We start from the raw sequence: 57,671 nt of genomic DNA on the forward strand, positions 1-57,671 counted from the left end.
TGGCTGTCGTTAAAACGCCGGGGCCGGTCGTATTCTTGACGATCAGGGTAGAATTTCCGGTGACGGTTCCACCGTCAACGATCAACCGGTCGGAGGGAGAACCGTCCCCGCCAAGATAGGTATTGAGGCCAATCGCACCACCCTGCCCGACATAATTCGTGACAGTCAGCGTCTTATAGCTCGAAAGTAACGTAAGATCGCCTGTCGGGGCTGTAAACTGTATCAGACTTGGGTCGTTAACCAATGTACTGAGATTTGAGTTGCCGGTCATCGTCCAAAGACTGTCCTGCAACGTCAGATCGAATGTAGAGGCACCCGTACGAGAGGTCGTTCCCACAAAAGTAGAACCCGGCGAAAAGCTCAAGGAAACGTGAGAACTATCGTCGGATTGCATGACGCCCTCGACATCAAACAGTCCGCTTCCGGTTATCGTGGAGGAATCCCGACCCAGTATTGTCTTCGCATCGGGGTCGGATACGCGCAGTTTCGCACCTCCCGTCAATGTAATAGAGGCGCTTTTGTCGGATAGGACTGCGTGAGATCCGGAACCGGTCGTAGCGATATCGACGGGACCTTCTGCTGTAATTGTACCGTTGAAGACCGGAGATGTCGTACCGGATCCATATAGACCGTAGGCGTTCCCACCTGACGTACGGATGGTGGCTCCTTTCTGCAAGTCGACCAGGCCGCCTATGCTGCGAACACCGCCTGAAGTATCACCCGTCGTCGTAATGGATAGGGCACCGCCAAACGTAGTCGTTCCTGATATTGCACTATTGACGCCCCATGCACCAACCGTTTCATTGATCGGTACGAGCAGTCCTGCCACGGACGACCGATACCAGGTCACTTGCCCTGCCCCGCCCGATGTTGCAATGGTCACTGGACCATTGAACCGCGTGGTACCACTAATCGTGTCGTTATAGACACCATGCGCTGCCTCGCCCGCCGTGTTGATGGTCACTGAACCGCCAAACGTCAGGTCAGCGCCCGTTCCGACGATACGGCTATAACTTGTATTCCAAATGCCATAGGCCCCCTCTCGGGTCTGCAATGAACTGCCGACCTGATCTATCCCGCCAACCGTTGTGATGTTCGTAGAGCCGCTAACGTTCAGTGTTCCAAGAATCGCGCGTATACCCGCCGATCCTGCGCCGTTGCGTGCATCCGCGTTTGAGGGGTCAACGCCAGTTACAATGTTCAGATTTCCATTCAGGCCCATCAGACCGTTGTCGACCCGCAGACCAAATGCTTGCGCGCCGTGCGTGGCAATTTGGGTATTCCCTTCCACATTGATTGTCGCAGCTGCGTTCGCGCCTGTCCACAGGCCATATCCACGCCCTTGCTTGGCATCAAGAGAGAGATTGCCATGGACGTCAATAGTGCCGCTGGCAGCGTAGAGCCCCGCGGCTTCATTAACGTTGTTGATTCCCGTATTCGTGGCATTAACGAGCTTGATGCTTATTGGCGCCGTGGCGGAGTTAATGATCACCTTCGCGGCGTTATCGGTTCTTATCCCGCTGCCAGCAACGCTATCGACGGTGAAATCGATGCCAGAATTGATGTTCAGGGTCGCACTGCTACCCACCTGAATACCATATGCATAAGTGCTTGCGGTACCACCCGGTCCTGACTTTATAACCAGTGGTCCGTTTACTGTCGCCGAACTATTGGCGTTCAGGACGATACCAGTGGTGCCACTCACAATGTTCGTGGTTCCATTAAAGGTCGCTGTCCCTGAGATATTCGCGCCCTGAGCTGGGGACGCTATAGCGTAGACGTCGAGAAGAGCGGAGTCGAGACTGTAGTCTCGCTCAAGCGGATCTCCCGATCCAAGGACAGGGTATTCTGGAAGTGACGTCAACAACGGCACAAGATTTTGCTGCGAAGCATTCGTGGTAATGGAAAGATTTGTCGAATTCCATACTGATCCGGCGCCTACTGTGAGCCCTCTGCCGGTTTCAGTGGAAATGGTGACATTACTCTCATTAAGTATACTTCCAGAACCGCTGACCTCGCTACCTGCGGCGTTGTTCCCTGTCGTTGTAATCGTCGAACCGGAAAGAGTTAGAGTTCCACCGCCCGAAAGTGAAACACCGGATTGGTTCGCACCAGTTGTTGAAATTGTACAGCCTGTTTCAGTACGCGTTCCCGCGCCCGCGGTTAATGGCGTTCCTGCAGCGGGGCATGCGGCCCGCGCACCCTCTCCAAAAGCCAATATGGAACAAAATACAACAGGCAATCCGTAGATAGTTCCACGGTGAATAACTTTGTTATGATTATGCCACGGAAAGAACATGCGACCCCCGTTTCTCAATCAACAAGTTGTAGCCGGTTCGCGGAAAGAGTACCGACGATATAAACCTAGGCATAGATGAGTGATCTACGATAGAGGGGAGCAGCGGCATACATTAGAATTTTAGAATACTGTTGTATTTCAACAACAGGCATCATATCCACAGTTAACTTTGCGCAATTGCAGCCGGGACGCCGATAAATGTAGCCGCGCTACTTCAAACTTGGGTGCCGTGTCCGTCTAAGAACACGGCTTTCCAGGTCTTCCGGGAAGTCACAAGTCAATAAAACCAACGGGTTCCGCTAACCCCGACCGCGCCAATGGCGACGATGCCGAGCTAGCATTATTTGGCTATGCCGCCCGGGATCAGATCGTGTAGATTGTTTTTGAGGACCGGCAGCCTCGATCTTTGCGCTCGCAATCTCTTCTCGGATTACTCCAGATTATAGCGTTTTACTTTCGGACTGCCGGAGTACTGATTGACGTAGTATGAAACGACTATATCAAAATTTGGGCGAAATCCGCGTCACTTGATCAGTTTGTACCAACCATAGTTGTACTGTTCCCTTCATCGCATCACGAAGGGATTTGGTACATCCTTGCCAAAAGAAAGCCAGACGCTCTTCGTCTCCATGAAATCGTAAATGGCGTCCTGTCCGCTTTCACGACCCATACCTGAATTCTTGATACCTCCAAAAGGCATCATGTAGGAGACGGCGCGATAGGTATTCGTCCAAACCGTTCCTGCCCGCAGCCGCTTAGCCGCCGTGAAAGCTCGCCCGATATCGGAAGTCCATACACCGGCAGCCAGACCATAGGATGTATCATTGGCGATGTGATGAGCCTCCTCATCATCATTGAATTTGATAACGGAAAGAACCGGGCCGAACACTTCGTCCTGCGCGATGCGCATGTCATTGCGAACGCCTGAGAAAACAGTCGGTTCGATGAACCAGCCATCGCCGCATTCGGGACGATCAGCCGGCATGCCGCCCATGGCCACCTCCGCGCCTTCCGTCTTCGCCATGTCGATCATCGAAAGAATGCGCTGAAATTGCGGCCGCGTCGTCACTGGACCAACCTGTGTTGCGGCATCCATCGGATCACCCATGCGCGCAGTCTTCGCCAGTTGAATAAACTTTTCCAGAAACTGGTCGTGGATCGATTGGTGCACCAGCAATCGCGAGCCGGCGATACAGGTCTGACCCGTGGCAGCAAAAATGCCTGACCCCACCCCTTTCCCCGCATTGTCGATACCCGCATCTGGAACCCCCAGCTGCGCCGTCTTCCCGCCGAGTTCAAGCGTCAGCCGTTTAAAATTGCCCGTTGCCTGCGGGGCGATGCGCCGCCCCGAATTTTCACCGCCGGTAAAAGCGATCTTGTCAATGTGAGGATGGGTTGAAACGGCCTCGCCCACATCCTGTCCGAAGCCGGTGATGACATTGACAACCCCCTTCGGGAAGCCTGCCTCTTCCACCAGTCGCATCAGTTCAAGCGTCGAGGCGGATGTAAATTCCGACGGCTTGATGACCATTACGCAGCCCGCAGCCAATGCCGGGGCCATTTTCCAAGTCAGGAGAAGAAGCGGAGAGTTCCATGGTGTGATCGCCGCGACGACGCCAACTGGCTCGTGGCGCGTATAGGTGAACATTTCCGGCTTATCGATGGGTGGAACCGTGCCTTCCACCTTGTCGGCCATACCTGCAAAATAATAGAACCACTGCGGAATATAGCCAACCTGCCCGCGCATTTCGGCATAGAGCTTGCCATTGTCCTGCACTTCGGTCGCGGCCAGATGATCCGCGTCGCGTGCAATAAGATCGCCCAAACGACGCAGAAGGTGGCCGCGCTGGGTTGCCGTCAGCTTTGACCATTCACCACCATCGAAGGCACGGCGGGCTGCCGTCACAGCGAGGTCGACATCCCGTGCGTCGCATTTGGGAATCCGTGCCCAGACTTTGGATGTAAAGGGATCATGGGATTCGAAAGTCTCTCCCGATTGCGCCTTGACCCATTCGCCATCGATAAAGCAACGGAATTCCTTGACGCCTTCTGTTCTGGGCATGTCTTCATCTCCACAAATATAGAGTTTTTGCTCGCAGGACGGTAACCCGATAGGTTCCGCGATATCAGTTGAACTCGACAATCTGCCGTACTGCCGAACCATCCGCGAGACGGTCGAAACCTTCATTGATGTCATTCAGCTTCAGACGATGGGTGAGCAGCCGATCTACCGGCAGTTTGCCGCGTTTATACAGCGCCAGAAAACGCGGTATATCGCGCGACGGCACACCGGAGCCGATATAGCTGCCTTTCAGCGTCCGCTCTTCGGCCACAAGCGTGACGGCTGGGAGGGCCAGCATCGCCTTGGGATTGGGCAAACCAGCCGTGATCGTCGTTCCGCCGCGACGCGTTATGGCATAGCCGAATTCCAGCGCCTTTACTGAACCGGCAAATTCAAGTGCTGCTTGCACGCCGCCCTTGGTAGCGTCTTTGACCTTGCCGACAACGTCGGGATCATCCGCATTAAACGTATGCGTTGCACCAAGCTGCCTTGCGAATTCGAGTTTCGAATCAAGCCGGTCGACGGCGACGATTGTTTCAGCGCCCGCAGCTGCCGCACCTATGACCGCTGCAAGGCCGACGCCGCCAAGACCAATAACTGCGGCGGAGCCCCCTGGTTTGACGTCGCCTGTGTTGAATACAGCGCCTGCGCCCGTCAGCACTGCGCAACCGATCAGACCCGCCACGTCGAGCGGCAATTCTGGATCAACCTTGACCAAAGAGCGACGTGATACTGTCGCATATTCGGCAAAGGACGAAACGCCGACATGATGATGGATTCTTTCGCCATTGCGAGACAGACGCGTGGCGCCGCTCAACAGGTCCCCGCGTCCGTTGGACACTGCACCCGGCTCGCATAGGGCCGGTCTTCCTTCCGAACAGGGAGAGCAATGGCCGCAGCTCGGCACAAAGACAAAGACCACATGGTCGCCCGGCCGGAGGTCTTCGACATATTCACCCACTTCCTCCACAATGCCCGATGCCTCATGGCCAAGGACCATCGGCACCGGTCGCGGACGATTACCGTCGATCACCGAGAGATCGGAATGGCAAAGACCGGCAACGGCCATTTTGACCAACACTTCACCGGGTCCGGGACCTTCAAGATCGACTTCCTGCACCTTGAGCGGAAGGGTCTTAGCGTAAGGACGCTCGAGACCGATTTGCTCAAGCACAGCCGCCCTGATTTTCATGGATATTCCTCCTCAGCATTGTAACGCGCATTCACGTAACGACCGAATGAGACCACAGCTCATCCATCTAGTGAACCGCAGCGTACATGATCTTTTCTTCCGTCGCGTCCTCGGTCGAGAACTCCTCCACCACTCGGCCCTGACGGGAAACCAGGATGCGATCGGCGAGGTTCAATATTTCTGGCAAGTAAGAGGAGATCACAACGACAGCGAGCCCGGCATCGGCAAGTTCGTTTATGACCTGATGTAATTCGGCAATAGCCCCGACATCCACGCCGCGCGTCGGTTCATCGAAGATGACCAGTTTAGGCTTTTGCACCAACGAGCGGGCGATAACCACTTTCTGCTGGTTCCCGCCGGAAAGCTCTATCACCCGCGCATTGCCGTCAATGGCCTTCACATTCAACTTTTGGGTCCATTCTTTGGAAAGCTTCATCATCTCGCTATGAGACACGACCATTGCGCGATTGAGATCGGCAGAAAGAAGGCCCATGTAAATGTTTTCTGCAATAGACTTGGTCTCGAAGAACCCTTCGATCTTGCGATCCTCGGTCACATAGACGATGCCATCCTTCACCGCCGGGCGCGGCACCCGATAGCGCACTGACTTGCCTTCAAGACGCACCTCGCCGCCATAGAAAAAGTCCCGTTTCACAACGCCTGAGATGATCTTGGCTGTTTCTGTGCGACCAGAACCGATGAGACCGAAAATGCCCGTTATCTGACCCGCATAGACGGAAAAAGATGTGTTTCGCACCATCTTTCCCATCGACAGATTTTGCACGGAAAGCACTTTCTGGCCGTAGGCGCGCGCTTTTCTTGACTTGTCACGGCTGTAAAGTTCAGCAGATAGCGAGCGCCCGACCATCGCCGAGATGATCTTGTCGCGGTCGAAATTACGGGCCTCATCGGTGATCACATGCTGGCCATCCCGCAGGATAGTGATGCGATCCGAAATCGCCAAAGCCTCTTCCAAAGCATGGCTGATAAAGATTATCGATACCCCTTCGCGCTTCAGCCGGTTCACCAGAGAAAAGAAATGGTGTTTTTCTTCAGGCGTCAGCGTCGCTGTCGGCTCATCGAAGATAATGACCTTGGCCTTGTGGTGGACGGCGCGCGCGATTTCCACCATCTGCTTCTGGGCTGCACCCAGTTGCGACACATACATAGTCGGGTCGACACCGAAATTGAGCGACTGCAAGAATTGCTGGGCAGCAATATAAATGCCTCGCAGGCGATTTAAAAAACTTTCATTGCCGAGATAGATATTCTGCGCCACGGTCAATGAGGGCACCAGACTGGTTTCCTGAAAGACCATCGCAATGCCTTTGCGCAGCGCATCCGCCGGGCTGCCGAACGTCATCGGCTGACCGTCGAAGAACACCTCACCTTGGGTCGGCTCGTGCACACCAGCCATGATCTTGGTGAGCGTGGACTTACCCGCGCCGTTTTCACCAAGCAGAGAGTGAACTTCTCCCGGCATGAGTGTGAAGCTAACATTCCGAAGTGCGGGAACGCCGTGAAATTCCTTCGTGACGTTTTTAAGTTCGACGATGGGATTCATGTCACTTCCTCTCAGCGTCAAGGGAGATAGCCACCAGCTCGTCGCCGCCCTTGCTGGTTGCCCAGAGATGTCCATTTGCTTCTACAGCTGAAGTCACACCATGGCGCTTGCCCCCGGCACGGCTGTGAAAGCTGCGGAGCGGCGTAAAATCTGGCGTCAACTCGATTACCAACCCATAGGACCGGGTCGGCGCCCAGGGTTTGAGTACGCCCATCTGCTTGAGCGCGCCACCTTGCATGGGCTCGCGAAACGAATAGCCGCTGCGCAAGGCCGGAGCGATCCAGAACTCCTTGTCCACGTCGCGCATCATCGCTTTACGATAGACCGGTTCACGCAGGACAAATTCGATGAGCTGGCTTCGCGGTGCAAACACCGATAGCCAGTATCCACCACGCTTGGACCGCGCGATACGCGCCGGATAACCGGGTAGATCTTCCATAACCTGACCGCGAGATCCACCCGCAATTCCACCGGTCGCATTCAGCCTTATGAGGCGCTTCGCCCAGGCCTCGCTGACGATAACGCCGCCATCCAGCTCAACGACAAGTCCGTTGGGATAACGAAGCCTTTCTGCCAGTTGCGTCGCTTGTCCCGTTTTGACATCCAACCTCCAAACCGAACCGGCTTTTTCGTCATCAAGCAGATCACGCTGCCAATCATCAGCCGCGTTTTTTGAAGAGCCGATCGCGACCACCAGTGTTCCGTTCGGGCTGAAATCCATGGCCGTGATGCCTGACCAGTCCTTCTCACCTTGGGAAAAGCCTGGTCGTTCAGCACCCCCAACCGACAGGAACCGGATCGTTTTTCCGGCTGCCACCGCCAAAATGCCTTCTGAAGAGACCGCAATCGCGGAAATCGGGGCTGATGCCTCATGGATTATCTCGGCCAGCCCCTCGCCTACTGGCTTCCGATAGAGTTTGTTTCCGCTCGAATAAAAGAGATGATCCTGAACCAAAGCCAGATTATCTGGCGCCTTTACTGCAAGGCCGTAGCCCGCTTCCTCAAGCAGATTGTTGGGCTTCAACGCACCGTCGAGCGGAGGCACGGTGACGGCGGCATCGCCGCGCCCCATGAAGCGGTCGACCCAATTGCGCAACGTGTTGGCCATCACGCTTTCCCCCAATAGTTTTGATAACCCGACCAGCTTCCATCACGCCCTTCAAGCTTGATGCGGCCAATCCGATTATTGGTGATACCGCCGAGATAGAGATAGCCCTTGTGCTCACGCATCGAGGTAATCATCGGATGGTTTTCAGCGCCCTGATCCCAAAGGGATTCAAGCACTTCGCCCTTATCGTTGAAGCGAATGACGCAGCCAATATTAAGGTTCGGATAGAGCCACTGGTCGGGTGCAATGCGTCGCGCCATGCGTTTGCGGAAACCCGGCATACGCAGCGCCACGTCGAGTGCTGGCGAGCGCATACCCATGATCGCTGCCCAGTAAGTACCATCGGAAGCGCGGTTGATATTATCGGGATAGCCCGGCAACCGGTCGAGAACGCGTTCCACTGTTCCCGCCTTCGGGCCATCGATGTAATACCGGTTGATGCGGCATGCCCAGCTTTCTGCAAACAAGATAGAATGGCCGTCATGAGCCGTGCATATCCCGTTCGGGAAAATCAGATTGCGCAAGGCTGTATGCGTCTTCCCCGTTTTCGGATCGTGGCAGATGATGCGACCGTTGCCGCGGCTTTCCAGCGCATCGACAGGCCAGTCATGCATTTCATAACGGACCGTCGCTTCGGAGAAGTAAATCCGTCCGTCCGGCGCAATATCAAGATCATCCGCCAGACGCAGACGTGAATCGTCGACGACCGAGAATTTGGAACGATTGGTTTCGTCCGTCACCTTGATGACATTGCGGTCACGGTCAATCTTGTAAAGCCCCATGCCACCCACGCAGACAAGCAGGTTTTTGTCTTTGTCCCAGCCCATACCAAGCGGAGAACCGCCAATATGGGCATAGACTTCATGGGTTTTGTAGTCAGGCGGCGCAAAGCGTACAATATCGCCATGGCGCGTGCCGCAATAGAGATAGTCATCATCGTCGAGTATCACATCTTCCGGCGATTCCACGTTGGCCAAGCCAATGATTTCGACATGTTTCAGCCGGTCGTTCAATGCGAAAGCTGAGCCGGAATCCACACTGGTCGATACCGGGTCCGGCAGCTCGATATAGGTGGGCGAGACATAGACCTTGTTGAGAAGCTTATCCCGGTTCTTGAGCCAGCGCACATCCACGAAAACCGCGAAAATCAGTGTCAGGCCGAGCACCATTGGCCCCGACCCGGAATTCAGACCAAGGCGCAATACGCCATTGGTGAGGACAAGCACGATCACCGAGCCGATCAGCGCCTTGACGATGGAACCGCGACCGCCGCCAAGGCTGTTTCCACCCAGAACAGCCGCTGTGAGGGCGGAAATCTCAAGCCCCATTCCGGTATCCGTGCCTGCACCCGACAATCGCGCCGCATAAAGCACGCCCGCCAGACCGCACAACATGCCGGAAATCGTATAGGCAGCGCAGACCGTACCGCGTACCGAAAGGCCGATATTATGCGCCGAACGGCGCGACCCACCGATTGCCATCAGACGCCATCCGGGGCGTGAGCGGGTGAGAAAGATATGGCCAACCAGTGCAACGACAACAAGCACGCAAAAGGAAAACGGGATGCCGAACGGTCCTCCCAGCCCCATCATGTCCCATATGTCGGACTGGTAGAAGCTCATCGACATGGCCTGAGCATATTTGAGCAGCAGCATGTCCACGACAGCCCGCACGACGATGAGTGTCACGAGCGTTGTTAAAAAGGCTCTCAGTCGCAAATAGCCGACCAGGACACCATTCAAAAGACCGACCGACCCGCAAATCAGAATGACTGCCGGAACCGTGGTCCACACAGACCAGCCCGCCAGATTAAGCAGCGCCAACGTCATGAAATTGCCGAGCGCGAAATTTGAGCCGACCGAAAGGTCGATGCCGCCCACCACGATGACCACCATCATGGCGATGCAGACCAGCGAGAATTCACCAAGCTGTCGTGCAGTAATGGAAAGATTGCCCGCGCTGAAGAAATTGGGGATCAGTGCACCGAAAACCGCGATGACGGCCAATAGCACCAGAAAGGGGATAGCGTTATCGATCCATTTTTTGGAGAGAATTTCCCCGATGACGTGATCGGGGATGAAGCGATATCGCAGCTTCGTCAATGTGTTCGCCGACGCCAAGGCACGTCTCCTCATGCGAAAATTCAAATCGAACGGAAATCAGGCAGCCCATGCCGCGCGGATATGATTGAGGCATAATTGGCATGGCCTATCCATCGGACAGGCCATGCCGCTGGACGTTCAGCGCAATATCTTGGCATATTGCTGCGGATCCCAGCAGGTGCCTTCCTTGACGTCTTCCTTAGTCATGACACGGGACGGTGCGTAGATCTGTGTCTTGATCGCACCTGCGCCCTGCTTGTTCTGAAGCGCAATCGTGATCGCGGTCCATGCGTCGCGACCCATGCCGGGAGAGTCGTAATTGATTGCTGCAGAATAGGTTCCATCCAGAAGGGCATCACACATGCTCTGCGCTCCACCACCGGATGTAATGAAATAAACCTGTCCCTGCTTGCCTGCCTGCTTGATTGCAGCGCCGGTGCCGATGCCCTGCCCGTCCCAGACATCGATGACGCCGCAAAGGTCGGGGTTCTGCTGCAGCGCGGTTTCGGTGATAGCGCGTGCCTTGGAAGCATCCCAGTCGGCAGCCTGACTGGACACGATCTTGATTTCAGGATGCTCGTTGAACACCTTCATCATGCCCTGAACCTGATAATAGCTGACACCACCGGTCAGAACGCCCTGCACGATAGCAACTTTGTGCGATGTCTGGGTATCGGCGCCACATTTTTTCACCATCATATTCGCGGCCTGTTCACCCATGGCGATAAAGTCCGGTCCGACGAAAGCGTCGGTCTGTACCGCGCCCTGCATATTCAACTGCACCACAACGATGCCAGCCGCATTCGCCTGTTTGAGAAGGCGCGCCAGCGACTGCATATCTGGATTCTGGGTCACGATGACATCTGGATGCTCCGCAATCAGCGCGGTCATGCCCTGCGCCATTGCATCGGTGTTCCAATTGGGATCTTGCGATGAGAAACTCATCCCGTAGCGCTCGGCTTCAGTCTTGACCACACCGCCCCAGGCCTGCGCCATATCGAAACCGATCGAGATCGGCAGATAAGCGATTTTTTTACCCGCCAGAGAACTCAAGGCCGGGTCGCGATAGGGGTCGTTCATGTCATCCGCCGCTTTGACGGATGCAGTTCCGATCACCAGCGCGGTTGCAGCCATTGCCGCATATTTCAGCAAGCTCGATTTGCTCATAACTCTCTCCTCCCAAAAAGATTTAAATCGTGGCGAAAACTCCGGTCAGATATCCCCCTGCTGACCGGTTTGCTCGTCACGCGGATTGACGATGCTGTCGACGACAATCGCCAGCAGCAGGATCAAACTCTTGACCACATTTTGAACTGTGTATTGGATATCCATAATCGTCATGCCGTTCATCAGAACGCCTATGAGAAGTGTTCCGACAATGACGTTGCGCACACTGCCTTTACCACCCGACAGACCAACCCCACCCAGAACGACGACCAGAATGACATCGTAAATCATGTTGGAGTTGACGATGCGGGTATTCATCGCTTCAACAGAAGTGGCTGTGATGATCCCAGCTATAAATGCGATGCCTCCAGCAAGCACATATTGCAACACCAGCATGGGGCGCACGGCAACACCACCGATACGCGCGGCGGCGAGGTTGTCGCCGATCGCATAGACAAAGGTTCCAAATTTTGTGAACCGCAAGAACAGATAGACCACCAGCGCCATGACAGCTGCGACGATGATTGGCATGGGCACGCCGAACAGTTTTCCCTGTCCCAGGCTGACGATCCATCCCATGGTCTTCGGCATATAAACAACGTCAGTGCCCACGATCAGATGCGCGCGACCGAAACCATAAACGACGGTTGCCATGGCAAGCGTGGCGAAAAGTGGGGGAATTTCCGCATAGGCAACCAGGATGCCAGTGCAGAGCGCTACGCCCAAGGCAAAAAGCAAACCAAGCGACAGCGCGGCATAAACAGGGGTTCCCGCATTGATCATCTGCATCGCCCAGGCGATGGAAATCGCCATTATCGCGACCAGTGACAGGTCGATGCCGCGTCCGAGCACCACAATCAACATGCCAAGTCCAAGAATACCCAGAACAGCAACACTCCGCATCAAGGACAGAATGTTGTTGCGATCCAGAAAATTGTTGAGCGTCAAGGAGAAGACGATGAAAAGCAGCACCGTCAATAGAAAGACGATCTTTTCCTGATTGAGATAACGGAATATTTTCCGGGTATTCACGACCGGTATCCTCCCCTTTTGATCAGTCCTTCAGACTGCCAAAGTCCGACTGCCTTCGACGTCTTCGCGTCCGGTCAGTCGCATCCTCCCACATGGCCGTCTGCAAGCGCCAAAAAGCATTGAAGCGCTTGCGGATCAGCAAAACTATAACAGGCAGTCGCTTTAATTAAATTATCAAATTGCGTTAATCTCTATACATGAATGTTATGGCGAAATTACTTTTGCAACCGCCCTTACAGGCGTCTTATATCGTTCGTCCGCCATCCACCGGCAACAAGACTCCAGTCAGAAACGCAGCATCGTCGGACGCCAGATAAAGGGCGGCATGGGCGATGTCGGCAGGACGGGAAAGCCGGCCCATCGGGATCGTTGCAAGGAATTTTGTTCGGTTCTCTGGCGTATCCGGCATGCCCATGAAGCTTTCCAGGAGACCGGTTTCGCCCAGTACCGGACAAATGCAATTGACACGAATATTGTCAGGAGCGAGTTCGACGGCCATGGACTGTGAAAGGATGTTGACCGCCCCCTTGGTGCCATTATACCAGGTGAGGCCGGGGCGTGGCCTTATACCCGCAACGGAACCGATATTGATAATGGTTCCGCCACCATTGGCACGCATCAGCGGCACCACAGCCTGAGCCATCAGATATATCGATTTGACATTGATGCGGTAAACGCGGTCGAATGTATCTTCATCCACATCCAGCATCGGTTGATTACGATGTGTCCAGCCAGCATTGTTGACCACGATATCTGGCGCGCCAGCTTTTTCGGTGACGAAAGCGATAGCGCGTTCGACATCGGCTTTCGAACCGACATCCGCGGTGGTCGAAAAGGCTTTTTCCCCAATTGCCGCAGCCACTTTTTCCGCTGCTTCGGGACGAATGTCGAGGACGGCGACAGTCGCTCCTTCGGCTGCAAACAAACGCGCAATGCCTTCACCAAAGCCGCCTGCCGCGCCGGTCACTATGGCGACTTTGCCAGCCAAACGACCTTTGGTTTCTACCTCATTCCCAACATGCTGGTTCATCGTCAATCCTCCCTCCAGAGCGTTCCACGGGAAGAGGTTGCGACGTACAGGCTTATATTTCAAAGATAATATTCAGCTCACTGCCATAGCAAACTACTATGGCTCACCTTCGTTTCGAAGCGCTTTTGCGCCGCTCCATTGGCCGGTTTCAGCGAGCTTTAACAGCGTTTCGCGGCATAGAGCCTCAATGGCGGCAACTGCATTGGTCATGGGTCGGTCTGCGGGGCGCACAAGATGAACGGCTCGCTTCAGTTCCGGCTTGCTGATCCGCCAGGATCGTAACCGACCTTCACGCGTCTCGCGCGAAATAGCGTTGAACGGGAGGATCGAGTAGCCGATGCCTCTTTCCACCAACTCTTTGATATTGCCGTATGAATCGACGTCGATAATCGTATTCAACACATGGCCAGTTTCCGCAGCGGCCCGCTCGAGAAGCTCACGCAATCCATGGCTTGAGCTCGGCAGGATCAATGGCAAACGGGCAACGTCCCTCAGTGTCACTGCGCCAAAAGCTGGAGTCGTCACGTCTTCCATCGGCGTTGCTGGTCCCAACAGGCACAACTCTTCTGTCAGCACCGGATGGGATGTCAGCACCCGGTCCTCGACCGGAATATAGAGCACGGCAATATCGACACGCCGCTCGCGTATCCATTCGGTGATGAAGCCGCTCATCGCCTCAGCAATCCTAAGCCGAATTTTCGGATAACGCTCTCGCGCAACGATGATCAGGGGAACTGACAGTATCTGACTGATTGTGCCCGGCAAGCCCAAGCGCACCTCCCCGGAAGGCTCTGCTTCATGGCCGCGAATCTCTTCTTGCGCGACAGCGAACTGATCGAGAATCGTCCGCGCATTGCGCAGCAAGATCTCACCCGCTTCGGTCGCTATCACACCTTGCGGGCTACGGAACAATAGCGGCGTTCCGAGATCAGCCTCCATATTGCGCACATGCAGGCTAAGAGCAGGTTGAGCCACATTCAACGTCGCCGCCGCTTTGGAAAACGACCCTTGTTCGATGATGGCCACGAAATAGCGGAGTTGCCGAATATCCACCCCGACCTCCAATATTTTTTTATCGCTAAGCGAAACCCCTTCACTTTCCGCTATAGTGAGAACGAAATCCGACCTGTCAAGAATGGCTGATGATTTGCCTCAGGCGGAAACAGGATTCGCTGCAAATTCCCGGCGCAGCCGTTCTGTGTCGGCTCCCAGCGCCGGAACTGCGCCCAATTCTGGTATGACGCCGTCAGCAACAGCGCCGGGTGCTAACAGACGCACAGGACCACTGGGCGTATCGACCGACATATAGCGGTTCTGCGGATGGTCGGCGACATCCTCCAACGTGCTGACACGCCCATAGGCTATCCGCGCTGTGCGCAGCCTTTCCGCCATTTCATCGCGCGGAAAGGAGCGGAAAACCGGTTCAACCACAGCATTGAGTGCTTCGCGATTTTTCACCCGCTCGCTGTTTGATGCGAAACGGGGATCAATGACCAGTTCGCTTTGTTCCAGCACTTCATTACAGAAGTCAGACCATTCTCGCTCGTTCTGGATGGCAAACAGAACAGATTTTCCATCTGCGCAATCATAGGCGCCATAGGGTGCGATGGTGGGATGACTGAGGCCGTTGCGCGCAGGCGCTTTGCCGCCATAAGCAAATTGCAGATAGGGAACATTCATCCAGTCCGAAAGCGCATGGTAAAGCGATACAGAAATATGTCGCCCCTTTCCTGTTCGCTGTCGGGCAAAAAGCGCGGTCAGAACGGCCTGGGTGGCGGTCATTCCAGCCGCGATGTCGCACACGGAAACCCCCACACGCGCCGAACCATGTTCATTCCCCGTAATGGAGGCAAGCCCGCTTTCCGCCTGAACCAGGAGGTCATAAGCTTTCAAATCACGAAGTGGGCCCTCGTCGCCATAGCCTGAGATAGAACACGTAATCAGACCCGGAAATTGCGCTCTCAATGTTTCCGGCCCAAAGCCGAGCCGTTCAACCGCACCCGGCGCCAGGTTTTGGATAAAGACATCGGCCTGACTGATCATATTCATCAGGATCATGCGGTCTTCCGGCTGTTTGAGATCAAGGCAGATCGATTCCTTGCCGCGGTTAAGCCAGACAAAATAGGCGCTTTCGCCATGAACGAGATGGTCGTATTCGCGGGCAAAATCGCCTTCGGGACGTTCAACCTTGATAACCCGCGCACCGGCGTCTGCCAGCTTACACGAGAGGTAGGGCGCGGCAACCGCCTGCTCAACGGATATGACAAGCACGCCTTCCAGATCTGATTTCATTGCTCCCGCCAGCTTCTTGCGCTCTGTAAAACTCAATTCTCTCTGCTTGCAAAAAGCATGGCCGATTTCCGCCATCACTTCAAATAACACTGAAATGGGGCATCCATATAAAAATGTTATCTCCAATTGGCGCTCTTGCATAAGCATATCCTATGGGTCCACCAGCAAAAATATATTGGCAAACTGCATCATCAGTCTTGATGATCCATAAGGCGAACTCTGAATTTCGACATTGAAATGAGGCTCAATGCCACTCGACCTTGCTGATCAAGCGCTTTTTCTCTTCGTTCCGGCAGATCGACCCGAACGTTTTTCAAAGGCTGCAGCTGCCGGTGCGGACAGTATTATTATCGATCTCGAAGACGCTGTTTCGCCCGCAACTAAAAATGATGCGCGAACAACGCTCACCACCACTCTGACAAGCGCACCACTTTCTGGCAGTGTTTTCATACGAATAAACGGAGTGGGAACGTCCTGGCATGATGCGGATGTTGAGGCTTTGACTCAGCTGCAACCGGACGGGGTGGTACTGCCGAAAGCTGAAAGAGCCGACCAGATCGAACGTCTGCGCAAAAGGCTGCCGGGCCGTACTCTAATCGTCGCTCTAATCGAAACCGCTTTAGGGCTTTCAGCCGCTCAGACCATTGCCGAAAAAGCCGACCGGCTTGCTTTCGGTTCCATTGACCTCGCCGCCGATCTCGGTTGCGCGCATAGTCGGGAAGCGCTCCTTCTGGCGCGAAGTCAGACTGTTCTCGCCTCCAGACTTGCAGGCAAACCAGCCCCCATCGATGGTGTCACTCTATCGATCAAGGATGATGCAGCCACGCAAGCCGACGCACGATATGCCGTAGAACTTGGTTTCGGTGGTAAGCTGCTCATTCACCCGGCGCAGATCGAGCCGTGCAGGCAAGGCTTTGCCCCCACACCAGACAACATCGCCTGGGCATCGAAAATCCTGTCACAAGCCGACGACGGCGCTGCGCGTGCGGTAGACGGAACGATGGTCGATTTGCCAGTCCTGCTGCGCGCCCGGCAGATCCTGCGCGCGCAGCAGCGCTTTTCAAAGGATAGATAACATGATTGCGATTACCGATATTTTGTCTCGCTACGTCGCGGATCTGGACTATTCCATACTGCCGCCCGAAGTGCCGGAACGGGCAAAACATCTGGCAATCGATCTCATCGGCAGCATTATCCGGGCGGGACATGAAGCAGAGTCGACGCAGAGCATTCTGGCAATGCTTGCCACGCTTGGTCTCGACAATCGCGGAGAAGCAACCGTCTTTGGAGCGTCACGCGGATATAACCCGGCGATCGCTGCGCTGCTAAATGGTGCACTTGGCCATTCACTCGACTTCGACGATACCCATGCCGACAGTTCCCTGCATCCGAGTGCCCCCGTTGTACCGGCAGCCTTTGCAGCCGCAGAAATGACTGGCGCCTCAGGTGAAGCTCTTTTGACTGCGATCGTTGCCGGTTACGAAATATGCTGTCGCCTCGGCAATGCGCTCGACCCGACGGCGCATTATGCGCGCGGATTTCATCCTACTGCCACTGCAGGTGTTTTCGGCGCTGCGGCAGCAGCCGGAAAACTATTTGGCCTCAACGCTGCCGGTCTTGCTTCTGCCTTCGGTGTTGCAGCAAGTCAGGCTGCGGGTTCGCTGCAGTTTCTGGTCAATGGCGGCTGGAATAAACGGTATCAGGTCGGCGCTGCGGCGATGAACGGGCTGATTGCCGCGTCACTTGCAAAACAAGGTTTCATGGGTGCAGGCGAAGCCATTGAAGGCAAACATGGCCTGCTGACAGGCTATACCGATAACCCGCGCCCCGAGCGTGCCGTGGCGGAGCTTGGAACCGTTTATGAAACGATGAAAATCGGCGTCAAACCCTATCCATCGTGCCGATATACCCATGCCGCCATTGATGGCCTGCTGCGTTTGCGACGCGAGAACAGATGGACAGCAGAAGACATTTTGTCCGTCGGTATCGGACTGCACAAAAATGGCATCGTTCTCACCGGCGCACCACTGAATGAAAAGCGTCGCCCGCGCAGCGTCGTGGATGGCCAGTTCTCCATGCCTTTTACAGCCGCAATCGCCTTGCACAAAGGCAGTTTTGGTTGGGACGACTATGCCTTGCTCGGCAATCCAGAGGTGGAGGCGATTTCAGCCCGCATCGACGTTCAGCGTGATGAAAGCCTTGAAGGCCTGCGACATCCCTTCGGCGCAAAGATCGCGGTGCGAACACCAACGGGACTTGTTGAAAGCACCATTCTGGATCCATCCGGCGAGCCCGATAGCTTTCCAGTCACTGCCGAACGGGAGGCGAAATTCATGACGCTCGCAACGCCGGTTCTGGCCAACAAAACGGCCGCGCTCTTCGCGTGCCTGGATCGGATGGAAACATGGAAGGACAGCCGCGACGTCCGTCTTTAGCTATATCTTTCTGACATATACGGCCTCATCAAACTGTATTTGTAGTTATAGCAATCGTTTTCTAGTTTCGATCTGACTCAAGCAATTATGAAGAGAGGACACGACGTGTCAGGTCAGGATTACGCCGAAATTCGTGAGGAAGTAGCGAAGCTATGCGCCGGGTTTCCGGGAGAGTACTGGCAGAAGCTAGACAGAGATCACACCTACCCGGCTGAGTTTGTCAATGCCCTGACCGAGGCTGGCTATCTATCCGCTCTTATTCCGGAAGAATTCGGTGGATCCGGCCTGCCGCTATCTGCAGCCGCTGCAATCCTCGAAGAAATCCAGCTTGCGGGCTGCAATGGCGGCGCCTGCCATGCGCAAATGTATATTATGGGTACGATCCTGCGCCACGGCAGCGAGGAACAAAAACGAAAATATCTGCCGAAGATCGCGACCGGTGAACTGCGATTACAGGCTTTCGGCGTAACCGAACCGACCAGCGGCACGGACACGGCATCGCTCAAAACATTTGCCCGGCGTGAAGGCGATCATTATGTGATTAATGGACAGAAAATCTGGACTTCGCGCGCGCAATATTCCGATCTTATGCTGCTTCTGGCCCGCACCACGCCAAGCGATCAGCTCGCCAAGAAAACCGACGGCCTTTCTGTTTTCATCGTCGATATGCGCGATGCGCTGAGTGCTGGCATGAGTATCCGCCCCATTCGTACGATGATGAACCATGCCACAACCGAGGTTTTCTTTGACAATATGAAAGTGCCAGCCGAAAACCTGATCGGCGAAGAAGGCAAAGGCTTTCGCTATATTTTGTCGGGCATGAATGCCGAGCGAATTCTCATTGCTGCCGAATGCATTGGCGATGCCAAATGGTTTATCCGCAAAGCGAGCACCTATTCCAAAGAACGTGTCGTTTTCGGTCGTCCGATTGGTCAAAACCAGGGCATTCAGTTCCCCATCGCGCGCGCATATGCGCAGACGCGTGCTGCCGAATTGATGGTTCATGAGGCGGCGAAGCGTTACGAGGATGGCGAGAATTGCGGTGAGCAGGCCAATATTGCAAAAATGCTTGCAGCAGAAGCGTCATGGGCGGCAGCCGAAGCTTGCGTGCAGACGCATGGCGGCTTCGCTTTCGCGGAAGAATATGATGTCGAACGCAAGTTCCGCGAAACTCGCCTTTACCAGGTGGCACCGATCTCCACCAATCTGATCCTCAGCTTCATTTCGGAACATGTGCTTGGCATGCCCCGTTCCTACTGAACGCGCATGCAAGAAGACTAAAGACACAGATTGAAAGTGGTAGTCCAGATTTGCTGGGACCGCTCTAACGGAGAGTTTCGATGAGCAGCGTCGATATCGATTATCTTAAAAGCTGGATCGGGCGAGAACGTTCGAGTACTGATCTCATCACACCGAGGCTCGCTACGAGCCTTTACGCGGTTCTGGATATAGACAAGCTGGGTGAGAATGGAGCACCAGCACCGGCGGGCATCCATTGGTGCATTGCGCCGGACATCGTGCCAATGAGCGGGATCGGTCCAGACGGTCACCCGTCGCGTGGTGGCTTTCTACCGCCGATACCATTTCCCCGACGCATGTGGGCTGGCGGATCCCTGACTTTTTTTGACCGTCTGCGAGTAGGGGATGAGGTCACGCGCAGCTCAACGATTAAAGATGTGGAGTTGAAGCAGGGCAAAAGTGGCGCACTGATTTTTGTTACAGTCCAACATGACTACGCAACCACGCGCGGGCTGGCCCTCACAGAACGACAAGATATAGTCTATCGCAAGCTCGAAACGACCACCAGCAGCAGGCAGTCTTCAGCGGCTCCGCATGACGTTATTGCCGACTATTCTCGTCCGATTGATGCAAACCCTGTTTTGCTCTTTCGGTACTCGGCAATAACTTTCAATGGCCATCGCATCCATTACGATGAGCCTTATGTCACTACAGAGGAAGGCTATCCGGGACTGATTTTCCATGGGCCGCTACAGGCAACCCTACTGCTTGGCCTTGCGGTGGAATTACGCAACGGTGAACTGCCGGACACGTTCACTTTCCGATCAGTACGGCCATTATTTTCCGGCGGTCGCGTGTCGATCAATTTGCGCCGCGGTCCGAGGACAACGTCGTTGTGGGTATCGGACCAGAAGGGGATAGTTGCAATGGAGGCGTCCTCATAGCCGACGCTTCTCCGGCAGAAAGTGACTAAAATCCGGCGGACCGCCGCTGCTACGATATTCCAGTATTGAGCCAGCACCGCCAATATCCCTATCACGCGGCGCTGGCGTTCATGGATCAGCTAAGAATCAAATATTAGCTCTAGTCACATCGCTTTCTGAAGATGAGGACACCCTTCGATAGCCTTTGTCGCAGTCGAACGCCCCGTTTCTTTGCTCTCAAGTTCCCGTTCGACAGCCTGCGAAAGCAAATCGCGCCGCGTTGAAAGTGAATAGATATCTTCAGCATAGTCGACAGCGGCGGAAGCATCGAAGACCATTTCGGCCATCACCCGATCGCCGACAATTCGGCCTAACAGCGTTTGAGCCGATTCAAGATCGGGGACAGCCTCACTCACCACGATGTGAGTTTCTCGTAAATCCGGGTTCATCATTGAACTGATGATGAGTTCATGGGCGTTTTCGGCTGTGAGCGTCCATACGGCACCGATGACGACGTACATCTCATCCCAAAGCTCATCGCCAATTGTTTCCTTCCAGCTTTTCAGAACGCTAGTCATCACCTCGACCTGATTGCTCGCCGCCCTTTGCTGAAGGATTGCGATATCACCGTCTTGAGCACGAGCATATTCTTGATAATCTTTATAAGAAAAAATCGAATTTGATATAATAGAATTAATATAATTGATTGACCTATCCACTAAAGAAAGAATGCTACTCTTTACGAACCCCGTTAATGATGGTTCTATATATGATATATTTTCTTTAACCCTTTGAATCCGATCTCGATATATTTTTAGATCGGATAGCCATTGCCCGTTTCTTGGATATAGCCCATAGCCTGAAATGATTGAAAATATTCCAAGTGGTATATGAGCGACCGCCTTCGCCATGTCATAGATATCACCAACGCTCTGATGCACGAAGCGCTTGTTTTCATTCAGAACAAGCGTATAGCGACCACCGTCAAAAGTGGATTCGACGTAAAGCAGAGGATAGATATTCTGGCCTATTTGATAAATGTTTTTTGAATAGTTATCGCGCATAGCCGTATCAATATCCCTGAAATACTGAAACGCCTGTTGTGCCTGATTTCCCGCGAATTCGGCATATTTCTCAGGCGTATATGGATAACCGGTTGTGGGATCGATCGTCATTTTCATATCCTTCCGTGTGAATGTGAAGACACGCCTCCCCGTTCGCGGAACGAAGCTGCACCGCGTTGAAGAAGACTTTATTCGCCGGAGTTTTAGCCCAGAGCGAATTCCTGTTTACGATTGGCCCAGCCGCAAATGCGCTGTTCGATCAGGGCGAAAATCGCGTAGAGTATAATACCAAGCAGCGCCAGCGCGAAGAGGCCGGCAAAAGCCAACGGCACGTCAAAGCTGGCGGTTGCCATCATTATCACCGTGCCGATGCCGCGGTTGGCCGCCACCGTTTCCGAGAGAACCGTGCCGACGAATGCCAATGTGATGGCAACCTTGAGTGAAGCGAAGAAATAGGGCATGGCGCGTGGCAGGCTGACATTCCAAAACACCTGACTGCGGCGCGCACCAAGCGCGTTCAACACATCTTCCATTTCCGGTTCTGTCGTCGCCAGCCCCGTAGCGACGTTGACGACAATTGGAAATATACAGGTGGTCAAAGCCGTCAGAATAGCAGGCACGGTGCCCGAGCCGAACCACAGAACAAAAATCGGAACGACGGCTACTTTGGGTATTGAGGAGAAGCCAACCAGAAGCGGATACGCGACATTGTAAGCCGTGCGGGACATGCCGACCACGGCACCAAGCGCAACGCCGATCAGGGTGCCGAGCAGAAAGCCGATCAGAGTTGTCACGAGCGTCTGCACTATGTGCGGCCAAAGCGCCGGCATTTGCACAATCAAAGTACCGAGAATGGCGCTGGGTCTCGGCAAAACGATAGGGCTGATTGCAAAAGCCAGACATGATGCTTCCCACAGCACGAACAATAGTAGAATGAAACCTGCGGATTTGAGATAGTCCCAGTGCCGACGGTTGAGGATCATTGGACTTTCGCCTGGTTCTCGCGCGCTTCGAAAATCAGGCGCCGAAGATCGTTGGTCAGATCGGTGAAGCCGACCGCGAACGTTGTTTCAAGCGTGCGTGGGCGCGTAAAGGCCACCTCGCGATCCTCACTCACACGCCCCGGTCGGGCGCTCATCACGAGAATGCGACTGGCAAGAAAGGCGGCTTCCCTTAGATCATGCGTGACGAGAAAGACGGTCGGCTTGGTTTCCATCCAGAGGTCCTGCAGGACGGCCCACAGCTCCTCGCGCGTAAACTGGTCGAGCGCCCCGAATGGTTCGTCAAGCATCAACAGCTTGGGCGCATGGATGAGCGCACGGCAGAGATTGGCGCGCTGCAACATGCCACCGGATAGTTCCCACGGGCGTCTGTCGCCGAAACCTTTGAGCCCGACCTTCGACAACAGCGCTTCCGCGCGATCATGAAAAATCGTGTCCTTGTCGCGCCTGTAGCTCTCGGCATAGGGCTTGACGATCTTCAGGGGGAGCATGATGTTCTGGCGGATCGTCAGCCAGGGCAGCATTGTCGGATTCTGGAACGCCATCCCGATGCCGACCTGTTCGGCACCGATTTCCCGACCGGCGACAAATACGTTGCCTGTCGTGGCTGGCAGCAAACCGGCCACGAGCTTCAGGATCGTGGACTTTCCGCAACCTGAAGGACCGACCATGGCGACGAAATCGCCTTCATGAACGGTCAGGCTTGTTCGGTCCAGCGCAAGAAATGCATCTTCGCCGCGCCCAAAACGCACCTGCACCTCTTCAAGCTGCACGACCTTCTGTTGGATTGATAACTGGTCCGGCGGGTTTTCGATCACATCTCCCTCCTTTCCAGCAACTTGCGTTCGAAAGCAGCCACAGCAGCCTTAGCAATCGCCAGGTCCTGATCGCCGGTGCCGGAGCCTACCCCGATGCCGCCGACGACCTGCCCATCTACCATGAGCGGCAAGCCGCCCGGCAGGTTGGTCATCTTGCCGGAAGTTGCCTCTGCGAGAGCCAGCGCCTTGCTCGCATCCAGCTGCGTGCTCGGCTGGCCGGTTGTGGCAGCCGTCATCGCCTTGCATGTCGCGCTTTCGACCGAAAGAACCCGCGATCCGTCCATCCGCAGGAATGCGAGAAGATTGCAGCCCTCATCGACAACGGCAATGCATTGCGGAACGCTCATTGCATCTGCGGCTCGCATAGCCTCAAGCAACACGAACAGAGCGCCTTCGTGCGTAAGCTTGGTAGCGGGACGTGTGATTAACATAAAATATACCCCGTTATATTGTGTTAGTCAGACATGTCGGACATATCCGCCATCGACGCGATAGACGCTGCCAGTCACGTAGGACGCGGGTGCGCTGCACAAAAATGCTGCAACAGAAGCGATCTCCTCAGGCTCGCCGTAACGCCCCATCGGAATGTCCGAAACAGAGCGATGGCGTACGGTTTCGATGTCTATATTGTCCCGGGCTGCCGTTGCTGCGTCGGTCATGCGAACGCGTTCCGTGCCGACCCGGCCTGGCATCAGCACGTTGACGGTAACGCCATCTTTGGCAACTTCTGGAGCAAGCGATTTCGACCAAGCAATTAGTCCCGCCCGCAGCGTGTTCGAAATGCCAAGCACGGGAATAGGCTGGACGGCCCCGGTGCTGACGATTGTCAGCACACGCCCCCATCCGTTGCGGCGCATGGCAGGCAGAAACAGGTCCGTGATCCGAATGACCGAAAGCGACATCGCGCGATAACTGTCTTCCCAATCGGCAATATCCCGTCCGATTGCACGGCCATAAGGCGGCCCGCCGGTATTGTTGATCAATATATCGATATCACCGACGGCATCGGCAAAGGTGGTGAGACCTGCCGTATCGGAGAGATCCGTTACGAAACAGCGAGCACCTCCAATTTCTGCGGCAGCGGCATCAAGCGCCTGTCGGTCACGCGCGGCAATGGCAATCTCCGCGCCCTCCTTTCGAAGTGCCGTCGCGATGGCAAGCCCCATGCCGCGGTTGCCGCCAAGAACGAGAGCCCGTTTGCCCCGTATATTCAGATCCATGCTTTTATCTCCCTTGTCCTTCGGGCGCCTGTTTTCCAGGCCGATGAAGTTTCTTGCGTCAGGAACCGTCCGCGCCCGGGTTTTGCCAGCAGCGTTCCCTCATCGACGATGACTTCGCCCCGGCTAATCACGGTTTGCGGCCATCCCTGCACCTTTAGCCCCTCGAAGGGCGTGTAATCGACATTGTGGTGCAGCAGATCATTTGTGATCGTCACGTGCTTCTCGGCATCCCACAGGACCAGATCAGCATCCGCCCCAATCGATATGCTGCCTTTTCGCGGATGAAGACCGTAAAGCTTCGCATTGTTGGTGGCTGTCAGCGCCACGAAACGCGGTAGATCGATCCGGCCTTTCACAACGCCTTCGCTGAACAGAATAGGCATTCGGGTTTCCAGACCGGGAATGCCGTTGGCGACGGCGCGAAACGATGCCTTGGGACCAGCTTTCAGCTTGCCGTCTTCGTCAAAGCGATAGGGTGCGTGGTCGGAGTTGAAAATATCGACTGTGCCGTCTTCGATACCGCGCCACAGTGCGCGTTGCGCTTCCGTATCACGTGGCGGCGGGCTGCACATTGCCTTGGCGCCCAGCATGTCCGGCATGTCCAGATCATCTTCCGTCAGCATGAGATATTGCGGACAGGTTTCCGCAAAAACCACATGGCCCCGCGCTCTTGCACGACGAATTTCGTCCAGGGGGTCGCCACCGCTCACATGCACGATCACCAGAGGGACGCCGGCTATTTCCGCCAGTGTCATCGCCCGGTGTGTTGCTTCCCTTTCGACTGGAAGCGGACGCGAACGCGCGTGTTCCACCGGTGCTACCCGACCCGTCCGTTCGAGACGGTCTGCCAGCCAGCCGATGATTTCATGGTTTTCGGCATGGATCAGCATGATCGCCCTTTCGCGCCGCGCCGTTTCGAAAACATCGAGTATCTGCCGGTCGCTGAGCTGCATGGCATCATAAGTCATATAGACTTTGACGCTGGCATGACCGCGCTGCATCAGCGCCGGCAGTTGCTGTCCCAGCACGGCGGGCGTGGGATCACTGACGATCAGATGAAAAGCATAATCCGTGACCGACTGCCCATCGGCCCGACGATGATAATCCGCGACCGCCGCCGTCAGCGGCTGGCCGCGATGCTGCACGCAAAAAGGAATGATGGTCGTGGTACCGCCAAAGGCGGCGCTGATGCTGCCGGTGCGAAACCCGTCCGCCATTCTGGCGCCCTTTGAGGCAAGCCCCGGCGCTTGTGGCTGATCCAGATGACAGTGGGCATCGATGCCACCGGGCAATACAAACCGGCCCCCGGCATCGATAATCCGGTCGCCATTGGAAATTCGATCCGCAATGGCGGCGATAAGCCCGTTGCGCACGCCAATATCCGCCTTGAAGACGTCGGAGGCCGTCACAATCATGCCGTTGCGGATCACCAGATCGAAGGTCATGCGGGAAGCTTCCTCAGATCAGAGGAAGGCAGGAAAGACGGATCGAAAACATCTTCCGGCTTTGGTACGGATGGCAGGCCGAAACCGGCGGCGACAACCTTCATGGCCTCGCCGAGCCGCTGCGCATCCACAGCGCCCAGTCCATTGGCCTTCGATTCCACCGTGGTCAGTTGCTTTTCGATCAACCAGCGAAGCTTTTCCTCCTCGAGTTCTGCATTGATCAACGGCGCATGGGCCTTCAACGCGGCGATGGCCGCTTTCGGGTCCGCAGCAGCAGCCTGCCAGGCACGTGCACTGACCGCGACGAAAGCCTTGGCCGCTTCGGCATTTGACGTGCGGAATTTTTCGGAGAGAACGATGCCGTTGCCGTAGAGGTCCAGCCCCGCCTCCGAATAATACAGAAACCTGATGTCATCGGCGGCTATGCCCGCCTTTCTGAGCCCGAAATACATCGTGGAATCAAAACCCAGGATGGCATCCGCATCCCCGCCCGCAAGGACGGCTTCACGAAGCTGCAAGCCAACCATGTTCCATTTGATGGAAGATGGCTCGAGTGCAGCGGCTTTCGCATAGGTGGAGAACAAACGATATGCACCGTCAGGCGCTGCGGCGCCGATTGTGCGGCCCACCAGATCGGACGGCTTCGCGATTCCCGACTTGGTCAGCGTGGCGACGCAAAGCGGGCTGCGGAAGTAGACCATATAGACATTGCGAATCGCCGCGCCCGCATTCTTGGCGGTGAATTCAGCCATGGAATTGATGTCGGCAATGCCAGCGTCGTAGACGCCGGATCCAACCCGCGATACCGCCTCCCCGGAGCCAGCGCCTGCGTCGAACTGGCATTCGAGCCCGGCCTCCTTGTACCAGCCATTCTCCTGCGCCAGAAAGAATGCAGCATTCGATCCATCGAACGGAGCAGCAAGCGAGAACTTTATTGCCGTCGCGGCACGGGATGTACCGGTTTTCAGAACAAAAGGTGCAGCGACGGCTGAAGCGATGAACGAGCGGCGTGTCAATTTGAATGCGGTCATTGGCGTCCCCCTCGGGTTTCCCCTTGTGCATTTGCGATACAAATGGAAGAGCAAGTGCCGTGCCAATTTGAAAACTTGAATAAAAACAATGTTGCGCTATAAATTGTGCACAATTACGCGCGCATAATATGTACAAAGTGGGCAACAATGAAGCGAGAAAAGCAACTTATTGGCACAATGAATGAACTTAATCGCCCTAAAGTAGAAAATGCTAATGAAGCCTATGAGCACATTTTCGCGGCCATCGTCGACCAGCGGTTGCTGCCGGGAACGAAATTGACGGAACTTGCGCTCATGGAGGCTTTGGGCGTCAGCCGACGAATTGTTGCGGCGGCGCTGCAGCGTCTAACCTGGGAAAAGCTGGTTACTCTTTTGCCAAATCGCGGTGCTTTCATTTCCGCCCCGAGTGCTGACGAAGCGCGTGAAGTATTCGCGGCCCGCATCGCCATCGAAGCCGGCACGACGGAAGCGGTGGCACGGGCGGCTGATCCGGCGTGCATTGTCCAATTGCGGAAAAATGTTGAAGAGGAGCACAAGCTCCGCGAAATGGGCCGAATGCGCGAAGCCATTCATCTTTCCGGTGGCTTCCATTTGCTTATGGCAGAGCTCTCAGGCAACAGAATTCTAGCCGAACAGGTCCGTGTTCTGGTCGCCAGAACCAGCCTGATCGTCAACCTTTTCGATAATCAGATCGGCCTTGCGGGCTGGCATGACCACCATGACGATCTCATCGAGCATTGCGCCAAGGGAAAAGTCGATCAGGCCGTCAGCCTCATGCGTTCCCATATTGCCGAACTTGAGCAAGGTCTGGCGCTGGATCGGCGGCGGCCGGTCGCTTTCGACATGATCAGTGTGTTCGGAACCGGTTGACCATTTACCAGGACCGCAAGTTCATCACGATAGAAGCACGGTGGACCGATGTGATGATCGCAGGACAAACATACCTTGCGCCCAACATCAAACAGTTGCTCTGCGGTCTAAACTAAATCTCCGCGCTTACTTTTTCCACAAAACTCAGGACTTTTGGCCAAGCATCCACCCTCGCCTTCGCTATAAATTCAGGCAAGCCTCCATAGAGATAAGGAAGCGGCGAACGTTTTTCATAGGATTCAAGGACGGTTGCCGGAGCATGGGGTGGACCAATTGTATGGCCGACATTCTCATAGCTCAGATGGTGCACGTCATGCGCAAAACCCGCCCGCTTTAACCGCTCCACCACCCAGTCCGCAAAAAAGGCCGAGGGCCACATGACATCGTCCCGACCGGAGATCAGCAAGATTGGCCCATTGATATCTTCCACTGGAATGGCGGCTTCGGTAAAATATGGCTCGGATGCCGCCGTCCGTAAAAACTCGATATGCGACACAGGAAAACCGTTTCGCAGATCGACATCGCGCGGCCCTTTTTGCCGGTTTGCCGGAGGCACGAAAGGCAAAGGCTTACCATGCAATGTCCAGGCCGAGCGTTCCCGTAAAGCATCATTGCTACTAAAAGCGTGATGTACATGTGCCGCAGGAACCCAAGCGATAACGGCAGCAAACTCTTCCAAATAGGCACCCAGCAGTAAGGCCAGTTCGCCACCGCGTGACGTGCCATCGATGATGACGCGCTTTTCATCGACAAGAGGCTGGGATTTTAGCCATTGCGCGGCCCGCTGAAAATATTCGAGCGGTATTTCCACGAGTTCCTTGGGTAAAAGTCCTTCTTCCCCGGCATTGAAATAGCCAAGCGCCAACGCAACATAACCATGCGATGCATAAAGCGCCGCCAGTTGCTCCGGGATGCCGCCATTGGACCCAGGCACGACAATGATAGCCGGACGCGGTTCCGATTGCGCCTCTAAAGGCGTGAAAAGCGTGCCGACAACACCCCCTTCCCGCACTTCGCGGAGCGTTACTCCTTGTGCTACGGGCAAGCGCGTGATGACATTTTGCGCGAGTAGACGACTGCTTGTGTCATAGAGGCTCAACCGAATGTCGTAGGGTTTCAGACCACTCTCGACATAACGGGCGCTCTCAGGGCGGCGCTGCGAATAGTCCGCAACCTTCAACGACCAGATCAGACCGTTGGAATCCGCTGTCGAATAACTCCCATTCAGTGGGACAGCCTCATCAAGGTCAATCTCGCCCTCAATATCGGCAATGAAACTTGCCTCCGACAGGTAACTCAAACCATCGGGCAGATCGAGAGTCGCTACGAGATTGACAACCTGCCGGGAGTGCAGCCCTGTCACCTTGATGGAAATTGGCTGATCGATCAAAGCCGTCTGTGGGTGAATCTCGATTGCAGGCATGAAGATCACTTATAGTGTGGTGTGAAAGCGGAACGATCAACTGTCCATTGCCGGAGGCCCAGACGCTGGCGTAGAGGGCCAGACCCATAGGATTTTTTATGGAGGCCACGTGCCTGTAAAATCGGCACCACCGTATCGACAAATATGTCGAGACCTTCGGGCAAATAAGGCGGAATGACGCTGACCCCGTCAAAAGCTTCGCCACGATAGCCCTCCTCGATATAGTCGGCGATATCTTCGGGCGTTCCGACAAGGCTGCGGTGCTGGAAGCGAAAATCAAGATCCAGCAGCAGTTCCCGCAAAGTCGAATACGCCCTTCCGGTCTCGCGCGCCTGCAAGATACGCTCTACTTTTTCGCGCTCGCCCCAGTGCTCCTTCCTGTCTTTGATCCGCTCCCAATCGACAGGCGCATCAAGATGCTTCTTCTCCAGTTCAATGCCAAAGAGCTGTGAGGCATTGGCAAGCTGTCCATCGGGATTGCCGAGCTCGAACAATTCGTTACGCAATCGCCGCGCCTCAGCGGCCGTGCTGGCGAGATAGGGAACAATGCCGGGCAAAAGCCGCAGCTCATCCGGGTCGCGCCCTAAAGCCGAGGCGCGCTGCCGCAAATCTTTCCGATAGGCATGCGCATCTTCAAGTCCGCTATGGAAGGCATAGACCACATCTGCATAGCGCGCGGCGAGATCACGACCGGGACCGGAAGCGCCAGCTTGCGATAGAAGCGGCACCCGCTGCGGACTGGCAGGCGTGTTCAAAGGCCCCTGAGTCGCATAAAATTCGCCCTGGTAGTTGACGGCATGGATGGCCGCTTCGCGCACCAGCCTTCCCGCTTCTTTGTCGCCTGTCACGGCATCGACATCCCATGCATGCCAGAGCGCCAGCACGGCGTCGATATAGTCCTTAGCCCGTCGATAGCGATCATCATGGGAGACGATTTGCTTGTCTCCAAAATTGCGGGCAGTATCGTCGCCGGTCGACGTGACGATGTTCCACCCCGCCCGCCCGTTGCTCAGATGATCGAGTGAGGCAAAAAGCCTTGCCGTATTGAAAGGCGCATTGAAGGTGGTGCTGTGGGTTGCGATCAACCCGATATTGTCCGTCTCGACAGAGAGTGCGCCCATCAGTAACACAGGGTCGAGCGGCCATTGCAGGGCTTCTGCGGGGTTTTCAGATTGTTTGAGCGTATCGGTCAGGAAAACCGTATCAAATAATCCACGTTCGGCGGTCTTCACGAGCTTCGCGTAATAACTCGTCGACGTCAGTTCCTGAGGCGTTGTTTTGGTGAGACGCCAGCCGCCTTCATGGCTGCCATGCGCACGGATGACAAAATTGAGATGCAAGGGCTGCTTACTCATCGCCAAATCCCTCCGGTTGGGTAGAGAGATAAGGCTTCAGGCCCAATGCCTGCCGCAATGTTTGTCCTTTCGGCGCGTCAGAGCGGAACAGACCGCGACGCTGCAATTCAGGCACGAGTTTGGTGGCGATATCATCGACGCCATCCGGGGCAACGATGGGACCGACCACGAAGCCATCGACAGCTTCATTTTCATACCAATATTGCAATGTGTCGGCGACGCTTTGGGCCGTGCCGATCAGAAGCAGAAAGCCGCGCGAGGCCGCTGCTTCAAGCGCCAGATCCTCGAAGGTCAGATTCTGCTTTTTGGCTTTTTCAATAAGCGCCTTGGCATAGTTGGACACCTTGCCGGTTTCGCTTCCGATTTCCGGCCAGCTATCGGCGCGCGAGGACGCGGCCACCTCATTTTCTTGCCAACCGAACAGGCTTTCCAACTGCCGAAACGCCTTGCCGTGATCGATATAGGACGTGATGCGCTCGTAGTTACGCCGCGCTTCTTCTTCCGTATCGCCCAGAACAATGATTGCCCCGGGTGTAACGACGACATCATCCGGACTGCGCCCATGTCCGCGCGCTTTTTCTTTCACCGTTCGATAAAAGGTCTGCATATCGGCAAAACTGTTCTGCCGGTTGAAAATAACCTCTCCATAGGCCGAAGCGAAATCCTGTCCCTGCGGCGACGAGACCGGCACGAACATCACCGGAACTTCCTGCGGCGAACGAGACACATTCAACGCACCGTCCACCTGAAAATAGGGGCCACGATGGCTTATCGGCTGGACTTTTTCGGGATCGGCGTAATAGCCGCTTTCCTTGTCGCGGATGATGGCGCCTGGCTGCCAGGCATGCCAGAATTTCACTACGGTTTTAATGAAATCAGCTGAAATTTCATAACGGTCTTCGTATCGAAAATCACGCCCCGTGGTGTAATTGTGCCGCGCCGTATCCTTGTAGAAAGAAGTGAGAATATTCCAGCCTGTACGCCCTTTATTCAGGTGATCGAGCGAGGCAAGGGCCCGCGCCAGCGTGAAAGGATCCTGATAGAGGCTTGATGTGCTCGGAATGAAGCCCAGTGTCTGCGTTTCTGCCGCAAGCGCCGATGCGAGCACAACCGGATCGATCGAAGGTGTCCAGCCTCGCGTTATCTGGGAGGCTCCATCAAGAGAATCGCCCAGGAACATGAAATGCAGCAGAGCGCCCTCGCTTATCTTGGCCAGATCGCGGTAATAATCCAATCTCTCACGATCATTGTCGCGATCACTGAGACGCCATCCCTCTGGATGGCCACTGATGACGAAAAAGGAAAGGCCCAGAATGAGCCCGCGCTCTTTTGGCATTCTATAAACTCCGGATTGACCGTCATTGAGCGGCAGCGAATATTTCAGCTTTGCCGTCTTGTTTGCTTTGGAAAGAAATTTGGGAGGGAAGACGAGGAATGGAACTGATCAATGCCTGCGTATAGGGATGGCGCGGCGTACAAAACAGTTGCTCGGTCTCCCCACGTTCAACGATCTCGCCATTCTGCATGACCAGCATGTCATGGCAGAAATAGCGCACCACCGAGAGATCATGTGAAATGAACAACATGCTCAACCCGAGTTCGCGCTGTAGTTCATTCAACAGATCGAGAACCTGTGCTTGAACCGATACGTCCAATGCGGAAACAGGCTCGTCGCAGACGAGAATTCGTGGCTGCGTCGCCAAGGCGCGCGCAATGGCGATACGCTGGCGCTGACCACCCGAAAGCCGTGCAGGCTGACTAAAAAACACGCTGGAAGCCAATCCCACCGCATCGAGGAGTTCTATCGCACGGCTCTTTTGCGCGGCTTTCTCGCGCAGCCCACCCACAGCGAGCGCCTCACTTAAAAGCTGCCAGACATCGAAACGCGGGTCGAATGCTCCAAGTGGATCCTGCGAAATCAACTGTATATCGGGGCGATGGATTGTGCGTTCTTTTTCTGCAACATCAGACCAATTCCGGCCGAACAGCCGCACTTCACCGGCATCAGGCCGTGACAGGCCCATGCAGAGGCGTGCAACGGTGGACTTCCCGGAGCCTGAACCGCCGACCAGCCCCAGCACACTGCCCTTCTTGAGGCTGAAAGTTACATCTTTCACGACAGGCTTGTGGTTGCCATCAGGAAAGACATAATTCTTGCTGACGTTCTTCACCGACAGAACAATATCTGGGATAGCGTTTATATCCGCCCTTTCTGCGCGTTGCGACGCTGTGCGGACGATAGCAGGCTCGCGTTTCTCGTTGTTCTGCTTTGACAAACGCGTTCCAGGCGTTGCGTTGACGGGCATGGCCGCGAGCAGCATTTTTGTATAGTCATGACGCGGATTGGACAGCACATCCCGCGTTGAGCCGCTTTCCACCACTTCCCCGCGCCGCATCACCACAATTCGTTCGGCAAGCTGCGACACTACACCGAGATCGTGGCTGACCAGCAGCATTGCCATACCGGATTGCTTGAGTTCGGCCAGCAATTCGAGAATTTTCGCCTGCACCGTCACATCCAGTGCTGTCGTCGGCTCATCGGCAATAAGAAGATCAGGCGCAGCGACAATACTGGATGCGATCAAAGCCCGCTGACGCAACCCGCCGGACAGTTCGAACGAACGTTGCCGCGCGCGCATTGCAGGCTCTGGAAAACCAACTCTTTCCAGCGTGCTCAGAACCTGTTCGCCACGCATTTTGCGTGATCCAATACCATGGGTGTCGAGGGTCTCACGGACTTCGGCATGAATGCGTTTGAGGGGATCGAGCGATCCGAGCGCGTCCTGCAGCACATAACCAACCCGCAAGCCGCGCAGGCGCCGCCATTGTTTTTCGGAGGCACCGCGATAGTCCTCACCCAGAATTTCAAGGCGATCAGCACTCACATCGAGATTACTGTCGTTGAGGCCCAGCAGACTGCGGCTGGTGACGGATTTTCCCGAACCCGACTCCCCCACGAGACCGACACATTCACCGGCCAGGATTTTGAACGAAATGCCGCTGACAATGTTACGCACTCCAGACTGGACTCTGGCGCTTATGCGCAAATTTTCGACCGCCACGATGGGCTTGTTTTGCGCATCAGTCATGGTCGCGTCCTTCCATTGATGCACGCAGACCGCGCGCCAGCAGAACCGATCCAACGGCCGCCAGCATAATGGCCGCGCCTGGAAATATTGCAAACCAAGGGGCGATGGTCAGATAAAGCTGCGAATCCGCCAGCATGAGACCCCATTCGGGTGTCGGTCGAGCAGGACCAAGCCCCAAAAAACTCAAAGCGGAGCTGTAAATGATGGCTTTTCCGACATAAAGGGAGGCGAGCACCGCTACAGGACCGATAGCATTGGGAAGAATGTGCCGCCCGATGACGCGCGCGCGCGATATGCCCAGTGCCGTACTCGACTCCACAAAAGCGCTCTGCCGCAGGCGGATAATTTCGCCACGCAGCACACGTGCAAAGCCCGGGATGCCACCTATGCCTATTGCCAGCATGGTATTAAAGGAGCCTGTGCCGAGAATTGTTATCATCAGCAGCGCCAACAATAGATCGGGGAAAGCGAATAATATATCGAAGCATCCGTTGAGCGCGGCGTCTATACGTTTGCCCGCAAGGCCAGCAATGCTGCCAAGCAGGATACCGACACCTGCCGAAATCAGCAGGGCTCCGACCCCCATCCCCATGCTGGTGCGAGCGCCGTGGATGATACGGCTCCAGAGGTCACGACCGATATTATCCGTGCCGAACAGATGCGCTCCACTTGGCGCTTTCAATGCGTCCAGAGGATTTGCACTCAATGGATCGAAGCTGGTGAAAAGCTGCGGAGCGAGAGCTGCGAGAGCGAGAAGCCCAAAAATGGATAAGCCGATGACAATGCGCGTATCCGGCAGTCTTCCGCGTGATCTTTCAGTCTGGGCAGAAGCCAGATCGGGAGAAACTACACTCATCCCTGACCTCCAATCCGCGGATCAATACGACGAATGAAGAGATCGACCAGCAGGTTGACGAGCACGAAAGCCGCAGCCGACAAGATGACGATACCCGCCACTAGCGGCACGTCCTTGTTCACAACAGCATTCAACGTAATGCGCCCCAACCCCGGGCGACCGAACAGGTTTTCCACAATGACCGTTCCGCCGATCAAATAGGCAAAATATGTGCCGCTTAACGTTAAAAGGGGCAGGAAGGCATGCGGTAATGCATGGCGGATTATGGCTCCAGTGCGCGAACGTCCGCGCGCACGTGCGGTAATGAAATAGGGCGCAGCCGTTTCCCGTTCGAGTTCTGGTCGCAGCACCTGAATGAAGGTGCCCGCCATTGGCACTGCGAGCGTGAGCGTTGGCAAAACAAGCGCCATGAAGCCACTTGCTCCCGCCGCGGGAAACCAGCGAAGGTTGAACGAGAATATAGTCAGCAGAATAATGCCAAGCCAGAAATTGGGGATCGACACGACCGCAACTTCAAAAGCACTGGAAACAAAACGGCCCAGCCGTCGGCTTTCAAGCGTCGCCACGGCAACAACAACAGCCAGAAGCAAGGCAAAAAGGATCGAGCAGGCCGCCAGAATGAGCGTCGGCATTAATTGACTTGCGATGACGCTCATGACCGGCTGGCTCTGGGCATAGCTCGTCCCAAGATCACCTCGGAACACCGCGCCCAAATAGAGCAGATATTGCTGCCATAGCGGTTTGTCGAAACCATAAAAAGCAATCAGCTCTGCCTTGCGCTCCGCCGATATCGAGAGTTGCGCCATGCTGTCGATCAGCTGATCAGCGTAAGTACCGGGCGTAAGATGCAGAACCGTAAAGGCCAGGGTTGCTGAGGCCCAGACGACCAGGAGGAGTTTCACGACGGCCTTTGCCCAGAAACGCACCTGTAGCGACGTCAAGAAGGAGAAACTCCGCCCCCCTGCCGTTTTTTTCAATCGCTGGGTTTTAAGGATGACGTCATCCACGTCATCCCGGGATAATGAAGTCATAGGTCGACACTCACTTCCGATCCATCACTTCTCGATCCAGGCGCTTTGAAGGCTTTCAAGCCATCCGGCGATGTCGAAATTCACGCCCTTGACCTTGTTTTGCGCGCCGAGATTGATCTGGCGGGGATAGATCGGAATAGACCAGACATTTTCGATTGCCAGTTTCTGCAATTCCTGAGCATTGCGGGCGCGCAGCGCATTGTCCTGACTGTCTGTAAGTGAGCGCGCCAGCTCATCGACATGGGGGTCCTTGATGCGGGAATAATTATTGCCGCCGGTTTCCGACGACGTTCCTGAAAAGAAACTGTTCGTCAGGATATACGCATCCGGTGTCGACCACGGCCGATCCGTCAGATTATATGAGCCTTCCTTGGTGACCTTGCTGAAGGTTCCCGTATCATAAAGATCACGTTCCAGCGCAATGCCGACCTGTCTTGCATAGGCCTGTAAGGCTTCACCCAAAGTGTCGCGTTGGTCTTCGATCGTCGAGGAACGCACGGCCCAACGGATTTCCAGTCGTTTGCCGTCCTTGGTGCGATAGCCTTGTGCGTCACGCTCTTTCCAGCCAGCTTCGTCAAGCAGACGATTGGATTCATCTGGGTCGTAATTCCAAGAGCCTTCAAGCGATTTGTTATAGGAACCAACTGGCGGCGTATTCTCGGCCAGATTGGACCAGGCCTGCGGGTAATGGCCAAAATAAATACTATTGAGCGCGCTTTTGATATCGAAGGATGCACGCAATGCCTTGCGAACGCGCAGATCGTTGGTCGGTTCCTTTTCAACATTCAGGAGCAGCTGGTAAGGAACGCCTGTCGCCTGCTTGTTGTAAACAATATAGCGCTCGTCCGCCTGCAACTGCGACAGATAGACCGGCGGCACATTGGCGATGAGATCCGCCTGTCCGCTCTGCAATGCCCCCAGCCTGACGGCGGGATCCTTGACGAAATTGACGACAATTTTGTCGATATGAGCTGGCCCCTTATTTTCATAATCGGCAGGTGCCCATTTGTATTCGTCGTTACGAACGAGTGTAACGCCCTGTCCAGGTGTATAGCTTTCGACCTTATAGGGTCCTGTTCCAGCCTGGACCGCAAAATTCTTTGCAACTTCAGCCGAGTGATTGTTTATCACATCCGGTGCGAGAAAACCCCAGCTTGCAGTGCTCATCAACCATAGAGCTGCGGCATTGGGCGCCTTGAGATCGAGGCGAATGGTGTAGTCGTCAAGGACTTCATATTTGGTAAGGCCGATACCTGTCGGATTCCATGAATTGGTATCCGCGGTCCATTTGTCGATATTGGCTGCAACAGCCGCAGCATTAAATTTTTCACCGTTATGGAATGTGACGTCCTTGCGCAGATGAAATGTAATCGACTTGCCGTCTGGCGCCGTTTGCCACGTCTCAGCAAGCCAAGGGTGATATTGTCCATCGCTTCCAAGGCGCACCAGACGGTCGAAGACATTGCCGCCCAGCGTCAGCAAAGAAACAGGCCAATCATGGGACAAGTCCCAGTCGTAAGGCTCGATATCCTGCGAGTAGATCAGTGTTCCGCCCCGCCGTGCATCGACTGTCTGTGAGAAGGATATGGAATTAAGGCCTGCCATCAACACGACGGACAGACCGAAAGTAGATAAAATTTTCTTGGATAGAAGGGACATTTACAGCACTCGAATAGAAACCAATGAGGAACCAAAAACTCCTATGGAGCGACTGTCCTCTCGGGCGCTAGGATCATCGAAAGCAGCCAGCCAACCCAGGCATAGAATTCCAATTAATCCATATATTATGTAGATTTTTCCCAAAAGACGACGGGGATGGGAAACGATCAAAGATCGATTACACTCCGGTGACTGGCTATTAAGAATATAAGTTTTTACTCATAAATGAGCCGATGGGTTTATCTGCCCACTATTACGCACTCTCGCTTTATGGTCCTGCAAGCTCATAGCTGGTCATTGCGATGAAGCTTCCGGTCACGCGCAGACAGAACGGCATATTCCTCTGCGAGAAAGTCAAGAAGAGCCCGAACAGAAGGAAGCAGCCCGCGACGTGACGGAAAGGCTGCATGGATAATGCCGCTGCGGGGTGCCCAGTCGGGGAGCAGGTCAACCAATCGGCCTGCCTTTACATCCTCCTGAATGACCATCGTGGGAAACTGACAAACACCGATGCCCTGCAGTGCGGCCAGCCGCAGCGCAACCATATCTTCCGTGATCAGAAGCGGTTGATAGGGAATCTCAGCCGTAGCGCCGTTGGGACCACGCAAATTCCATTCAAAACTGTTGTCAGACGCGCCCCAGGCAAGACCCGGCATATTGACAAGGTCGGCGGGAACAGCATCGCATCCCGCCTTCACCAATACGGGGCTGGCGACCAGTCGCTGTTCGCTTTCCGCCAGTTTACGGATGATGAGATCGCTATCTTCGATTGGCGGGAAGCGGACACGGATAGCCAGATCGAAGCCTTCACGGATTACGTCCACACGTCGGTTTGTGCTTTCCAGATGCACCTTCACCTTGGGATAGCGGGCCATGAAACGCGCAATCATTTCGCCAACCTGGAAATAGATGACCGATGCAGGGCAACTCACCCGCACCGTGCCTTGCGGTTCCGCCCGCATTCTATCGATCACCTCCAGCGCTGAATCAGCTTCCACCATCATAGCCAGGCAATGGCGATGAAACTCCTTGCCGATTTCCGTCACGGCAAACTGCCGGGTGGTGCGCTGAAGGAGGCGAACGCCCAAGTCTTCTTCCAGCAGGGCGATACGGCGGCTCAGCCTTGAGCGGGGCATATCCAGCTTTCGGGCTGCAGCGGAAAAGCCGCCTTGGTCCACGACTTCCACAAAAAGACGCATATCGTTCAGATCAGCCATCGCCGGTCTCTCATTGTCCTGTTTTCAGGACAGTATAGCCTGAACTTCGATCTACCGAAGCCTTTGTTCCAGATTTATTTTGCTCTCAGACAGTTGCCCCAGTCGCTATGGCGACGAATAAATCGGGAAAGACCGAAATGAGACAAGTTATCGGCGTGTTTAGCAGCCCGTCCCCCCATTGGGTGGGAGACGGATTTCCGGTTCGCTCCATGTTGTCCCACGCGACAATGGGTGAGCACATCAGCCCGTTTCTGCATCTTGATTATGCAGGGCCGGAGCAATTCGCGCCCTCCCCAACCCCGCGCGGCGTTGGCAGCCATCCCCATCGCGGTTTTGAAACAGTGACCATCGTTTATCAGGGCGAAGTTGAACATCGCGATTCTACGGGAAGTGGTGGCCTGATTGGTCCAGGGGACGTGCAATGGATGACCGCTGGCGCTGGAATTCTTCATGAAGAGCGCCATTCGAAGGCATTTACCGAACAGGGCGGCGCGCTTGAAATGGTGCAACTGTGGGTAAACCTGCCTGCCAAACATAAGTCCGCTCCTGCCGCCTACCAAACGGTACTCGATCGGGATATTCCGACCGTGGCCCTGCCCAATAACGCTGGCATCGTCCGCGTCATAGCCGGAAACTATGCCGGACATGTCGGACCAGCACATACTTTCACGCCGATCAATCTGTGGGACCTACGCCTGAACAGCGGCGGACATGTTCGGCTCGAACTTCCCGACGAGCATACAATCGGTCTGGCAATCTTGCGCGGAGCGATCACCGTCAACGGCAGCAGATCCGCGCGCGGTGCCCAATTCGTGCTCCTGGACCGCAAGGGTGGCGGTTTCGAGATGACGGCTGACAGCGATGCAACCGTCCTTCTCCTGAGCGGCGAACCGCTTGGAGAGCCTGTCGCCATGCGTGGCCCTTTCGTCATGAATACGAACGAAGAATTGCAGGATGCTTACGCGGATTTTCGAACAGGGAAATTCGGCGCCATTCCTGCCTGATCCATTCCCGTGGCTTTGGAGCGCGTTAGAGCGCGTTTCGATCTGAATGAATCAGATCGGCGCTCTAAGCCTTTATATTTCTAGCATAATCTTATCGATCCTCGTTTCACTCCGGTCGGATTATGCTCAAACCACGGGTTTCCCCGGACCGGAAATGTTTTCGGCCCAAACAAGTCCAAGCCTGAAGAAGGAGACATAAAATGAGCAGTCCAGCCAACTTTAACGGCCAGCGTCCGGTTATTGATCCCAACGACGCCGTCATGCTTCTGATTGACCACCAAAGCGGTCTGTTTCAGACCGTTGCAGACATGCCGATGCCTGTCTTGCGCAATCATGCGACAGCGCTGGCCAAGATGGCGACGCTGGCCAAAATGCCTGTCATCACCACGGCATCCGTGCCACAAGGCCCCAATGGCCCGTTGATCCCAGAGATCCATGAGAACGCCCCTCACGCCCAATATGTAGCGCGGCGGGGCGAGATCAACGCATGGGACAATCCGGATTTCGTTGCCGCCGTCAAGGCTACGGGCCGCAAGACCCTTATCATCGCAGGCACCATCACCAGTGTTTGCATGGCCTTTCCGGCAATCAGTGCCGTTCAGGATGGCTACAAGGTTTTCGCGGTGGTGGATGCATCCGGCACCTACTCCAAGATGGCCCAGGAAATCACGCTGGCCCGTGTGGTTCAGGCCGGTGTCGTGCCGATGGACACGGCGGCAGTCGCTTCCGAACTTCAGAAGACATGGAATCGTGACGATGCCCAGGAATGGGCCAACGTTTACACCAAGATTTTCCCTCCCTACCAGCTTCTGATCGAAAGCTATATGAAAGCGCAGGAAGTCGAAAAGAACCACGAACAACTGGATTCACAGCGCGGTTGATGAAACCAAGCGTTGGAAAAGGGCGGCAGGCAACGGCCGCCCTTTTGCATGATCAAGTCGATGTCCCGGATGCGTAAGGCCAGACCCAATCCTGGATCTCGGGCAAGTCTTCACCCGCCTCGCGGATATAAGTTGCGTGACGGGCAAGTTTTTCCTTGAAGCCCGCAATCAGTGGTTCTGCGCTCTCGGAGCCCAAAGGCAGTCGATTGATAGCCTCCATTGCAAGGTGAAAACGATCAAGTTCGTTTCGCACCGTCATATCGAATGGGGTCGTCGTCGTTCCTTGTTCGATAAAGCCACGTACATGAAAATTGGGGTGGTTGGTTCGCTTATAAACCAGCCTGTGAATGAGGTATGGATAACCATGATAAGCAAAGATCACGGGCCGGTTGGTCGTGAAAATCCGGTCAAACGCCTCGTCGGAAATCCCATGGGGATGATGTTGGGGCGATTGTAGCGCCATAAGGTCCACGATATTGACGACCCGAATCCGCAGATGCGGCAGAGACTGACGCAGCAGATCGACAGCGGCAAGCGTTTCCATAGTCGGAACATCGCCTGCACAAGCCATGACGATATCAGGTTCCAGACCGTCTTCTGTTCCGGCCCAATCCCATATTCCAAGACCGTCTTCGCAATGGCGAACTGCGGCGTCCATGGACAGCCATTGCGGCTCCGGCTGTTTGCCCGCGACGATGACATTCACGCGGTTCCATGTTTTCAGACAGTGATCGCCGACACATAACAGCGTGTTGGCATCCGGCGGGAAATAAACGCGCACCACATCGGCACTCTTATTGGCCACCAGATCAACAAAGCCAGGGTCCTGATGTGAGAAACCATTATGGTCCTGCCGCCACACGTGGGAGGTCAAGAGATAGTTCAGGGAAGAGATAGGCTTGCGCCATTCCAGCTCACGCGCGACCTGCAACCATTTTGCATGCTGATTGAACATGGAATCGACAATATGGATGAACGCCTCATAACAGGAGAAGAAGCCATGCCGCCCGGTCAACAGATAACCTTCCAGCCAGCCTTGGCATAGGTTTTCGCTCAGTACCTCCATCACGCGGCCATCAGCGGCGAGATTGTCATCAATATCGAGCGTTTCAGACATCCATACGCGTTTGCTTGCTTCGAAGACAGCGCTGAGGCGGTTCGAAGCGGTTTCATCGGGACCGAACACGCGGAAATTGTTTTCTTTCTCGTTCAGCCTGAAAACATCGCGCAGATATTCTCCCAGTATTTTGGTCGCCTGGGCGTTGATAGCCCCCGGCTGAGTGACATCGACAGCATATTGACGGAAATCTGGTGTATGCAGCTGCTTGCGTAAAAGCCCGCCATTGGCATGCGGATTGGCGCCCATGCGCCGCTCCCCTTCGGGAGCAAGAGCACGCAATTCCGGCTTCAGCGCGCCCTTTTCGTCAAACAGGTCGGCTGGATCATAGCTTTTCATCCAGTCTTCCAGAATTTTACGATGCGCGTCATTTTCCCGGCAGTTGGCGACAGGAACCTGATGCGAACGCCAGTAGTTTTCAACAATGAGACCGTCGACGTTCTTTGGGCCGGTCCATCCCTTGGGACTTCTGAGTATGATCATCGGCCAACGTGGGCGCTCAGGCGACTTGACGTCGGCATTTTTCTTGATCGTCTCGATCTGCGCGAAGATGGTTTCCAGTGTCGCAGCCATTTTCTGATGCATGGCCTCGGGTTCACTGCCTTCCACAAAGAAGGGTTCGTAACCATATCCCCTGAAGAGGTCCGTCAAATCCCTGTCCGAAAGCCGCGCGAGGACGGTGGGATTAGCAATCTTGTAGCCGTTGAGGTGCAGGATCGGAAGGACAGCGCCATCACGCACCGGATTGAGAAACTTGTTGGAATGCCATGACGTCGCGAGCGCGCCCGTTTCCGCTTCGCCATCCCCCACGACGCAGGCCACAACCAGATCCGGATTATCGAAGGCTGCCCCATAAGCATGGACCAGAGCGTAACCCAACTCACCACCTTCATGAATGGACCCCGGTGTTTCCGGCGCGACGTGACTTGGTATACCGCCGGGGAAGGAAAACTGGCGAAACAGCTTGCGCATACCAGCCTCGTCCTCGCTGACAGAGGGGTAAACCTCGGAATATGTACCTTCGAGATAGGTGCTTGCGACCATGCCTGGCCCGCCATGCCCAGGGCCGCAAACATAGATCACATTGGCATCGCGTTGCTTGATCATGCGATTGAGATGCACGTAAATGAAATTGAGGCCCGGTGTTGTCCCCCAATGGCCAAGTAACCGCGGCTTGATATGCTCCGGTTTGAGTGGCTCTCGCAGCAACGGATTGTCCATCAGATAAATCTGACCGACGGAAAGATAATTCGCGGCGCGCCAGTACCGATCAATCAGCGAAAGCTGTTGCGGGTTCAAAGGTTTGGAAGCTGATGTTGTGCTCAAACTCTGTCTCCTACGGGGATTTCACGCGTGCGCCGATTTGACCGCTTTCGCGCTATGGATGATTTCGAAAGCATCTGAAGCGATGGTATGCTCCTCGTCCGTCGCAAGGACAAACGCCGCCGGGTGGCTCGATCCCGTTGTGATACGAAAGGCATTTTTATTGTTGGCGGCGATGTCCAGATCAATGCCCAGCCACCTAAGATGCTGGCATATTGCTGCACGGATTGCAGGTTGATGTTCTCCGATGCCCGCTGTAAAAATCAGTGCGTCGAGCCCGCCAAGCGTCGAAGCGAGGCGACAGATTTCGCCGGCGATGCGCAGCGTAAATATCTCGATCGCCTCACGGGCTTCTGGAGCATCACTTTCAAGCAGATCACGCGTGTCGCCACTTAATCCTGAAAGTCCGAGCAAACCTGAACGGTTATAGAGCAAATTCGCGAGCGCCTCAGCTCGCATGTTCTCTTCCTTTAGCAGATGAAGCAGTACACCCGGATCGAGGGCACCGCATCGTGTGGCCATCGGAATACCATCAAGCGTTGAGAAACTCATACTGGTATCCATACTGCGCCCGTCATCCATGGCGCACAGGCTGGCACCGCTTCCCAAATGGGCAACCACAACTTTCTTTCGCGCGAGCTCCGGTTCTTGCCTCGTAAAATTCCCGATGATCGATTTGTACGACAAGCCATGAAAACCGTAGCGTTTTATCCCGCGGTCCGCCAATTCGCGCGGAATTGCGAAAAGCCGGACGCTATCAGCTATGGTCTGGTGAAAGGCAGTGTCGAAAGAAGCTACCTGCGCAAGATCGGGGAAGAGTTTGCCGACGGCTTTTATCAACGCGACGCTTTTAGCCTGATGCAATGGTGCAAAAATGCCAAGACGATCAATGGCATCGATATGTGCCTTGTCCAGCAGCACCGGTTCAACCAACTCGTCTCCGCCGAAGACCACACGATGCCCTACGGCAAGAATCCGCGCTGGATCAATATGCGTCGCAAGTTTCTGGAAGAGTTCCCCCAGGATAACCACAATGTCGTCTGAACCGGAGGCCGATAACGTGACATCCAAATCACCCTTTTCAGTGCGAAGCCGGAACCGCAAAGGTGAGAGGTTGAGATCTATCGCGCCTCTGGACACGTTCCTTATTCGGGTGCCGTCGCACGAGAAAGCTCCAATTTTGACCGACGAGGAACCGGCATTGAAAGTAATGATCTGTTTTTCCACGCGGCGGTTCCCTGAACATGTTGGATAAAACCCGCGCTTAGGACATATAGCGCTGCTATCGTGTTTCAAGGTGCCAAAATAGGCATCTTTTCCAGAATGCGGCCTATACGCAAGGCGGCCCCTCTTTTCGGAATTGTTGAATTGAGACGATAATAGACGACGATATCCTGAATATCTACAGGAGAATACTTTCGGCGCTAACTCAAAGGCATGCCCTTACACTGCGATATCTCTCTGGAAATTGACGGAAAACTTCTACATTCTTGTTCACTAACGGATTTCGCCTTGCAGTTTCGTCACTTTGGGCCACACATGCATAATTAAAGGAGCGCCATGATGTATAAACATATCCTTATCGCAACCGATGGTTCAGAAATCGCCGACCGCTGCGTCGACCAAGGCCTATCCTTAGCAAAGGCTCTAAACTGTGATGCGACTGTTGTAACAGTGACTGAACCATACAGCAGCGCTGGTATCTTTGGAGGCTTATTCGACGATCAGGATATCAAAGAGAAATATGATCAAAACTGGCAGAAATATGCTGAAAAAGTTCTCCGAAAGGCCAAGAATCTGGCGGAGGAACTTAAGATCAATATCAACGTCCTACATCTGATCAATCCGATACCCTCGGACGCGGTCATTAAAGCTGCTGATTCACTCAATTGCGACCTGATCGTGGTCGCGACACATGGATATTCCGGGGCACAACGCTTGCTTCTGGGGAGCCAGGCAAACCAGATCATCACACTTGGAAACAAATCCGTGCTCGTTGTGCGATAATTTTTCGCACAGATAACTTTACGATACCTTCCCTTTGCGGAGAATGGCTAATGCAGCGTCCGGATCGCAATAGATGGAAAGCAATACTGTTGACTTTTGCCTTCTGCGGGCTGGTCGTGGGGCTCGCTTTGCGCCTCTTCAACCATACCGATTTTGCGCGACTGGTCTGGACTGCCGCGACATTGCCGGTGCTTCTGTCTCTATTTATCGACATAGCTCGAAGCTTGTGGCGAAAAGAATTCGGACTCGACATTGTTGCTGCGTTGTCGATGTCGGCCGCGCTTGCATTTGGAGAAACGCTGGCCGCCGCGATTGTCGCTCTTATGTACACCGGCGGCGCGTATCTGGAAAGTTTTGCCGAAGGGCGAGCGCGCCGTGAGATGCATGATTTACTGTCGCGTGTGCCGCAAACAGCAATGCGTTATATCGACGGCAAACTGCAGGAAGTCGCCGTCGACACGATCCGCCGGAGTGATCGGCTGCTGATCCGCCAAGGGGAGATCATCCCGGTCGACGGAAGCATCGCTTCCGCAAAGGCCTTTATAAATATGTCGGCATTGACAGGCGAACCCCTTCCCGTTTCGCTCTCCCTGGGTGCCGATGTGCTCAGCGGATCAATGAACGTCGGGGACGCGTTTGATATCGTCGCCAAAGAGGAGGCGAAAGACAGTACTTACGCCGGTATTGTGCGGCTCGTGGAGGAGGCTCAGCGCTCAAAGGCTCCAATGTCACGGCTGGCTGATCAGTGGTCCGTCGGGTTTTTGATCGTGACTGTCGCGATCGCCTTCTGTGCCTGGTGGTTCACGGGCGACCCGATCCGGGCGGTGGCGGTTCTCGTTGTCGCAACGCCCTGTCCTCTCATCCTTGCTGTGCCGGTCGCCCTTGTTGCCGGGCTATCCCGCTCAGCTCACTTCGGTGTGCTGGTAAAGGGGGCCGGTCCACTGGAGAACATGGCTCGTATAAAGACGCTCGTACTGGACAAGACTGGCACACTGACAGACGGTCGCCCGCAAATCGCCTCTGTCTACGCTGCGCCGGGGTTCAGTGAGAAAGAGATATTGCGGTTGGCTGCTTCTCTCGATCAGATGTCGAAACATCCTATGGCGCAAGCTCTGGTATCGGCCGCTCGGCAACGTGGAATAGATCTCGTACTGCCCACAGCCGTAACGGAATTAGCTGGGGACGGAGTGGCCGGTCAAGTCGAAGGCAAAGCCGTCATTGTCGGCGGGTATAGTTTTGTTAAAAGGCAGGCGGCAGACACCACGATTGAAATCCCAGACACCGAAGCAGGAGCCGCTCTGGTCGCCGTCGCGGTCGATAGCAATATGGCAGGCTATATCATTATGGCGGATCCGTTGCGCGGCGAGGTAGCAGATACGTTGCGTGGTCTGCGCAAGGACGGCATAAAGCGCATTGTTTTGGCGACCGGTGACCGTGCCGCTGTCGCAAACCGTGTGACAAAGGGACTGGGTCTCAATGCAATTTATGCGGGGCTTACCCCGGATCAAAAGGTGCTGACCGTTCTCAGCGAACGCAAACATGGCCCCGTTATGATGGTTGGAGATGGCGTCAACGACGCACCAGCGCTTGCAGCGGCTGATCTCGGGGTTGCCATGGGAGCGAGGGGCGCAGCAGCCTCGGCTGAAGCCGCCGACGTCGTGCTTTTGGTCGACAGGATCGACCGGCTTCGTACCGGTGTCGAAATCGCGAAGCAATCACGACGTATCGCCCTAGAAAGCGTCGCGGCAGGGATAGGCCTCTCAATAGCCGCAATGTTTGCGGCAGCCTTCGGGTATTTGAGTCCGGTTCAAGGCGCATTGATCCAGGAGGCAATCGACATTGCTGTCATCTTGAATGCACTGCGAGCACTGAGGATTTCGCCCACCGTTAACTGAACGAACGCGCAGCGACGACCTGTTGCACTGATCGATTCCTTTCGCCAAAGGTGTGAGACTGCCACCATCATGTCGGCCACGGACGGACGCTGATACCGTTTATCGTTTTTAAAAGCGCTGATGTTTAGGCCTTTAACCAACGATCAATCAGCTCGCACGTCAGAACGCGAAGGACAGGAATGAAGGCGCGATTTTCTGTCCATCCTATTAATTTCAATAGAGAAATCTTTTCAACCAATACAACCCGTACGCGTGTCATTCATAGGTAATGACCCGTGCCTTTTATACTCAGCTATTTAAAATATCATTTGATAGAGCACTTGAAATATCACAGATGATAGCGTAATCCCTCTTTCAGATGAAATGGAGAACGCGAGACGCATGGCCAAGGCTTCGAAAAATCAGTCGTTAGGTGAACAGGCATATGTTCACCTGAAATGGCTGATATTGAACCAAGAGATTCCAGCCGGAACGTTGCTCAACGAGCAGGCCCTCGTCGAAACGACAGGCTTCGGCAGAGCACCTATCCATCATGCGCTTCATCGACTGGCCTATGACGATCTGGTGGTGATCCATCCCCGCAAGGGAGCGCAAGTGCGGCTATGGGACGGAAGCGACATTGCCGCATTGGTAGAGGCGCGCCTGCCGGTAGAGAGAGCGATTGTGCAGTTGGCCTGTCAGCGTATAACCACACCGGCCATTGTGGAAATGCATGAGGCGATTGAAACAACGCCTCGTCTCATTGAAGAGATGGACCGTGAAGGCCTGTTGAAGCTCGATCTCTGGTTTCATGCGGCCATTGCTCGAGCGACAGGCAACTCCATTCTTGTCGATACAGCTGAACGGCTGCATCAACGCTCCACCCAGTTCTGGTCACCCAAAATGTCCGGCCGAGACCGCTATCTCGCGGTGTATCGCCAGCATGCCGAAATCGTTTCAGCTATCGCGGCACGGGATGCCGACCGGGCCGACATGGCCATCACCGCGCATATCAACAATTTCTCAGAGAAATCAGCATGACAAGCAATAAACGCGTCCATATTGCCACTCCCAAAGGGGAAGTAATCGTCAATCTGGATGACATCCGATCAGACGGCTGGGTTGAGTTCCCCGATTGCGGCTTGCGGCAGTATTTTTACTGGATAAATCCCGAAACCGGCTCAAGCGTGGCCATTCTGGAGTTTGAAAAAGGCGGCGGCATTCCTAACCGTCATACACATGCCTCCAACCAGTTTATGTACTGCCTGGAAGGCCGCTACGAATATACAACCAACAACGTCGTTTTGACGCCGGGCTCGTTCTACATGAACCCCAAGGATAGCCCGCATGGACCGACCATCGCGCATGAAAAATGCCGCCTGATCGAGATTTATGATGGCCCGCATTATTACGAAAAGCCTGAGTATCACACCGACGACACCATGATCGTTCCAGCTGCGGGCTGAGTTTCGAGGAAGATCCAATGAGCCAGAACATCAAGGTTTCTGTGCAGAAGGTGCTGAAGTCATTTGGTGACCTTACTGCTGCGGACAATATTGATCTCGACATCGCCGAAGGAGAATTTTTGACGCTTCTCGGAGCGAGCGGCTGCGGTAAGACGACCTTGATGCGTATGGTAGCGGGTTTTGAAACCGTCACTGCGGGGAATATCTATATCGACGGCAAGAATGTTACGCATTTGCCGCCACGCCAGCGCAATCTCGGCATGGTATTCCAGCAGTATTCCCTGTTTCCACACATGACCATCGGCGAAAATATTGGATATGGGCTACGCGCTCGCGGTGTTTCTCCATCGGAAACAAGCCGCCGGGTCGGTGAAATGCTGGAGCTGGTGCAGCTTTCACATCTGGCTCAGCGCAAGCCCGCTCAGCTCTCCGGTGGCCAGCAGCAGCGTGTGGCTCTCGCGCGCGCACTGGCGGTAAAACCCTCGGTGCTCATGCTTGACGAGCCGCTTGGAGCGCTCGATCAAAAACTGCGGGAGCAGCTACAGGAAGAGCTTCGTAGGCTCCACCGCGAAACCGGCTCGACATTCCTCTTCGTCACCCATGATCAGGAAGAGGCGCTTGTGCTCTCCGATCGTATCGCCGTGATGAAGGACGGAAAGATCGCGCAGCTCGCTTCGCCTGAAGAGCTTTACTTGCGTCCTTCCAGTGAATATGTCGCCGATTTTATCGGCAAGGTTACGTTTATTGACGGCATCTATAACGCGAAGAACCAGATCGTTCGTACCAGAACCGGCTTGAGTATCCCCGCGCAACTATCATTGCGTGACGGTCCGGTGCGGCTCGTCATTCGCCCCGAAAACGTCCATCTGACGGATTGTAGTGATGCAATTCCCGGAGAAATTCAGGAAGTCATCCGCCAGACGGGTACGACAACCTACCAGATTAATATCGCTGGAAATCAGGCAATCAAAGCGCGTCATCTCGGCTTGAGTGAAGCAGGGTTGCAGCCCGGCGCAGCGGTGCGATTGCAGTTCGATACCTGCAATCTGGCATATCCACTGGCGGCGTGAGGCTTGGTGATGGCAAAACGATTAGCCTTGTGGCTTGCTCCCGTGCCAGCCTTGTTGCTGGTTACCCTGCTGCTGGTGATCCCAGTTGCTGAAATGATCTCGACGAGCTTTCACCGCGAGGAGTTTGGCGCGATCCTACCGGGTTTCACCCTTGTCAATTATATTGACCTGCTCACGCGCGCCAGCACATTGGAAATGATGGCGTCCACGCTGGCGATAGCCCTGACCGTCACCGTGATCACCATCGTTCTGGGGTTTCCGGTAGCTGCGGTCGTCGCCATGGCGCCCGCCCGCTGGCGGGGCACACTTTACTTTCTGGTTGCGGCCCCACTCCTCGTGAATACGGTCGTGCGCACCTATGGTTGGTTGCTCATCCTGGGGCGCAAGGGACTGGTGAATGAAACACTGGCTGCCATGAACCTGATCAGTGAGCCATTGGCATTGTCCGGGAATGCTCTGGGCATGACGATTGGCGGGGCACAGGTGTTCCTGCCGTTCATGGTGCTCTCCCTTGTGACGTCACTCATGGCGATCGATAACCGCTTGTATGAGGCGGGCGAAATCCTCGGCGCCGGACCAGTGCGCAGATTCTTCACGGTAACCCTGCCGCTGACCATGCCCGGGCTCATTGCAGGTTCGGTTCTCGTCTTCAGCATGATGCTCGGCGCTTTCGTGACGCCGCTGATACTGGGTGGTTCGGCGGTCAAATATGTATCGGTCGCGGTTTATACGGACGCGCTCGTTCTATTCAATATGCCACGCGCAACAACTCTATCACTGATTTTGATGGTGATCGTGCTGGGACTGTATCTGGTTCAGCAGCGCTATGCCCATCGGAACGAGGGCCGTCGATGAACACGATACACATCAAGCTGGTAAAGATCGCCGCATTCATTGTTTATCTGTTTCTGTTCATGCCCTTGATCGTCGTGGTGCTGTTCAGCTTTTCGGATAAATCCTATTTCTCATTTCCACCAAGCGGCTTTTCCCTTCGCTGGTATGTCGCAGCCTGGGATTCAGGACTGTTTCTAACCCCTGCGCTACGCAGTCTGGCGCTCGCTACGCTCTGCACCCTGATCGCTGCTGTGATAACGATACCAGTCACGCTCGGTCTACGTCAGATGGAGCGCGGGCGGGTGAAAAGCGTGATCGAGTTTTTCATCCTTTCACCACTGATCGTGCCCGCGCTGATCATCGGCATAGCGTTGCTCTACACCTTCAATCGTCTCGGCATACTGGACACTTTCACTGCACTGGTTTTGAGCCACTCGGTAATCGTGCTGCCCTATATGTTCCGCTCGGTCTATATCAGCGCGGTCGGCTTGCGCCAAAACCTGGTTGAAGCCTCGGAGATTTTGGGAGCCAGCCCACGCATGACCTTCTTCAACGTCATGCTGCCCGCCTTGTTTCCCGGTGTGATATCGGGTGCCATCTTCTCGTTCATCATCTCACTCGATCAGTTCACGGTAAGCCTGTTCGTCACGCAGGCGGAGCAAACCGTACTGCCTGTGGCGATCTACAAATATCTGTCAGATATGAACGACCCGGTGACAGCCGCTGTATCCACCGTGCTGGTTGTTTTCGGACTTCTGCTTGCTCTCATTATCGACCGTCTCGGATGGCTGCGCCATTTGTCGGGCGGCGGCGCGTAACAAAACTAGAACCTCTGGAGGAACAACATGCATAATTTCAACCGTCGACAATTCATGGGATTCAGCGCCATTCTGGCCGGTTCGGCATTGGCGGGATTTCCCTCTCATGCTGCCGAGGCCGAGGTCGTTCTCGGCTGGTATCCGGGTTTGCTCGGTCAGAATTTCAAGAAGGGATTGCTTGATGGCTATCCCGACGCGGGTCGTGTCAAGATCATCGAGTCCTTCGACAATGCCCGCTTTACCCAGATGCAGGCCAACCGTAACAAGCCTACCTTGCATCTCGGCGTCTTCACCAATGCGATGCTGCCGCTGGTGGCCCGGTCTGGTCTCGTGCGTGATATCACGGTTGACGCTGTGCCCAATCTCGCCGATTTCGATCCGATCGTACCACGGCCGGTGGGGGACAAAGCAGTGCCACTGACCTATGGTTCATGGGGCATCGCCTATAATGCAAAATATGTCAAAGAGCCTATTACATCCTGGGCTGATCTGACACGCGACGATATCATCAAGAACGTATCTGTCCCCAACATCACCTATAATTCGTCGCTCTATACGCTGGATGCGCTGGCGTCGCTCAAAGGTGGGTCACTGAAGGATCCAAATGCCGGATTTGAAGCGATCCGCAAGGTCCGCACAAGCGGTCCCGGGCTGTGGGATCAGGAGAGCACCGCCGTTGCAGGATTGAAGTCGGGCGAAATCTGGGCAACCCCTTATCTCAGTGGTTCCATTCTCGCACTCATGTCGGACCCTGATCTTGCCGATCTCCGGTTCTGTGTGCCGACAGAAGGCGCTTATTCCGTCCCAATGAGTGTCGTGCGGCTCAATAATGACAGCGCGGGAAATGCCCCCGATCTCCTGATCAATCATATGCTTTCGGCGGAAGCTCAGTCGGCATTTGCGCGCATTGGCGGCAATCGACCCATCAATGTCAAAGCCGAAGTACCCGAAAAAGTCGCTGAAATGGTCCCGCCTGCCGATAAGCTGCGCAATCTAGATTGGGATTACTTCAGCGAGAACCGCACTGCCATCGTTGATGCGTGGAACGAGAAGGTCAACGGCTGATCTGTTCGGCCAACGCTTCTTGTCGGTTGAAGACCTGCATACGTAAACAGAAAGAGCAAGAATATGAAACTTGTCCGCTATGGTCAGCCAGGCGCGGAACGCCCCGGTTTGATCGACGCACAGGGTATTTTGCGCGATCTCTCAGCCTATACAACGGATATTGATGGAGCCGCCCTCAATACTGGTTTGATCCAGCGTCTTCACGGTGTGGATCCAGCCGAACTCCCCATCGTTGAGGGAGAACCGCGCCTTGGACCATGTGTGGCTGGCACATCGAAAATCGTCTGCATCGGCCTCAATTATGTCGACCATGCCAAAGAGGGCGGGCGTGAAATCCCGACGGAGCCTCTGCTGTTCCTGAAGGCCCCCAGTTCTATCACGGGGCCCAACGATCCTATTGTAATTCCGCGCGGATCGGAGCGAACGGATTGGGAGATCGAACTCGCCGTCATCATCGGCAAAGATGCACGCTATGTTTCTGAGGCCGCAGCCCTTGGGTTTGTGGCCGGCTACGCACTGGCCAATGACGTGTCGGAGCGTGATCATCAGTTGCGTCGCGGTGGCGAGTGGACCAAGGGTAAATCACACGACAGCTTTTGCCCGCTAGGGCCTTGGTTGGCGACCACGGACGAGCTTGGCGACGCAACAGACATATCATTGACCCTTGCTGTCAATGGCGTGGAGCGCCAGAATGGCCATACGTCCAATCTCATTTTTGGCATCGCGCACGCTGTCTCCTACATCAGTCAGTTCATGACGCTGAAAGCCGGTGATGTCATTCTCACCGGAACCCCGGCAGGGGTAGGACAATCCATCAAGCCCAATCCCGCTTTTCTTCGCCCCGGCGACATCATGACAATGTCCGCTGACGGTTTGGGCACACAGACCCATGAATTTATATCCGCATGAAAGGAAGTCCCGTGAATAAGCAACGCATTCTTACCGCTGCTGTCAGCGAGCCACAACCAAAGACCTGGTCGAACTGCCTTGTGAGTGGTGATCTTTTCTTCGTTTCTGGCTTGACCGCGCGTGATAACGATCTGGTTACCATCAAGGGTGACAACGCCTACGATCAGTCCAAGTTCATTTTCTCAAAAATCCGCGCCTATGTGGAAGCGGCTGGCGCTCAGATGGACGATATCCTCAAAATGACGATCTTCGTCACCAATATGGCAGACAATAAGGAAGTATGGCGCGCCCGCGCTGAGGAGTTTACCGGGGATTTCCCCGCCTGTTCGCTTGTGGAAGTCGCGGCCCTCGCACAACCGGAAATCCTGGTGGAGATCGAGGCCATGGGCCGCATTCAGTGTTCAAAGGCTACGTAAAACCGATCTTTCCTCAACCTCTATCGGCAGGCGCCCCCGTAGAGGTTGAGGACGTGACATCCATAGCCATTCCGTTGCTTGCCGGTCAGGCTGGTATCGCCAGATAGCTGCAATTGCCCCTACCCTTGCATTTTGCCTGTTGAGGGAACTGCATTTTTACGATCACGTCATCCCATCGACGGCGGAGGCTTTACATTCGGACGAGCTATTGCGAACCGGATTCCTGCCGGTCCACGCCTTATAGGCTCTGGTGAACACCGTGGCTTCAGCATAACCGAGCGCACTTGATATCTCCTCGACCGTCAAATTCCGTTGCGCCAAATATGCGGCGGCCATCCGCTCGCGTTGATTTTGGAGAATGTTTCGCAATGATGTTCCTTCAGCGGCCAGCCGTCGCTGAAGCGTCCTGGCTGTCATACCCAATTCCGAAGCAAGGTGCGGAAGCTCAAGAGGTGCGATGCCTATCCGGACACTCACAAGTGCTCTCACTTGTTCAGTCACAGAAAGGTCCTCATTGTTTGAAGCGACCACTGAACCCATGTGCTGGTTCAGGATACTGATAAATTCCCGATCTTCTATGCGGTGCTGAGTATCTGCTTCTTTCCTGTCGACAACGATGCAATTCCTCGTCTGTCCGAAACGAACTGGCGCACCAAAAATGCGCTGAAGGCTGCCATCGTTCCCATTGGAGGGGTGTTCGAACTGCACCTCTAGCGGACGCCAGTTACGGTCGAAGGCGGTTCGAAGCTGGCTACATATGCAAGCGAGTGTAAATTCATTATCCTGCCGCAGAAGCGCGGCGGGTTTAATCTCACTATGTATTTTGTAGGAGCATACCAATCCTTCGGGTGCGGATTGAACGGAGAACGTCGTTGCCGTTTGAAAAGCCGTTGCATATCGAGCGTAATAGCCGAGCGCCGAGCTGATGGAACTGGCTTGCATGAGCAGAAGACCCATCGGCCAAAGGTCTCCGGGACGGAGTTCGAAACCCACACGTGCACCGAGAACCGGGTCCTCGAAGGTTCGCGCAGCGTCCTCGAAAAACTCAAGATAGTCCCGAATATCAACGCGTGCACTCGGATTTCCGATCCGTGCATCTGAAAGGCCATGACGTGCCAGGACTGACTTGAGGCGCCCCCCGGGGTTCGGCAGGTTTTGAATTATTGCTTGAAGGACAGACACTCTGATAGATGCCATCTGGCGTGAGCGGTTTTGCTGCAAGGGTCTCGTACTCTGCTTTTTGTCGTAAATTGTCATGTTCTTGACGTGGTCCGCCGTGGCTCTTTTTTCGAGCTAACTCTCATATACAGGCAAACTTACAACGAATAAACGGGGACTAAGGAATGTCTACCACCGAGAATTCTAAAAAACTTGCAGTTGGCTCTGTCGGAGTGGCGCATATTGTTTTCTTCGTCGTTGCCGCCGCAGCACCTATGGCTGCCGTCGTCGGGGCCACACCGCCAGCTTTCGCCTTTGGCAATATCGGTGTCCCCGGAGCTTTCATACTCGTGGGCCTGCTTTACCTGATCTTTGCAGCAGGTTTCACCGCTATGGCAAAGCATGTGAGCAGTGCCGGCGGGTTCTATGCATATATTTCCCGCGGTACGGGCCGCCCCCTTGGTCTTGCAGGCGCATTTCTGGCATTGGCGACTTATTTTGCTATTCAGGTAGGGATATACGCACAGGTTGGCGTGTTCGCACATGCGGCGCTTGAACCTTATGGCGTCACTCTTCCATGGTGGACTTGGTCACTTGTTGTACTCGCGGCAGTTCTATGGTGCGGGCAACGCCATATCGTGTTTTCAGGGCGCCTGTTGGGCATTTGCATGATCGCCGAGCTGCTGATCCTGACCATCTTCGCTATCGGCGTCGTCCTCGCAGGAGGCGGAAGTGAAGGATTAACGCTAGCCGGTTTTCAGCCTTCGGACGTGTTTTCGACGGGCACTGGCGTCACGCTGATATTTGTCGTGAGTGCATTTATAGGCTTCGAAGCCACTGCGATCTTCGGCGAAGAGGCTACGGACCCGGATCGGGCGATCCCTCGCGCGACCGTCGCCGCGGTTCTTATCATTACCATCTTTTATGCATTCGTTAGCTGGGCTGTCATCCAATATTATGGTCCATCAGCCGTGCACGCCAAAGCAAATGAATCACTCGAGGGTTTCTATATCGGCGCGATTGCAGGCGTTTTGGGCCCTTGGTCATCGGCTGTCGTCAACATCCTTCTATTGACCAGTCTCTTTGCCTGTCTTCTTTCCTTCCACAACACCCTTAACAGATACTTCTTTGCGCTCGGTCGGGACGGTTTGCTCTGGCACCGCCTCGCGACAGTCCATCCCGCTACTGCTTCTCCACATATTGCGGGACGTTTCCAAGCCCTGCTGGTTGCTGCGGTCCTTCTGGTATTCGCATTTGCGGGTGCAGATCCTTACGCTGTCGTCTACGCTTGGATGATTGCGTTTGCCGGTATCGGGATATTAGCGGTCCAGATTCTCGTTTCTGTTTCGATTGTGACGTTCTTCCGTCGAGATCGTCGGGGCTTTTCTGCACTGCGGGTCTTGGTTGCACCAACCGTGGCGGGCGTCGCATTGATAGCGGCCTTCCTGCAAGTATCCTTCAACCTGTCTCTCTTGACGGGCAGTGACAGCATGATCGTCCAGTCTTTCCCCTTGTGCTTGATGGCGATCGGCATGGCGGGAATTGTACTCGCCATTTACATCAAGCGGACCAACCCCTCTGTCTACAACCGGATGGATGCGACCTTCGCTGACGCGGGTTGACCTTCTGAAATTCAAGGTGCAACACCCGGCTGTCTGTCAGCATGGCCGGGTGCAGCGCAACCTCTATATCCTGAAAATCTGACAAACGGAATCCAGACAATGCAGCTCGATTACGAAACCTCCCTGCGCAACTTCTCGACCGCCTTTCATCTCTCGAAAGAAAAGACCCGTGATGGCGCGGATTTCATCCCCGGGGGCTTCAGTCGCAGAACCTTTAACTACGGCCCACATGCGATATTCGCGCAAAAGGGCGAAGCGCAGTACATTCACACCATTGAAGGAAAGCGCCTGCTCGATCTCAATAATAATTTCTCGACCAACGTTCTCGGGCATAACCATCCCGCGGTCATGGGGGCAATTGCTGAACTGCTGCCAAACGGATTTTCATTTGGCAATCCTACGGGGCACGAACTTGCCTTGGCCAAGCTGCTCTGCGAACGTATCGAATCCATTGATCAGGTGAAATTCTTCTGTTCTGCGAGCGAAGCATGTCTGGGCGCCATTCGCATAGCAAGGGGTTATACGGGCCGTAAGAAAATTGCCAAATTCGAGGGTGGCTATCACGGCTTTACGGATGATCTAGCCGTCTCGACACATCCGAACCCGGCAAATTTCCCAGGCCCCAATTTCAGCCCCCGCTCTGTCCCGGATTCCGATGGCATTCCTTCATACAAGATTGAAAACGTCGTAACGCTTGTGCAGAATGACTTTATTGCATGTGAGAGCATTCTGCGACGACATGCAGGCGATATTTCCTGTATCATCATGGAACTCCAGTCCTGCGCCGGTGGGATCGTGTCGCTGACGAACGAGTTCGTGACGAAACTGGGCGAACTGGCAAGGGAACTGGGCATACTCGTTATCTTCGACGAGACGATCTCGTTGCGCGCCGCATTTGGCGGCCTCCAAAGCCTCTATAATTTCAAGCCTGATCTGACGGTAATGGGCAAGATGATCGGCGGTGGACTGCCAATCGGCGCCGTGGGCGGCTCGAAAAACATTTTCCGTGTCATTGAGGAGAATCAGGTCATGATGTCGGGAACCCACCACGGGCATCCCATGGCCTGTGCTGCAGGTCTTGCCACGATGGAGGTTATGGATCATCAGGCCTATGAACGGCTCAATACCATGGCTGAGAATATCAAGAACGGTCTCAATGGATGGGCTCGCGAGAACGGTTACCCATTCGTGGTATTCGGTGATTTTTCGGTTCTTGGCTATGCCTTTACCAAGGACGTGGGGCAGACGATACAGACCCACCGCGACTACTGGAACAGGATCGACGATCAAAAGATGATGATCTATGCGCTGGAAATGGCAACTCGCGGATTTTTCCCTGTCCATCGGGGACAGATTGGATTGACGCTTCCGATGACCGACGACGATATTGGCGGATACATCGAGACGACCAAAAACATTATCGCCGACATCCACGCGGCAAATTAACCAGAGCGGAAACTGGACGGCGTCTCTCAGACGCCCTCAGCTTCACATGGAGGAGAATGAAGTGCTTGAGCTTGATCAGATCATTGGTGGCAAATTCACTGGATCGCGGTCCGGACGGACTTATGACCGTATGGATC

The 57,671-nt window shown here is 54.8% G+C and carries 49 protein-coding genes (1 of these 49 running past the window's edge); 20 read left to right on the forward strand and 29 right to left on the reverse strand.

Annotated elements, in window-relative coordinates; genetic code table 11:
• The 11 genes from JAU75_RS15945 to JAU75_RS15995 all read right to left on the reverse strand — a co-directional run.
• Window positions 1–2,299 (reverse strand): hypothetical protein (locus JAU75_RS15945; protein WP_199057479.1); only part of this gene is annotated, 2,299 nt, incomplete at its 3' end.
• A gap of 565 nt (window positions 2,300–2,864) precedes the next feature.
• Complete coding sequence (locus tag JAU75_RS15950) at window positions 2,865–4,361, reverse strand: aldehyde dehydrogenase (protein ID WP_199057480.1); 1,497 nt, start codon at window positions 4,359–4,361, stop codon at window positions 2,865–2,867.
• Window positions 4,362–4,425: 64 nt separating this feature from the next.
• Window positions 4,426–5,553 (reverse strand): zinc-dependent alcohol dehydrogenase family protein, encoded by a 1,128-nt coding sequence (locus JAU75_RS15955; protein ID WP_199057481.1) that lies wholly within the window; start codon window positions 5,551–5,553, stop codon window positions 4,426–4,428.
• A gap of 67 nt (window positions 5,554–5,620) precedes the next feature.
• The gene (locus JAU75_RS15960) at window positions 5,621–7,117 is read right to left on the reverse strand and encodes a sugar ABC transporter ATP-binding protein (protein ID WP_199057482.1); all 1,497 of its coding nucleotides are present in this window, start codon (window positions 7,115–7,117) and stop codon (window positions 5,621–5,623) included.
• Window position 7,118: 1 nt separating this feature from the next.
• Complete coding sequence (locus tag JAU75_RS15965; protein WP_199057483.1) at window positions 7,119–8,225, reverse strand: strictosidine synthase; 1,107 nt, start codon at window positions 8,223–8,225, stop codon at window positions 7,119–7,121.
• Window positions 8,225–10,345, reverse strand: coding sequence for an SMP-30/gluconolactonase/LRE family protein (locus JAU75_RS15970; RefSeq protein ID WP_199057484.1), 2,121 nt, complete (start codon window positions 10,343–10,345; stop codon window positions 8,225–8,227). The genes JAU75_RS15965 and JAU75_RS15970 overlap by 1 nt, the downstream gene beginning before the upstream one ends.
• A 120-nt stretch (window positions 10,346–10,465) precedes the next feature.
• Entirely contained in the window at window positions 10,466–11,494 is a 1,029-nt protein-coding gene (locus JAU75_RS15975; protein WP_247880513.1) for a sugar ABC transporter substrate-binding protein, read from the reverse strand.
• A 45-nt stretch (window positions 11,495–11,539) separates the two neighbouring features.
• Window positions 11,540–12,526 (reverse strand): ABC transporter permease, encoded by a 987-nt coding sequence (locus JAU75_RS15980; protein WP_199057485.1) that lies wholly within the window; start codon window positions 12,524–12,526, stop codon window positions 11,540–11,542.
• Between the two features lie 244 nt (window positions 12,527–12,770).
• Window positions 12,771–13,556: a glucose 1-dehydrogenase gene (locus JAU75_RS15985; protein WP_199057486.1), complete on the reverse strand. Its 786-nt coding sequence runs from the start codon at window positions 13,554–13,556 to the stop codon at window positions 12,771–12,773.
• Window positions 13,557–13,652: 96 nt separating this feature from the next.
• On the reverse strand, window positions 13,653–14,609 hold the full coding sequence (locus tag JAU75_RS15990; RefSeq protein WP_199057487.1) for a LysR substrate-binding domain-containing protein: 957 nt from the start codon (window positions 14,607–14,609) through the stop codon (window positions 13,653–13,655).
• A 99-nt stretch (window positions 14,610–14,708) separates the two neighbouring features.
• Window positions 14,709–15,848, reverse strand: a complete 1,140-nt coding sequence (locus JAU75_RS15995; RefSeq protein ID WP_199057488.1) for a CaiB/BaiF CoA-transferase family protein — start codon at window positions 15,846–15,848, stop codon at window positions 14,709–14,711.
• 247 nt (window positions 15,849–16,095) lie between these two features.
• Here JAU75_RS15995 and JAU75_RS16000 point away from each other — a divergent pair, with 247 nt between their 5' ends.
• From JAU75_RS16000 to JAU75_RS16015, 4 genes are all read left to right on the forward strand, one after another.
• Window positions 16,096–16,923, forward strand: a complete 828-nt coding sequence (locus JAU75_RS16000; RefSeq protein WP_199057489.1) for a CoA ester lyase — start codon at window positions 16,096–16,098, stop codon at window positions 16,921–16,923.
• A 1-nt stretch (window position 16,924) separates the two neighbouring features.
• Window positions 16,925–18,283, forward strand: coding sequence for an MmgE/PrpD family protein (locus JAU75_RS16005; RefSeq protein ID WP_199057490.1), 1,359 nt, complete (start codon window positions 16,925–16,927; stop codon window positions 18,281–18,283).
• Between the two features lie 105 nt (window positions 18,284–18,388).
• Window positions 18,389–19,543: an acyl-CoA dehydrogenase family protein gene (locus tag JAU75_RS16010; protein ID WP_371836191.1), complete on the forward strand. Its 1,155-nt coding sequence runs from the start codon at window positions 18,389–18,391 to the stop codon at window positions 19,541–19,543.
• 80 nt (window positions 19,544–19,623) lie between these two features.
• Window positions 19,624–20,466 carry a MaoC family dehydratase N-terminal domain-containing protein gene (locus JAU75_RS16015; RefSeq protein WP_199057492.1) on the forward strand — a complete coding sequence of 281 codons (843 nt, stop codon included), beginning with the start codon at window positions 19,624–19,626 and terminating at the stop codon, window positions 20,464–20,466.
• 143 nt (window positions 20,467–20,609) lie between these two features.
• On the opposite strand, the gene JAU75_RS16020 is transcribed toward JAU75_RS16015, so the two are convergent.
• The 7 genes from JAU75_RS16020 to JAU75_RS16050 form a co-directional block, all read right to left on the reverse strand.
• Window positions 20,610–21,620, reverse strand: coding sequence for a hypothetical protein (locus tag JAU75_RS16020; protein WP_199057493.1), 1,011 nt, complete (start codon window positions 21,618–21,620; stop codon window positions 20,610–20,612).
• A gap of 92 nt (window positions 21,621–21,712) precedes the next feature.
• Window positions 21,713–22,492, reverse strand: coding sequence for an ABC transporter permease (locus JAU75_RS16025; protein ID WP_199057494.1), 780 nt, complete (start codon window positions 22,490–22,492; stop codon window positions 21,713–21,715).
• A complete protein-coding gene (locus JAU75_RS16030; RefSeq protein ID WP_371836192.1) occupies window positions 22,489–23,328 on the reverse strand; it encodes an ABC transporter ATP-binding protein in 840 nt (279 codons plus the stop codon). Before JAU75_RS16030 ends, JAU75_RS16025 begins: the two co-directional genes overlap by 4 nt.
• Window positions 23,325–23,759, reverse strand: a complete 435-nt coding sequence (locus tag JAU75_RS16035; protein ID WP_199057495.1) for a heme-binding protein — start codon at window positions 23,757–23,759, stop codon at window positions 23,325–23,327. Before JAU75_RS16035 ends, JAU75_RS16030 begins: the two co-directional genes overlap by 4 nt.
• Before the next feature lie 27 nt (window positions 23,760–23,786).
• Entirely contained in the window at window positions 23,787–24,548 is a 762-nt protein-coding gene (locus JAU75_RS16040) for an SDR family oxidoreductase (RefSeq protein ID WP_199057496.1), read from the reverse strand.
• Window positions 24,539–25,993 carry a dihydropyrimidinase gene (gene hydA / locus JAU75_RS16045; RefSeq protein WP_199057497.1) on the reverse strand — a complete coding sequence of 485 codons (1,455 nt, stop codon included), beginning with the start codon at window positions 25,991–25,993 and terminating at the stop codon, window positions 24,539–24,541. Before hydA ends, JAU75_RS16040 begins: the two co-directional genes overlap by 10 nt.
• Entirely contained in the window at window positions 25,990–27,024 is a 1,035-nt protein-coding gene (locus JAU75_RS16050; protein ID WP_199057498.1) for an ABC transporter substrate-binding protein, read from the reverse strand. The genes hydA and JAU75_RS16050 overlap by 4 nt, the downstream gene beginning before the upstream one ends.
• 177 nt (window positions 27,025–27,201) lie before the next feature.
• On the opposite strand from JAU75_RS16050, the gene JAU75_RS16055 reads away from it, so the two are divergent.
• The gene (locus tag JAU75_RS16055) at window positions 27,202–27,894 is read left to right on the forward strand and encodes a GntR family transcriptional regulator (protein ID WP_199057499.1); all 693 of its coding nucleotides are present in this window, start codon (window positions 27,202–27,204) and stop codon (window positions 27,892–27,894) included.
• 112 nt (window positions 27,895–28,006) lie between these two features.
• Here JAU75_RS16055 and JAU75_RS16060 read toward each other — a convergent pair whose 3' ends face one another.
• From JAU75_RS16060 to JAU75_RS16095, 8 genes are all read right to left on the reverse strand, one after another.
• Entirely contained in the window at window positions 28,007–29,317 is a 1,311-nt protein-coding gene (locus tag JAU75_RS16060) for an acyl-CoA thioesterase/bile acid-CoA:amino acid N-acyltransferase family protein (RefSeq protein ID WP_199057500.1), read from the reverse strand.
• A 5-nt stretch (window positions 29,318–29,322) separates the two neighbouring features.
• Window positions 29,323–30,672, reverse strand: coding sequence for an NtaA/DmoA family FMN-dependent monooxygenase (locus JAU75_RS16065; RefSeq protein ID WP_199057501.1), 1,350 nt, complete (start codon window positions 30,670–30,672; stop codon window positions 29,323–29,325).
• Window positions 30,665–32,008 (reverse strand): NtaA/DmoA family FMN-dependent monooxygenase, encoded by a 1,344-nt coding sequence (locus tag JAU75_RS16070; RefSeq protein WP_199057502.1) that lies wholly within the window; start codon window positions 32,006–32,008, stop codon window positions 30,665–30,667. The genes JAU75_RS16065 and JAU75_RS16070 overlap by 8 nt, the downstream gene beginning before the upstream one ends.
• Before the next feature lie 22 nt (window positions 32,009–32,030).
• Window positions 32,031–33,761: an ABC transporter ATP-binding protein gene (locus tag JAU75_RS16075; RefSeq protein WP_199057503.1), complete on the reverse strand. Its 1,731-nt coding sequence runs from the start codon at window positions 33,759–33,761 to the stop codon at window positions 32,031–32,033.
• Window positions 33,754–34,617 carry an ABC transporter permease gene (locus JAU75_RS16080; RefSeq protein WP_199057504.1) on the reverse strand — a complete coding sequence of 288 codons (864 nt, stop codon included), beginning with the start codon at window positions 34,615–34,617 and terminating at the stop codon, window positions 33,754–33,756. Before JAU75_RS16080 ends, JAU75_RS16075 begins: the two co-directional genes overlap by 8 nt.
• A complete protein-coding gene (locus JAU75_RS16085; protein ID WP_199057505.1) occupies window positions 34,614–35,558 on the reverse strand; it encodes an ABC transporter permease in 945 nt (314 codons plus the stop codon). Before JAU75_RS16085 ends, JAU75_RS16080 begins: the two co-directional genes overlap by 4 nt.
• Window positions 35,559–35,672: 114 nt before the next feature.
• Window positions 35,673–37,307 (reverse strand): ABC transporter substrate-binding protein, encoded by a 1,635-nt coding sequence (locus tag JAU75_RS16090; RefSeq protein WP_199057506.1) that lies wholly within the window; start codon window positions 37,305–37,307, stop codon window positions 35,673–35,675.
• A gap of 284 nt (window positions 37,308–37,591) precedes the next feature.
• On the reverse strand, window positions 37,592–38,524 hold the full coding sequence (locus JAU75_RS16095) for a LysR family transcriptional regulator (protein ID WP_199057507.1): 933 nt from the start codon (window positions 38,522–38,524) through the stop codon (window positions 37,592–37,594).
• 137 nt (window positions 38,525–38,661) lie between these two features.
• Between JAU75_RS16095 and JAU75_RS16100 the strand changes: the two genes are divergently transcribed.
• Both JAU75_RS16100 and JAU75_RS16105 read left to right on the forward strand, forming a co-directional pair.
• Window positions 38,662–39,528 carry a pirin family protein gene (locus tag JAU75_RS16100; protein WP_199057508.1) on the forward strand — a complete coding sequence of 289 codons (867 nt, stop codon included), beginning with the start codon at window positions 38,662–38,664 and terminating at the stop codon, window positions 39,526–39,528.
• 200 nt (window positions 39,529–39,728) lie between these two features.
• Window positions 39,729–40,409, forward strand: a complete 681-nt coding sequence (locus JAU75_RS16105) for a hydrolase (RefSeq protein WP_199057509.1) — start codon at window positions 39,729–39,731, stop codon at window positions 40,407–40,409.
• 52 nt (window positions 40,410–40,461) lie between these two features.
• Here the strand turns inward: JAU75_RS16105 and JAU75_RS16110 are convergent, their stop codons facing one another.
• Together JAU75_RS16110 and JAU75_RS16115 are read right to left on the reverse strand one after the other, a co-directional pair.
• A complete protein-coding gene (locus JAU75_RS16110) occupies window positions 40,462–42,852 on the reverse strand; it encodes a phosphoketolase family protein (RefSeq protein WP_199057510.1) in 2,391 nt (796 codons plus the stop codon).
• A 21-nt stretch (window positions 42,853–42,873) separates the two neighbouring features.
• Window positions 42,874–44,076, reverse strand: a complete 1,203-nt coding sequence (locus JAU75_RS16115) for an acetate/propionate family kinase (RefSeq protein WP_199057511.1) — start codon at window positions 44,074–44,076, stop codon at window positions 42,874–42,876.
• A 336-nt stretch (window positions 44,077–44,412) separates the two neighbouring features.
• On the opposite strand from JAU75_RS16115, the gene JAU75_RS16120 reads away from it, so the two are divergent.
• From JAU75_RS16120 to JAU75_RS16165, 10 genes are all read left to right on the forward strand, one after another.
• Window positions 44,413–44,856: a universal stress protein gene (locus JAU75_RS16120; protein WP_199057512.1), complete on the forward strand. Its 444-nt coding sequence runs from the start codon at window positions 44,413–44,415 to the stop codon at window positions 44,854–44,856.
• Between the two features lie 50 nt (window positions 44,857–44,906).
• Window positions 44,907–46,751 (forward strand): heavy metal translocating P-type ATPase, encoded by a 1,845-nt coding sequence (locus tag JAU75_RS16125; RefSeq protein WP_199057513.1) that lies wholly within the window; start codon window positions 44,907–44,909, stop codon window positions 46,749–46,751.
• Window positions 46,752–47,132: 381 nt separating this feature from the next.
• Window positions 47,133–47,771, forward strand: a complete 639-nt coding sequence (locus JAU75_RS16130) for a GntR family transcriptional regulator (RefSeq protein WP_199057514.1) — start codon at window positions 47,133–47,135, stop codon at window positions 47,769–47,771.
• Window positions 47,768–48,196, forward strand: coding sequence for a cupin domain-containing protein (locus JAU75_RS16135; protein ID WP_199057515.1), 429 nt, complete (start codon window positions 47,768–47,770; stop codon window positions 48,194–48,196). Before JAU75_RS16130 ends, JAU75_RS16135 begins: the two co-directional genes overlap by 4 nt.
• Window positions 48,197–48,213: 17 nt before the next feature.
• A complete protein-coding gene (locus tag JAU75_RS16140; RefSeq protein WP_199057516.1) occupies window positions 48,214–49,266 on the forward strand; it encodes an ABC transporter ATP-binding protein in 1,053 nt (350 codons plus the stop codon).
• Window positions 49,267–49,275: 9 nt separating this feature from the next.
• The gene (locus JAU75_RS16145; RefSeq protein WP_199057517.1) at window positions 49,276–50,121 is read left to right on the forward strand and encodes an ABC transporter permease; all 846 of its coding nucleotides are present in this window, start codon (window positions 49,276–49,278) and stop codon (window positions 50,119–50,121) included.
• Complete coding sequence (locus tag JAU75_RS16150; protein WP_199057518.1) at window positions 50,118–50,918, forward strand: ABC transporter permease; 801 nt, start codon at window positions 50,118–50,120, stop codon at window positions 50,916–50,918. Before JAU75_RS16145 ends, JAU75_RS16150 begins: the two co-directional genes overlap by 4 nt.
• Window positions 50,919–50,945: 27 nt before the next feature.
• Entirely contained in the window at window positions 50,946–51,983 is a 1,038-nt protein-coding gene (locus tag JAU75_RS16155; RefSeq protein ID WP_199057519.1) for an extracellular solute-binding protein, read from the forward strand.
• A 63-nt stretch (window positions 51,984–52,046) separates the two neighbouring features.
• Complete coding sequence (locus JAU75_RS16160; RefSeq protein ID WP_199057520.1) at window positions 52,047–52,892, forward strand: fumarylacetoacetate hydrolase family protein; 846 nt, start codon at window positions 52,047–52,049, stop codon at window positions 52,890–52,892.
• 11 nt (window positions 52,893–52,903) lie between these two features.
• Window positions 52,904–53,308, forward strand: coding sequence for a RidA family protein (locus JAU75_RS16165; RefSeq protein ID WP_199057521.1), 405 nt, complete (start codon window positions 52,904–52,906; stop codon window positions 53,306–53,308).
• Between the two features lie 162 nt (window positions 53,309–53,470).
• Here JAU75_RS16165 and JAU75_RS16170 read toward each other — a convergent pair whose 3' ends face one another.
• On the reverse strand, window positions 53,471–54,565 hold the full coding sequence (locus tag JAU75_RS16170) for an AraC family transcriptional regulator (protein WP_199057522.1): 1,095 nt from the start codon (window positions 54,563–54,565) through the stop codon (window positions 53,471–53,473).
• Between the two features lie 86 nt (window positions 54,566–54,651).
• Between JAU75_RS16170 and JAU75_RS16175 the strand changes: the two genes are divergently transcribed.
• The 3 genes from JAU75_RS16175 to JAU75_RS16185 all read left to right on the forward strand — a co-directional run.
• Complete coding sequence (locus tag JAU75_RS16175; protein WP_199057523.1) at window positions 54,652–56,088, forward strand: APC family permease; 1,437 nt, start codon at window positions 54,652–54,654, stop codon at window positions 56,086–56,088.
• A gap of 99 nt (window positions 56,089–56,187) precedes the next feature.
• Window positions 56,188–57,534 carry an aminotransferase class III-fold pyridoxal phosphate-dependent enzyme gene (locus tag JAU75_RS16180; protein WP_199057524.1) on the forward strand — a complete coding sequence of 449 codons (1,347 nt, stop codon included), beginning with the start codon at window positions 56,188–56,190 and terminating at the stop codon, window positions 57,532–57,534.
• Between the two features lie 61 nt (window positions 57,535–57,595).
• A protein-coding gene (locus JAU75_RS16185) for an aldehyde dehydrogenase (RefSeq protein ID WP_371836193.1) crosses the window boundary here: on the forward strand, window positions 57,596–57,671 show its beginning. 1,373 nt of this gene lie beyond the right edge of the window; 76 of the gene's 1,449 nt are visible here — the first part of the coding sequence; its start codon is at window positions 57,596–57,598; the stop codon falls past the right edge of the window.

The sequence above is a fragment of the Ochrobactrum sp. Q0168 genome, assembly GCF_016427605.1.
In the GTDB taxonomy this organism is placed as follows: domain Bacteria; phylum Pseudomonadota; class Alphaproteobacteria; order Rhizobiales; family Rhizobiaceae; genus Brucella.

Coding starts and splice junctions, on each gene's coding strand:
- JAU75_RS15950 (WP_199057480.1), bottom strand. CDS start 4,361: ATGCCCAGAACAGAAGGCGTCAAGGAATTCCGTTGCTTTATCGATGGC.
- JAU75_RS15955 (WP_199057481.1), bottom strand. CDS start 5,553: ATGAAAATCAGGGCGGCTGTGCTTGAGCAAATCGGTCTCGAGCGTCCT.
- JAU75_RS15960 (WP_199057482.1), bottom strand. CDS start 7,117: ATGAATCCCATCGTCGAACTTAAAAACGTCACGAAGGAATTTCACGGC.
- JAU75_RS15965 (WP_199057483.1), bottom strand. CDS start 8,225: ATGGCCAACACGTTGCGCAATTGGGTCGACCGCTTCATGGGGCGCGGC.
- JAU75_RS15975 (WP_247880513.1), bottom strand. CDS start 11,494: ATGAGCAAATCGAGCTTGCTGAAATATGCGGCAATGGCTGCAACCGCG.
- JAU75_RS15985 (WP_199057486.1), bottom strand. CDS start 13,556: ATGAACCAGCATGTTGGGAATGAGGTAGAAACCAAAGGTCGTTTGGCT.
- JAU75_RS15995 (WP_199057488.1), bottom strand. CDS start 15,848: ATGAAATCAGATCTGGAAGGCGTGCTTGTCATATCCGTTGAGCAGGCG.
- JAU75_RS16000 (WP_199057489.1), top strand. CDS start 16,096: ATGCCACTCGACCTTGCTGATCAAGCGCTTTTTCTCTTCGTTCCGGCA.
- JAU75_RS16005 (WP_199057490.1), top strand. CDS start 16,925: ATGATTGCGATTACCGATATTTTGTCTCGCTACGTCGCGGATCTGGAC.
- JAU75_RS16015 (WP_199057492.1), top strand. CDS start 19,624: ATGAGCAGCGTCGATATCGATTATCTTAAAAGCTGGATCGGGCGAGAA.
- JAU75_RS16020 (WP_199057493.1), bottom strand. CDS start 21,620: ATGACGATCGATCCCACAACCGGTTATCCATATACGCCTGAGAAATAT.
- JAU75_RS16025 (WP_199057494.1), bottom strand. CDS start 22,492: ATGATCCTCAACCGTCGGCACTGGGACTATCTCAAATCCGCAGGTTTC.
- JAU75_RS16035 (WP_199057495.1), bottom strand. CDS start 23,759: ATGTTAATCACACGTCCCGCTACCAAGCTTACGCACGAAGGCGCTCTG.
- JAU75_RS16040 (WP_199057496.1), bottom strand. CDS start 24,548: ATGGATCTGAATATACGGGGCAAACGGGCTCTCGTTCTTGGCGGCAAC.
- hydA (WP_199057497.1), bottom strand. CDS start 25,993: ATGACCTTCGATCTGGTGATCCGCAACGGCATGATTGTGACGGCCTCC.
- JAU75_RS16050 (WP_199057498.1), bottom strand. CDS start 27,024: ATGACCGCATTCAAATTGACACGCCGCTCGTTCATCGCTTCAGCCGTC.
- JAU75_RS16055 (WP_199057499.1), top strand. CDS start 27,202: ATGAATGAACTTAATCGCCCTAAAGTAGAAAATGCTAATGAAGCCTAT.
- JAU75_RS16060 (WP_199057500.1), bottom strand. CDS start 29,317: ATGCCTGCAATCGAGATTCACCCACAGACGGCTTTGATCGATCAGCCA.
- JAU75_RS16065 (WP_199057501.1), bottom strand. CDS start 30,672: ATGAGTAAGCAGCCCTTGCATCTCAATTTTGTCATCCGTGCGCATGGC.
- JAU75_RS16070 (WP_199057502.1), bottom strand. CDS start 32,008: ATGCCAAAAGAGCGCGGGCTCATTCTGGGCCTTTCCTTTTTCGTCATC.
- JAU75_RS16075 (WP_199057503.1), bottom strand. CDS start 33,761: ATGACTGATGCGCAAAACAAGCCCATCGTGGCGGTCGAAAATTTGCGC.
- JAU75_RS16080 (WP_199057504.1), bottom strand. CDS start 34,617: ATGAGTGTAGTTTCTCCCGATCTGGCTTCTGCCCAGACTGAAAGATCA.
- JAU75_RS16090 (WP_199057506.1), bottom strand. CDS start 37,307: ATGTCCCTTCTATCCAAGAAAATTTTATCTACTTTCGGTCTGTCCGTC.
- JAU75_RS16095 (WP_199057507.1), bottom strand. CDS start 38,524: ATGGCTGATCTGAACGATATGCGTCTTTTTGTGGAAGTCGTGGACCAA.
- JAU75_RS16100 (WP_199057508.1), top strand. CDS start 38,662: ATGAGACAAGTTATCGGCGTGTTTAGCAGCCCGTCCCCCCATTGGGTG.
- JAU75_RS16105 (WP_199057509.1), top strand. CDS start 39,729: ATGAGCAGTCCAGCCAACTTTAACGGCCAGCGTCCGGTTATTGATCCC.
- JAU75_RS16120 (WP_199057512.1), top strand. CDS start 44,413: ATGTATAAACATATCCTTATCGCAACCGATGGTTCAGAAATCGCCGAC.
- JAU75_RS16125 (WP_199057513.1), top strand. CDS start 44,907: ATGCAGCGTCCGGATCGCAATAGATGGAAAGCAATACTGTTGACTTTT.
- JAU75_RS16130 (WP_199057514.1), top strand. CDS start 47,133: ATGGCCAAGGCTTCGAAAAATCAGTCGTTAGGTGAACAGGCATATGTT.
- JAU75_RS16135 (WP_199057515.1), top strand. CDS start 47,768: ATGACAAGCAATAAACGCGTCCATATTGCCACTCCCAAAGGGGAAGTA.
- JAU75_RS16140 (WP_199057516.1), top strand. CDS start 48,214: ATGAGCCAGAACATCAAGGTTTCTGTGCAGAAGGTGCTGAAGTCATTT.
- JAU75_RS16145 (WP_199057517.1), top strand. CDS start 49,276: ATGGCAAAACGATTAGCCTTGTGGCTTGCTCCCGTGCCAGCCTTGTTG.
- JAU75_RS16150 (WP_199057518.1), top strand. CDS start 50,118: ATGAACACGATACACATCAAGCTGGTAAAGATCGCCGCATTCATTGTT.
- JAU75_RS16155 (WP_199057519.1), top strand. CDS start 50,946: ATGCATAATTTCAACCGTCGACAATTCATGGGATTCAGCGCCATTCTG.
- JAU75_RS16160 (WP_199057520.1), top strand. CDS start 52,047: ATGAAACTTGTCCGCTATGGTCAGCCAGGCGCGGAACGCCCCGGTTTG.
- JAU75_RS16170 (WP_199057522.1), bottom strand. CDS start 54,565: ATGACAATTTACGACAAAAAGCAGAGTACGAGACCCTTGCAGCAAAAC.
- JAU75_RS16175 (WP_199057523.1), top strand. CDS start 54,652: ATGTCTACCACCGAGAATTCTAAAAAACTTGCAGTTGGCTCTGTCGGA.
- JAU75_RS16180 (WP_199057524.1), top strand. CDS start 56,188: ATGCAGCTCGATTACGAAACCTCCCTGCGCAACTTCTCGACCGCCTTT.